This is a genomic window from Pseudonocardia sp. (assembly GCF_050250275.1).
Classification (GTDB): domain Bacteria; phylum Actinomycetota; class Actinomycetes; order Mycobacteriales; family Pseudonocardiaceae; genus Pseudonocardia.
In genome coordinates this window covers 1-51,098 of sequence record NZ_JBFWOY010000041.1, presented here as the reverse complement: position 1 = coordinate 51,098, position 51,098 = coordinate 1, and the positions used below count along the sequence as shown (strand labels likewise).

Sequence of the window (51,098 nt, the reverse complement as noted above, 5' to 3'; positions counted from 1 at the left end):
GCCAAGGTCTGTGCCGCGGCGTTCGAACGTGGTCTGCTGATGGAGACCTCCGGCCCGAACAGCGAGGTCATGAAGGTGCTCCCGCCGCTGACCGTCAGCGACGCCGAGCTCGACGAGGGACTCGCGATCATCGCCGAGTCCGTCCGCACCGTGGTGAAGGGGGCCTGACCATGATCGTCCGGACGCTGGATGAGATCACCGACACCGAGCGCGACGTCAAGACGCCCAACTGGCGCAGCAAACGCATCGTCCTCGCCGACGACGGCGTCGGCTTCTCGGTTCACGAGACCGTGCTCGACGCGGGGTCGATCAACGACTTCTGGTACGCCAACCACATCGAGGCCGTGTTCATCACCGCCGGTGAGGGCGAGCTCTACGACAAGGACAACGACACCACCCACCAGCTCGGGCCGGGCTCGATCTACGTGCTCGACGGCAACGAGCGACACCAACTCCGACCCCGCACCGAGATGCGGACGGTCTGTGTGTTCAACCCGCCGGTCACGGGGCGCGAGGTGCACGACGAGAACGGCGTGTACCCGCTGATCACGATCACCCCCGGCGAGAAGGCCGGTACCGGGAAGGCGAAAGTGGAGGAGGCGAGCTGAATGACCGCTGTTGTCGGCGGTGATCGACGGATCGGCGACCGGTACCCCACGCGGATCGCGACGACCGCGTCGCTGATCGAGCGCGAGGAGCCGGCCGTCCGGGGCGGCCCCGAAGATGGCATGTTCGGGGTCCAGGAGCTGGAGGCGCACGAACGCGACGGGTTCGTGCAGGTCCCGCAGCTCCTGACGCCGGCCGAGGTCGCCGGGTACGCCGCCGAGCTGGACCGGCTGGCGACGGACCCGGACGTCCGCCGCGACGAGCGTTGTGTCGTGGAGAAGACGTCGAACGAGGTGCGCTCGATCTTCGAGGTGCACCGCATCAGCGACGCGATCGCGCGGTTGGTCGCCGACGAACGCGTCGCCGGCCGCGCCCGCCAGATCCTGGGCTCGGAGGTCTACGTCCACCAGAGCCGGATCAACTACAAGCCGGGTTTCGGTGGTGGCGGCTTCTACTGGCACTCCGACTTCGAGACCTGGCACGCCGAGGACGGCATGCCCGTCCCGCGGGCGGTCAGCTGCTCGATCTCGCTCACGGAGAACTTCCCGTACAACGGCTGCCTCATGATCATGCCGGGGTCGCACCGGACGTTCGTGTCCTGCGTCGGCGAGACCCCGGCCGACCACTACCGGGAGTCGCTGAAGGAGCAGGAGATCGGCACGCCGGACCCGGACAGCCTGACGGTGCTGGCCGACCGGCACGGCATCGCCATGCTCACCGGTTCCGCCGGGTCGGCGACGTTCTTCGACTCGAACTGCATGCACGGGTCGTCGGACAACATCTCGCCCTACCCGCGCTCGAACATCTTCGTGGTGTTCAACAGCGTCGAGAACGAGTGCGTCGAGCCGTTCTCGGCACCCGGGCGCCGGCCGGAGTTCATTGGCGCCCGCGACTTCACGCCCGTGCCGCACTGACGGACGTCGCGTCCCGCCGCCGGCCCCGCCCCGCTCCGGGTGGGGCCGGTCCCGTCTCTCAGACCCGGCGGCCCAGCCTGTCGTCCAACGGGACGACCGGTGCGAGCTCGGGCCGCTTCGGCAGGTAGCCGTCGCCGATCGCGATGCCCCGCAGGCGCTTGCGGACGTAGGGCATCACGTGGTCGCGGACCCACACCAGGTCCGACCGCTGACGCGAACCCCACCCGGGCGTCTCCGCCGCGGGCCACGGGGTGCGCCAGTCGGCCGGGACCGGCTCGCCCAGTGCCTCCAGCACTCGCAGCGCCACCCGCTCGTGCGCCTCCGGGGTCAGGTGCAGCCGGTCCTGGCTCCACGCGCGGGGATCGGCCAGCACGTCCATGCCCCACAGGTCGACGACCCGGCAGCCGTGCCGCTCGGCGCTGGCGCGCATGAGCTCGTTGTAGCAGGCGACGCGCCCCCGCAGCCTGCGCATCAGCAGGTGCATCCGCCGCAGGTCGAACCCCGTGAAGATCAGCACTTCGGCGCCGGTGGCCACCAGCCGGGCCAGCGCCGCGTCGAAACGCGCGGCGAGGTCGTCGGTGTCGCAGCGGAAGCCGATGATGTCGTTGCCGCCCGCGCAGAACGTGACGAGATCCGGCCGCATGCGCTCGGCGACCGGGATCTGCTCGGCGACGACCTGGTCGAGCATCTTGCCGCGGACCGCGAGGTTGGCGTACGTGAACTCGGGACGCCCAGCCGCGAGCCGCTCGGCGGTGCGGTCGGCCCACCCACGGGGCGAGCCGTCGTCCCAGAGGTCGTCCAGACCCTCCGTGAAGCTGTCGCCGATGGCGACGAAGGTGTTCCTCGCGCGCATGATGCCGTCCCCTCGATCCACTTCGGCACCACCCCGGACGCGTTCACCGGCACGTCACCCCACCGTCGGGTGGTGCTTGCGTCCAGGATCACCCAGGTTCGGTCCGGCGCGCCAGGGGGTGAACCGATCGCCGCAATAGGGCACCCTTACCTATGTGACCGTTCCCCCTCGGCCCGCCGAGCCGACCCTGCGCGAGATCCTGGGCGGGCGACGCGGCGCCCTCGACGCCACGATCCCCGTCGCCGCCTTCGTCGTGGCCTGGCTCGTCGCCGACCGCACCGCAGGCAGCGCCGCCGTCTCCTGGGGCGGAGGTGCCGCCGTCGTCGCCGCGATCCTGGTGGCGGGCTTCAGGATGGCGCGCGGGGGCAGGCCCCGATCGGTCCTGCTCGGCCTCATCCCGGTCGCCGTCGCCGTCGTGGTGGCCGTCGCGACCGGCCGGGCCGTCGACTTCTTCCTGGTCCAGATCGCGAGCAACGCCGGCAGCGCGCTCGCGTTCGCGGTGTCGATCGTCATCCGCCGGCCCCTGCTCGGGCTCGTCGTCGGGCTCGTCCTCGGGCAGGGGATGCGCTGGCGCCGTGACCCGGACCTGTTGCGCGCGTACTGCCGCGCCAGCTGGGTGTGGGTCGGCCAGTACCTCGTGCGGCTGGCCGTCTTTCTCCCGCTCTTCGCCGCCGGGCAGGTCGTCGCCCTCGGCATCGCCCGCATCGCGCTCACGTGGCCGCTCGTCGGGGCCTGCATCGCCGTCTCCTGGGTCGTGCTGCGCCGGTCGCTGCCCGACGAGCACCCGGGCCTGCTGCATCCCGTCGTCGACGGGGTGGCGGCGGTATCTCCGGCTCGTCCGAATCGTCACGGAGAGTCGTGGCGGCGCCACCCGTCTGAGGAAGATCGGTGACGGTTCGATAACGTCTACGGCTCCCGGTCCCCACGAAGGAGAGTGAAGGCACTCACTGTCGGTGATCAACGGGCGTGTTCCGCGGCCCGCCTGCGTTGGTACCGGTGACGACGGTGAGCGCACCGAACCGACGTGATCGCGAACAGGAGCCATGCGGTACCAGCAGTCCCCACCCCCGAACCCCGCCCCTGATCGGCACCCCGCTCCCCAGCAGCGCCGACACCCCGACCCCGAGGCGAACGACCCGGTGCCCGCAGGCCCGGCGGCGACGGGCCCACCCGGGCCCGGCCGCCCCGGCGCCCCCTGGCCGCCGGCACCGGCCCCGCCCGCCGGCACTCCGGGCGTGCCGACCCCTCGCCGTCCGCCGGGCGACCTGACGCCGGGCGCATCCGGCGGGACACCCCCCGGGGGGTTCGGTGCGACGCCGCCCGGTGGTGGGACGCCGTCCGGAGGATTCGGTGGGATGCCGTCCGGAGGATTCGGTGGGACGCCCCCCGGAGGGTTCGGTGGGACGCTGCCCGGCGGGTTCGCGCCCGGAGGATCCGGCCGGCACGCGCACGGGCACCGTGCCCCCGTCGGGGTCCGGACGCCGCCGACCGGACACCCGGCCCCCGGCGTGCCGCCCAGCCCCGGCCCGACCCGTCGCGACCCCGTCCCGGCCGGCAGCAGGCCCGACGACGCGACGACCAGCACCCGGCCCGACCCGGCGCCGCAGCCGGCCGCGAAGGCCGAGTACAACCTGCCCAAGATCATCGCCAGTAGTGGGGCGGCGGCGACGACCGCCGTCGTCGGCTCCTACTTCGGCGTCGCGGGCACCGTGGCCGGTGCCGCCCTCGCCGCGATCGTGACGTCGGTCGTGACCACCACGTTCCAGCGCGGCCTCGACACCACCACGCGCACCGTCCGGTCCCGCGTCGTCCGGCTCCGCCGCGACGACACCGGAGCCGAGGTCACCGCCGTCATGCCCGCGCCGGCCGGCGGACGTGGCGGCGACGACCCCGACGCGACTCGCGCGGTCGCCGATGCCGACGGCACCATCCGGCTCGGTGACCAGGACGCCGGCGGACGTGCGTCACGGTTCACGCCGAAGCGCATCGCGGTCATGGCCGGGGTCGCGGTGGTGGCGTTCGCGATCGGTCTGTTCGTGGTCACCGGCATCGAATGGGTCAAGGGATCGCCGATCTCCGGTGGCGAGTCCGGCACGTCGGTCGGCAGGGTGCTGCAACCCGCCTCCGGCGGTTCGGGCGGGCCGACGACCGTGGCGCCCGAGGACCCCGGGTCCGGCAGCGCGGGCAACGACTCCGACCCGGACACCGCGCCGACCCGGGAACCGAGGCAGCACAACAGCCCCGGCGACGGCTCCGCGACCAGCACCACCAGCCCTCCGACGACCACCGGAGCCACCCCCACCGCCCCCCGCGGCGGAGGCGGGGGCCTGTTGCCGAACCTGAACGGGTCCGGCGCGGGAGCCGGCGACAGCGGGAGCGGCTCGGGCGGCTGACCCGGCCCGCCTGTGGCGATCGTCTCCGGCGGACGGACGCAGGGATCCGGCGCTCGTGCACCACACCTGGTGATCACCGACGGCCCAGGTTCCGCGATCGGTGACCACCCCGGCCGGTGCGGGCTGCGTGGCCGGACCGATCGGGAGATCGGCCCGGTCAGGGGCGTAGGCGGGCGGCCAGGGCGCGCGCCGCGGCCCCCGGGTCCTCGGCCTCGGTGATCACCCGGACCACGACGATCCGCCGGGCGCCGGCGTCGAGGACCTCGTCGAGCCGGTCGTGGTCGATGCCGCCGATGGCGAACCAGGGGCGGTCGGGGGCGCGGCCGGCGACGGTGCGCACCAGGTCGAGGCCGGGAGCGGGGCGGCCGGGTTTGGTCGGCGTGGGCCAGCAGGGGCCGGCGCAGAAGTAGTCGACGCCCGCTTCGGCGGCGGCGGTGGCGGTCTCGTCGGAGCTGTGGGCGGAGCGGCCGACGACGACGTCGTCGCCGACGATGCGCCGGGCCCACTCGACGGGCAGGTCGTCCTGGCCGAGGTGCAGGACGTCGGCGCCGGCGGCGAGGGCGACGTCGGCGCGGTCGTTGACGGCCAGCAGCGCGCCGTGGCGGGCGCAGGCCTCGGCCAGGGTCTCGAGGGCGGCGAGCTCGGCGCGGGCTTCGAGGGGGCCCTCGGTTCCCTTGTCGCGCAGCTGGATGATGTCGACCCCGCCGGCGAGGGCGGCGTCGGCGAACTCGGCGAGGTCGCCGCGGGCGCGGCGGGCGTCGGTGCAGAGGTACAGGCGGGCGTCGGCGAGGCGGGCGCGCCGGGAATCACCGTCGGGGATGGGCACGACGGGAAACCCTACGGCGTAGGCTGGCCGGCAGGTGACGCACGGGAGCCCGGACAGCGGGCTGAGAGGGGACGCGAGCCGTCCCGACCGTCGAACCTGATCCGGGTCATGCCGGCGCAGGGAGCGGATGGAGATGACGATCGACAGCAGCATGCGACTGGCCGTGGTGGGCGGTGGGGTCGTCGGGCTCTCGTGCGCCTGGCGCGCGGCCGCCGAGGGTGCCCGGGTCACGCTCGTCGACGCGGCACCGGGGTCGGGTGCGTCATGGGTGGCGGGCGGGATGCTCGCCCCGGTGACGGAGGCGTGGCCGGGCGAGGAGGCGCTGCTCGCGCTGGGCGTGGAGTCGGTGCGGCTGTGGCCGGGCTTCGCCGCGCGGCTCGCCGACGCGGCGGGCAGGGAGCCGGGGCTGCGGGCGGAGGGGACGGTCGTCGCCGCCACCGGCAGCGGTGACCGCGCCGAGCTGGAGACGCTCGCGACGTATCTCGACGGGCTGGGCCGCCCCGTGCAGCGCCTGTCGGGCCGGGAGCTGCGGCGGCTGGAGCCGGCGATCGGGCCGGAAGTCCGGGGCGGGCTGTCGGTGCCCGACGACCTGGCCGTCGACAACAGGATGCTGCTCGCCGCGCTGCGTGCGGCGGCGGAGAAGGCGGGCGTCGGTCTCGTCGCCCGCAACGCCGCCGCGGTGGTCGACGGCGGCACCCGGGTCACGGGTGTGACGTGCGACGACGGGACGTTCGTCGAGGCGGACGCGGTGGTGGTCGCGGCGGGGGCGTGGTCGTCGGCGTTGCACCCGGCGCTCGGCGGGATGGTGCGCCCGGTGAAGGGCGAGATCCTGCGGCTGGGCCATCGCGCGGGTGCGTTCCCGGCGCCCGCGCGGACGGTGCGCGCGCTCGTCGACGGCCGGCCGGTGTACGCGGTGCCGCGTGACGCGGGTGGGCTGGTGATCGGGGCGACGCAGGCCGACGTGGGGTTCGACCTGGAACCGACGGTAGGCGGCGTGCGGGACCTGCTGCGCGACGTGGAGCGGGTGCTGCCCGGTGTCGCGGAGTTCGCGTTGCTCGAGGTGGCGGCCGGGGTGCGGCCCGGGAGCCCGGACAACCTGCCGCTGATCGGCCCGGTCGGGCCGGCGGGTCTGCTCGTGGCGAGCGGGCACCACCGCAACGGGATCCTGCTCGCACCGGTGACCGCGGAGGCGATCGTGGGGCTGCTGGCGGACGGGGCGGCGACCGACGTGGTGCGGGTCGCCGACCCGGCCCGTCTGCTCAGGAGGGCGAACGGATGACCGTGTGGATCAACGGGTCCGAGCACGAGCTCGGCGAGGGCGCGAGCGTGCTCGACGCGCTGGACGCGATGGGCGCGCCGCGGGTGGGTGTCGCGGTTGCCGTCGACGCCGAGGTGGTGCCGAAGGCCGAGTGGGGCACGACGGCGTTGGCGGCCGGCAGCCGCGTCGAGGTCCTGACCGCGGTGCAGGGAGGGTGAGCGTGATGGGCGACGACCAGCTGGTCATCGGCGGCCGAAAGATCGGGTCGCGGCTGATCATGGGTACCGGCGGTGCCGGGAACCTGGAGATCCTGGAACGGGCGCTCGTGGCGTCGGCGACGGCGTTGACGACGGTGGCGATGCGCCGGATCGACGCCACGACCGGTACCGGGGTGCTCGACCTGCTGCGCCGCCTGGGCATCGAGGTCCTGCCCAACACGGCGGGCTGCCGCAGCGCCGCGGAGGCGGTGCTCACGGCGCGGCTGGCCCGTGAGGCGCTGGAGACGGACCTGGTGAAGCTGGAGGTTGTGGCCGACGAGCGGACGTTGCTGCCCGACCCGATCGAGCTGCTCGACGCGGCGGAGCAGCTCGTCGACGACGGGTTCACCGTGCTGCCGTACACGAACGACGACCCGGTGCTGGCGCGGCGGCTGGAGTCGGTGGGGTGCGCGGCGGTGATGCCGCTGGGCTCGCCGATCGGCACCGGGCTCGGCATCCGCAACCCGCACAACATCGCGATGATCGTCGAGCAGGCCGGGGTGCCGGTCGTGCTGGACGCGGGGATCGGCACGGCGTCGGAGGCGGCGCAGGCCATGGAGCTGGGCTGTGACGCCGTGCTGCTGGCCACGGCGGTGACCCGCGCGGGCGATCCGGAGCGGATGGCACACGCGATGCGGCTGGCCGTCGAGGCGGGTCGGGCCGCGCACGGTGCGGGCCGGATCCCGCGCCGGTACTGGGCGCAGGCGTCGTCGCCCGACGTGGACCCGTCCGCGGCCTACTAGACGGGCTCGACGCCGTCGCGGTGGCGGCGGGCCAGCAGCCGGTACGCCTCGGGGTTGGTCCGCACCCACCAGGCGGCGGAGCCGGTGAGCGGCCCCCGCGGTGAGGCGGTGACGTCGCCGAGGACGAGGGTGCCGTCGTCGACGACCTTGTTGGGGGCCACGGTGGAGCCTGCGCCGACGAGGCAGCGGGCGCCGATGCGGGCGCCGTCCTGGATGGTGGCGCCGTTGCCGATGACGGCCTCGGCGCCGATGACGCAGCCGTGCACGACGCACAGGTGGCCGATGGTGGCGCCGGGGCCGACCTCGGTGATCGGGTCGTCGCCGCCGTGCAGGACGGAGCCGTCCTGCACGTTCGCGCCCTCGCGGACGACGATCCGGCCGAAGTCGGCGCGGAGCACGGCGTTGTACCAGATCGAGGCGTGGGCCTCGACGTGCACGTCGCCGACCAGCGTCGCCGTGGGAGCGATCCAGGCGTCGGGGTGCACGGTGGGCGAGACGCCTTCGAACGAGAACAGCGGCATGGGCCGAGCTTGCCGGATCAGTCGCCGACGAACCGGATCAGGGTGCCGGCCTCGGTGAGCGCGGCGACCTCGGCCGCTGGTGCGCCGGCCTCGGTGACGACGACGTCGATCGCCGACGGCGGGCAGACCCGGGCGAGCGCCGTGCGGCCGAGCTTGGCGCCCTCGGTGACGACGACGACCCGGCGGGCCGAGGCGATCGCAGCCTTCTTGACGGCGGCTTCGTCGAGGTCGTAGGCGGTGAGGCCGTCGGCGGCGGTGAGGCCGCAGCAGCCGAGCACGGCGGTGTCGACGCGCAGCCGGTCGATGCCGTCGCAGGCCATCGGGCCGATGAACGTGAGCTCGCCGGCGCGGACGGCGCCGCCGGGGGAGAGGACGGTGAGCGACGGCGTGGGGACCAGTGAGGCGAGCGCGTGGACCGAGAGGGCGAGGACGGTGAGCCGGCGGCCGTTGAGGGCCCGGGCGACCTCGAGGCAGGTCGTGCCGCCGTCGACCAGCACGGACTCGCCGTCGGCGACGAGCGCGGCGACCTCCCCGGCGAGGCGGCGCTTGACGTCGAGCCGGTCGGCGGAGCGGGCGCCGTAGGGAAGTTCGGTGCCGCGCAGCAGGCTGCGGGCGCCGCCGCGGTAGCGCTCGACGACGCCGCGGTCGGCGAGGACGTCGAGGTCGCGGCGGATGGTCATCTCGGAGGCGCCGGTGGCCTCGGCGAGCTCGGCGATGCCGACCTCACCGGCCGCCGAGACCAGCTCGACGATGTGACGCTGCCGCTCCGCACTTGCCATACGACAGATTGAACAGCAATCTTGTTCGAAACACCATTCTTCTCACACGAGGTCTCGATGAGCGTCGCACCGACAGAGCTGCGAAGGGCACGCATCGCCACCTTCGCCCTGTTCGCGACGAACGGACTCGTCATGGGCGCGTGGGTCGTCCAGATCCCGGCGATCGAACGCCAGACCGGCGTCGGGCACGCGCTGCTCGGGCTGCTGCTGCTCGTCCTCGGTGGGGGCGCGTTCGTCGGCATGCAGGTGTGCGGGCCGCTGTCGGACCGGGTCGGCGCCCGGCTGGTCGCCCCGATCGCCGCCGCGCTCTGCGCGCTCGCGCTGATCGGACCCGCCCTCGTGGGCGACGCCATCGGCCTCGCGGTCGCGCTGCTGCTGCTCGGGCTCGGCAACGGAGCCCTCGACGTCGCGATGAACGCCCACGCCGTGCAGGTCGAACGGCACGCCGGCCGGCCGATCATGTCGGCATTCCACGCGACGTACTCGCTCGGCGCGGGCGCCGCGGCGCTGCTCGGCGGGCTCCTGCAGGCCCTCGCGGCCGGGCCGCTGGTCCCCGCACTGGTCGTCGCCGGGACAGGTGTCGCCGTGGCGGCCTCGACACGACCGTTCCTGCTGCCGCGCGACCAGGTCCCCGACGCCACGACGGCCGACCCGCACGCGGGCGGGCGGGTCCGCACACCCGGCCGAATCTGGGGTCTCGCCCTGCTCGGGCTGTGCTTCTTCCTCGCCGAGGGCGTCGCCAACGACTGGAGCACCCTCGACCTGACGTCCGTGCACGGCGCGACGCCCGCCCTCGCCGCCGCGGCCTACATCGGGTTCTCGGTGGCGATGACGGCCGGGCGGCTCGTCGCGGACCGGGTCACGGCCCGCGTCGGACCGGTCGCGGTCGTCCGCTGGGGCGGGCTGACCGGGGCGCTGGGACTGACGGTCGTGGTCGTGGCGCCGTCGGTACCGCTCGCCGTCGTCGGCTGGACGGTGTTCGGGCTCGGCGTCTCCGGCTGCGTCCCGCAGCTGTTCAGCGCGGCCGGCGCCGGCGACCCGCGGACGTCCGGGACGTTCGTCGCCCGGGTCGCGGGACTCGGCTACCTGGGCATGCTCGCCGGACCGGCGGTCATCGGCCCGCTGACGGCGCTGATGCCGCTCAACGTGGCGTTCCTGCTCCCGGCCGTGCTGTGCGCCGCCGCGGCCGCGGGTGCGCGGCGGGTCCGCCCGCTGCCCCGCCACGATGCGGTCATGTCGAGGGGGACCGCGAGGTCGTGAGTGGTGTATGGTCGCCATCGCGACCATTCACCACTGACGGGGGGTGTGTCGTGTTCCTCGGTCGGCACCCGATCCGAGACCCTGGGCCGGTGCGCCCTCCTCGTGTCCGACGGCTCGTCGTCGCCGCCCTCGTCGTCCTGCTCGCCGGCGGTGCCGCCGCCTGCACCGGGAGCGGCAACGCCGACGACCGCCGGATCCCGGCCAACCCGGGCGCCCCGACGGGCGCCCCGACGAGCGCCCCGCCCGCGACCCGGGCGGTGCCCGTCTACTACGCCGCCGACACCCCGGCCGGGACCCGGCTCTTCCGTGAGTTCCACGCCGTGGCCCCCGGCGACCCCGCCACCACCGCCGTCCGCGAGCTGCTCGGCACCCCGGCGATCGACCCCGACTACCGCACCCTCTGGCCGACCGGCGTCACCCCGCGCGGACCGGTGACCCACGGCGGCGGCGAGATCGTCGTCGACCTCACCGGGATCGGCCGCGCGCCCGCGTCGAAGGCCGTCGCACGCCTTGCGCTGCAACAGCTCGTCTACACCGTGCAAGGGGCGCTGCAGTCGACCGACCCGGTCCGGGTCCTCGTCGACGGGCAACGCGCCGACCAGCTGTGGGAGCTCGCCGACATCAGCGTGCCCGTCGTCCGCGCCGAGCAGACGTCCGTGCGTTCGCTCGTGCAGATCGACGCGCCCGCCGACGGCGCCACCGTCGGCCGCGAGGTCGTCGTCACCGGCGAGGCGGCGGTGTTCGAGGCGACGCTGCCGTGGGAGGTCCGACAGGACGGGCGCGTCGTCACCTCCGGCGTCGCGACGACCGCCGAGGGACAGCGGTTCAGCCCTTACCGGTTCACCGTCACCCTCGAACCGGGCGACTACGAGCTCGTCGTGACGGAGGACGACCCCTCGGGCGGCGCCGGACGCGCGCCGCTGACCGACACGAAGCGGATCAGCGTGCGCTAGCCAGCCGCCCCGCGGACGACCCCACCTCCCGGTCAGGAACGCCCCCTCCGAAAGGAGGGGGCGCCCGATCAGGAGCCCGTGGCCAGGTGGATGGGACCCTCGCGGTCGGCCAGCCGGACACCGTCGCCACCCCAGTGCAGGGCGATCATCTCGGCGGCGATCGACACGGCCGTCTCCTCCGGGGTGCGGGCTCCCAGGTCGAGCCCGATGGGGCTCGACATCCGGGCCAGCTCCGCCTCGGTCAACCCGATCTCGCGCAGCCGCTCCAGCCGGTCCTCGTGGGTGCGCCGCGACCCCATCGCGCCGATGTAGCCGACCTCGGGCAGCCGCAGCGCGACCTCCAGGACGGGCACGTCGAACTTCGGGTCGTGGGTGAGCACCGTGATGACGGTCCGCGAGTCGACGCGGCCGGCCTTGGCCTCGGCCTCCAGGTACCGGTGCGGCCACTCGACGACGACCTCGTTGGCCCCCGGGAACCGGCTCGCCGTGGCGAACACCGGGCGGGCGTCGCACACCGTCACGCGGTAGCCGAGAAAGTTGCCCATCTTGGCGACGGCCGCCGCGAAGTCGATGGCGCCGAACACGATCATGCGCGGCGGCGGCGCGAACGACTCCACGAACACGTCGAGCCCCTCGCCCCGGCGCTGCCCGTCGACGCCGTAGTGCAGCGTCGCGTTGCGGCCCGCGGCCAGCAGACCGCGCACGTCGTCACGGACGGCCTCGTCGAGCCGCTCCGAGCCTGTGGAGCCGTCGACCGACTCCGGCCACACGATGAGGCGCTTGCCGAGCCGCTGCTCCGGGCCGGCGACGACCGTGGCCACCGCCACGGGCGACTCGTCGCGGATAGCGTCGGCGACCGTCCCCAGCTGCGCGTACGTCTCCGGCGACACCTTCTCGACGTAGATGTCGAGGATCCCGCCGCACGTCAGACCCACGGAGAACGCGTCGTCGTCGGACACGCCGTAGCGCTGCAGCCGCGGCCGCCCGTCGGCCAGCACCTCGCCGCCGAGCTCGTAGACCGCGCCCTCGACGCAGCCGCCCGACACGCTCCCCACCGCCTCGCCGGCCGGTCCGACCAGCATCGACGCTCCGGGCTGGCGCGGAGCCGACCGGAACGTCCCGACAACCGTCGCGAGCGCCGCCTCCTGCCCGTTCTTCCACCAGCCCTCGAGCTGATCGATCACATCACGCATGCTGCACCACCCTGAGCAGTCGTTCGAGCGTGTCCAGGCTGTGGCCCGCCAACAACTCGTCCAAGTACGGGAGAGCGGCCACTATTCCCCCCTGTACCGGCGCGTACCCGTCCTTGCCCGCGTGCGGGTTGACCCAGACCAGCCGGTGCGCGAGCCGTCCCAGCCGCGCCATCTGCTCGCCCAGCATGGCGGTGTCGCCCCGCTCCCAGCCGTCGGAGAACACGACGACGACCGCACGTCGCGCCGCCCCGCGCTGGCCCCAGCGATCGACGAACGCGCGCAGTACCTCGCCCAGGCGCGTCCCACCCGACCAGTCGGGGATCGCCTTGCCCGCCGCGTGCAACGCGTGCTCCGGGTCGCGCATCCGCAGCTCGCGGGTGACCCGAGTCAGCCGGGTGCCGAGCGTGAACACCTCCACCGAGGCCGGCGAGCGCCGCACCACGACGTGGGCGAACCGCAGCAACGAGTCGGCGTAGGGCTCCATCGACCCCGAGACGTCGATGAGCAGCACCACCTTGCGCGGACGCCGCGACCGCGACCGGCGTCGCAGCTCCCGCAGCTCACCCTGGTTGCGCAGCGCCGCCCGCAGCGTCCGGCCGGGGTCGGGCTCGCCGTGGCGGGCGGGCCGCAGCCGCCGCGACGCGCGCGTCGGCGGCTCCGGACGCAACATCGCCAGCAGCATCCGCAGGTGCTCGCGCTCGACCGGGGACATGTCGCCGAGGTCCCGGTGGCGCAGCACCTCGTTCCCGCTGGCAGTCGCCTTGATCTGCTCGCCGTCGTCGTCCTCGGCGTCGCCGCCCTCCTCCGGGTTCACCGTCAGCGACGCGAGCTTCGGCGGGGGCGGGGGCCGCTCGTCGACGATCCGCGTCGTCCCCCCGCGCGGCGGGGAGAACCAGGCGTCGAAGGCCATGTCGAAGCGCGGCAGGTCGTCCGGGTCCGAGCACAGCGTGAGCCGCCCCGCCCAGTACGTCTGCAGCCTGCTGGTGACGTCGAGCTCGTCGAGCGCGCTGAGAAACGCCGCGACGCGGTCGGTGGTGATCGGCAGACCGGCACCGCGCAGCACAGCGGTGAAGCCGACCAGCCCCGCGATCGGGTCGGCGTCGTCGTCGGTGTCGCTGAGGGCCGGGGCTCCGGGCATCATCGGCGCGCTCCGCCCCGGCTCAGGATGCGAGCAGGGCGTCGAGCTGGTCGCGCACCCGGTCGGCGTCCTCGCGGTACTTGAGCACGGCACCCAGCGTCGCGGCAGCGCTGTCGACATCGAGCGTCGTCGCACCGACCAGCTGCAGGGCCTGTGCCCAGTCGATCGACTCGGCGACCCCGGGCGGCTTGAGCAGCTCGGCCCGGCGCAGCTTCGCGACGGTCGTCGCCACCTGGGTGGCCAGCCGCTCCGGCACCCCGGGCAGCCTGCTGCGCAGGATGTCGATCTCGCGACGCACGTCGGGGTGGTCGAGCCAGAGGTAGAGGCAGCGCCGCTTGAGGGCGTCGTGGACCTCGCGCGTGCGGTTGGACGTCAGGACGACCAGCGGCGGCGTCGTCGCCCGGATCTCCCCGAGCTCGGGGATCGTCACCGCGTGCTCGGTGAGCACCTCCAGGAGGAAGGCCTCGAACTCGTCGTCGGCACGGTCGACCTCGTCGATGAGCAGCACGCTCGGCGTCGTCGTCAGGGCGCGCAGGATCGGCCGCGACAGCAGGAAGCGCCGGTCGTACAACGAGGCCTCGACGGCATCGGCGTCGAGCGTGGCCCCTTCGGCGCCCGCGGTCGCCTCGAGGGCGCGCAGGTGCAGCAGCTGGCGCGGGAAGTCCCAGTCGTAGAGGGCCTGGGAGGCGTCGATGCCGTCGTGGCACTGCAGCCGGATCAGCTCGGCGCCGGTCACCTGGGCGAGCGCCTGGGCCAGCGCGGTCTTGCCGGTGCCCGGCTCCCCCTCGCAGAACAGCGGCCGCCCCATTCGCATCGCGAGGAAGGCGGCGGTGGCGAGGCCGTCGTCGGGCAGATAGCCGGTGGCCCGGAGGGCATCGGCGAGCTCGGTGGGGGACGCGGGCGCCGCGGGGGCGGTCACGACCGTGCCCCCGCGTCGGGCCCGGTGCGGGAAGAACGTCGGTTCACCTCACCAGCATGGCGGACGGGGCGGCCCCGGGCCAGGTGTGACGGGGGTCGCCATCGCACGGAGGGTGATCGACAGGTCACCGATTGTCGACGTATTCGATGTGACCCGGTCGACAACATTTCCGATTTGGTTCTAATGTTTCGGGCGTGATCGTTTCGTGATTCAGCGAGTCTGACCTGGGGATCTCGACCCGTCGGCAAGTATTTCCCGGACGTTACAGTGACGATGGTCACTCAGGATCGATTTGACCGAACGGCCCTCCGAAAACGTAGCGTTCCCGCTCGGTCGCTCCGTCATGGGGTGGCCGAATACATCCGGAACCGCCGCTCCCGGCTCCCTGTCCCGCGGTTTCCGGTCCGTCGAGTGGAAAAGACGGGGCAGGGCGAGGAAGCAATTTCCGGAATGCAAGCAATTGTGTTCCGAGGCACGGACGGTCCCGACCGTCCACGGGCACCCCCCCCGCCCGGCCTCCTGGAATTCCTCGGGCGAGCGGTAGGAGAGCAACGACATGACGCTCGTCTCCAAGCGGAGCATCGCGCGCCTGCTGGTCGCCGGCGCGGTCGTCGTCGGCGCCCCGGTCGCCGTCGCCGGCACGGCCAACGCCGCCGGCGCCGACGCGTGGGACCGCCTTGCCCAGTGCGAGAGCGGCGGCAACTGGGCCATCAACACCGGCAACGGTTTCTACGGTGGCCTGCAGTTCACCCTGAGCACCTGGAAGGCCTTCGGCGGCACCGGAATGCCGCAGAACGCCTCCCGCGCGCAGCAGATCGCTGTCGCGGAGCGGGTGCTCGCCGGGCAGGGCTGGGGCGCATGGCCCGCCTGCTCGCGCAAGCTCGGCCTCTCCGGCACCCCGCCGAAGATCGGCACCGTGACCACCCCGCAGCGCGCCTCGGCGCCGGTCGTGCCCAAGGCGCCCGTCGCGCCGAAGGCCCCGGTCGCCCCTGCCGCCCCGGGCGCCACCTACACCGTCGTCGCGGGCGACACCCTGTCGAAGATCGCGGTTGCCCACGGCACCACGTGGCAGGCGCTGTTCGACAAGAACCGCAACGTGCTCAACGACCCGAACCTCATCGGCGTGGGCCAGGTCCTGGCCGTCGGCTGACGACGTCCTCCGGGCCGTCGCACCTGGTTCGCCCTGCACCGCAGGGTGTGCCGGGGGCGGCGGCCCGAGGTCGTCCCGGGGCCGGGTCTCAGGTCGAGTTGACCCACTCGTCGGTGCCGTCGGTGAAGACCTGGTGCTTCCACACCGGCAGCAGCCGCTTCACCTCGTCCACCAGCTCCGCGCAGACCGCGAACGCGTCCTGACGGTGGTCCGCGGCAACGGCGCAGGCCAGCGCCACGTCACCGATCTCCAGCAGCCCGACGCGATGGCTCACCGCGATCGCCCGGACGCCCGCGGCCCGGCCCGCCACCTCGGCGGCCACCTCGGCCACGACCCGCCCGGCCGTCGGGTGCGCGCTGTACTCCAGCCCCCGCACCGACCGGCCGCCGTCGTGGTCGCGCACGACCCCCGCGAACGTCACCACCGCTCCCGCCTGGGCACGGTCGACGAGCCGGGCGTGCTCGTCGACGTCCAGCGGCTCCTCTCCGACCATGGCGCGCAACACGTCCGCCATCAGTGATCGCCTCCTCGCAGCTGGTCGACGGCATGGTCGAGGACGTCGTCGAGGACCGCCAGGCCGTCGCGGACCCCGCCGGTCGACCCGGGCAGATTGACGACGAGCGTCCGGCCCACCACGCCCGCGAGCCCGCGCGACAGGATCGCCGCCGGGACCTTCGGGGCGCCCGCCGCGCGGATCGCGTCGGCCAGGCCCGGGACCTCGTAGTCGAGCAGCGCGCGGGTGACCTCGGGCGTCGCGTCGGTGGGGGAGATGCCCGTCCCGCCGGTGGTGACGACCACGTCGACACCCGTGGCCACCGCTCCCCGCAGCGCCTCCCCGACCGGCTCGCCGTCGGCCGCGACAGTGGCGTCGGGACACTCATATCCCTTGGCGCGCAACCACTCCACGATGATCGGGCCGCCGCGGTCGGGATAGACCCCGGCGGCGGCACGGTTGGACGCGGTGACGACGTGCGCCCGCCGCGGGGTGCTCACGACCGCTCCTCGGGACGGACCCAGCTGCCCGTCTTGCCACCGTCCTTGCGCTCGACGCGGACGGCGTCGAGCACTGCCGCGGGGTCGACCGCCTTGACCATGTCGTGCAGGGCGAGCCCGGCGACGGCGACGGCCGTCAGCGCCTCCATCTCGACGCCCGTGCGGTCGGTCGTGCGTACGGTGGCCCGGATGCGGACCCGGTCGTCGTCGGGCTCGAGATCGACGACGACGCCGCTCAGCGCGATCGGATGGCACAACGGAACGAGATCCGGGGTGCGCTTGGCGCCCATGATCCCCGCGATGCGGGCCGTCGCCAGCGCGTCGCCCTTCGGGAGGCCGTCACGGCGCAGCAGCTCGACCACCTCGCGGGTGGTGTGCAGCACGCCGGTGGCCACCGCGGTGCGCGCGGTCGGCTCCTTGCCGGTGACGTCGACCATGCGGGCGGCACCGGCGCTGTCGATGTGGGTGAACTCCACGACCGCGACCCTACGGTGTCGACCGGGGCCGGGTCGGCCGCGGCTCCCCCGGCGCCCCCCGGAACTAGGAATGTGACATGTATCACATTCACGCAACCTGTCGTATCGAAATCCAGCTGTTGTCGTTCCGTGATACACGCCCGGTCACCTGCGGAAACACAAGAATGTCATGAGGCTGGGGCAGGAACCCCTTGACATTCCTTTCACTCGATCGAGTTTGCGATCCGCGAGAGGGCACGTAGCGTCGCCGACGGCCCGCTCCGAACTCCCCTGACGGTCGGGTCTCGGAACCGTTGCGCGAGTCCTGTCCGACGGTCCCGATTCCCCGACAGCATCCGCTGGGCAGGACGGAGAACGCGGTTCCCCGAGAACCGCGCCGCCGGAACCCCCCCCGGCCGGAATCCGCACGCGCGGCGACGGAGAAATGCCATGGCCCGCTACCGCGGTCAGCACCGGAAACCCACCAGCACCGCCCGCACGCTCGGCCGCGCAGCCCTCGCCGGCGTCGTCGTCGGCAGCCCGCTCGTCGCTCTCGCGCCCGCCGCCAACGCGGCGACCGACGCCACCTGGGACCGCGTCGCGGCCTGCGAGAGCGGCGGCAACTGGAGCATCAACACCGGAAACGGCTACTACGGCGGCCTGCAGTTCAGCGCGTCGACCTGGAAGGCCTTCGGCGGCACCGCCTACGCCGCGACCGCGAACCAGGCCACCAAGGCCGAACAGATCGCCGTCGCCGAGAAGGTCCTCGCCGGCCAGGGCTGGGGCGCCTGGCCCGTCTGCTCCAAGAAGGCCGGCGCCAGCGGCGGCTCCACCCCGCGCGAGGTCCCCGCGGGCGGCAGCGCCGCCACCACCGCGCCCAAGGCCCCGAAGAAGACCACGACGCAGGCGCCGCCGAAGACCCAGGCCGCCAAGCCCGCCGAGGAGAAGATCCGCGCCTCCCAGCCCGCCGACGCCGCCACCGGCACCTACACCGTCGTCGCAGGCGACACGCTCAGCGAGATCGCGACCGCACACAAGGTCGCCGGCGGCTGGAAGGCGCTCGTCGCGAAGAACCCGCAGTGCGCCGACAACCCGAACCTGATCCACCCGGGCGACAAGATCGCCGTCTGACCGGACTTCTGCGGCGCGACACCCCGACCGGTGCCACGGTCCGGTGTCGCATCCCGACGGCCGTCGCGGCCCTCCCCGCGGCGGCCGTCGGCCCGTTCCGGGGCGTCGCCCGTGGGCCGGCGGTTCACCGCCCCGCCGGCGCCCCGAGCTCCCGGGACCCTGGTCCCCCGACTCTGCGTGCCGTTCCCCGGGCTCCACGTGTTCCCGGTGCCGCGCCGTGTCCGCGGGGTCTGTGCGCCGGGTCCCGGGCCGGCCTGCCGGGTTCGCGGACGCGTGTGCCGGGGTTGCGGGCCCCGCGTGTCGATTCCCGGAACCTCGTGGCGTCCGGGCGACGGGCAGATGCGCGGAGCCGTCCCCGGCGTGTGGTGAGCGTCGGCGGCTCGTCCTGGTGACCCGCTCGGCTCGCGGCGCGGGGACGAACGTGTCGTCAGGGCTGTCGGGCCGCCCTCACGACACGCTCGCCGGCGGCCGCGGGCGGCGGGCGGCGGGCGGCGGCCGCGGGCGAGCGGCGCGGGTCAGCTGCCGGATTCCAGCGCGGAGCCTCGACGAGCCAACTGCTCAGGGGTGTCGACGTCGTCGGGCTCCGCGACGTCGCCGCACTCCACCAGGACGACGTCGGGATTCCCCGCGAGATAGCCACGGGCCCCCGCATCGCCCGTCGCGGCCCCGGCGACGGCCGCCCAGTGGTCGCGGCCCAGCAGGACGGGGTGGCCCGCACGGCCGTCGTAGGCCGCACGGGCGAGCGCGGCGGGGGTGTCCCCGGAGGCCGCCAAGCGGGCCACCGCCGCCGCCGTGACGCCGGGCAGGTCGACCAGGTGCACGATCGCGGCCGTGACACCCGGCAAGGGCTCCAGGGCCGCCAGGCCGGCACGCAGCGAGGCGCCCATGCCGTCGGCCCACCCCGGGGCCTCCACCGCGGTCACATCGGCAGGGAGCAGGGCCCGCACCTCGGCGGCCGCGGCACCCACCACGACGACGAGCGGGGCGCACCCCGCGGCGCGCAACACGTCGACGGCCCGCAGGACGAGCGGGCGGCCGTCGAGCCGCACGAGTGCCTTCGGCCCGCCCATCCGGCGGCCGGCCCCGGCCGCCAGCAACAGGCCCGCAGGCACGCTATCGGTTGATCTCGGTCACGGGGTGCACGTAGGGCACCTCGGCGAGCGGGAACTCGATCTCACCGAACGGCGACAACGAACCCTGCACGTCGCCCAGGAGCTCGGAGACGGGGTGCTCACCGTCGGGCAGCTGCGGCCAGTTCGGGTCGATACGGGCCGGGCGGGTCGGCTGCGACACGGAATCCTCCTCGCGGGTACGGCCCGGGCGAACCGGACCGGTATCGGCGCCGATTATCACCCATCGCCGCCACGGGCCCGCCCGGCCGGGCCAAGTACCGTGGAGGGGATGCCCACCTCGCTGGTCGACCGCCTGCGCGCCGAGGACGACGACTTCCTCGTCGCCCTGCTGCGCCTGCGCCCCGACCTGGCGGTTCCCGCGCCCGCCGACCTCACCGTGCTCGCCACCCGGGCCGGCATCCGCGCATCCGTGCACCGGGCCTGTGACGATCTCGACACCCTCGTCCTCGCCGTCCTCGAAGCGCTCGTCGTCGTCGGCGCCGACAGCGAGGCCGCCGAACGGCCCGAACTCGTCCGGCTGCTCGGCCCCGACGTCCCCGACGCCGCCCTCGACCGCGCCCTCGACGAGCTCCGCGCCCGCGCGATCGTCTGGGCCTCCGACGACGGCTGGGCCCTCGTCCCCGCCGCCCGCGAGGTCGTCTCCCGCTACCCCGGCGGCCTCGGCCGCCCCGCCGCCGGCCCCGCGGGCTCCATCGAGCTGCCCCGGCTCCTCGCCGACATCACCCCCGAGGAACGGCGCGTCCTCGACGCCCTCGCCGCCGGCCCGCCCATCGGCCGCAGCCGCGCCGGCGCCGACCCCGACAGCCCCGTCGGCCGGCTCCTCGCCCGCGGCCTCCTCATCCGCGTCGACCCCGAGACCGTCGAACTGCCGCGCCAGGTCGGCCTCGCCCTGCGCGGTGACCGACCCCTCGGCGGCGTCGCCGTCACACCACCCGTGCCCGACACCGTCGACCGCGGCGCCGACACCGTCGACGCCACCGCGGGCGGCGCCGCCCTCGAACTGCTGCGCCGGGTCGAGACCCTCCTCGCGCTCTGGAGCGACACCCCACCCCCGACGCTGCGGGCCGGCGGCCTCGGCGTGCGCGACCTCCGGCGCGCCGCCAAGGAGATGGAGCTCGACGAACCCACCGCCGCCCTCGTCATCGAGATCCTGGTGGCGGCCGACCTCGTCGCCGTCGGCGACGGGTTCCCCGCGGAGTTCGTGCCGACGACCGCATCCGACATCTGGGCCGCCGGTGGCCCCGAACAGCGCTGGTCCCAGCTCGCCCAGGCCTGGCTCGAACTGCCCCGGCTACCCGGGCTCACCGGCACCCGCGACGAGTCCGGGAAACCCCTCCCCGCCCTCGGGGAGGCCCTGCGCCGCCCCCTCGCCGTCCGCGACCGCCGCCGCGTCCTCGACGCCCTCGGCGAGCTCCCGCCCGGACAGGCCGTCCGTGCCCCCGGCGACCTCGCCGGCCTGCTCGCCTGGCGCGCCCCCCGCCGCGGCGGGCGGCTGCGCGACGACATGGTCACCTGGACCCTCACCGAGGCCACCGTCCTCGGCGTCGTCGCCCTCGACGCCCTCTCCGGCCCCGGCCGCGTCCTGCTCACCGACCCCGGCAAAGCCGCCGCCGCGCTGCGCGACGCGCTCCCCGAACCCGTCGACCACGTCCTGCTCCAGGCCGACCTCACCGCCGTCGCCCCCGGCCGCCTCCAGCCCGAGCTCGCCGCGGAGATCGCCCTCGTCGCCGACGTCGAGTCCGCGGGCGGGGCCACCGTCTTCCGGTTCACCGAGGCCAGCATCCGGCGCGCCCTCGACGCAGGCCGCACCGCCGACGACGTGCGCCAGCTCCTCACCGCCCGCTCCGCAACCCCTGTGCCACAAGCACTCGGCTACCTCGTCGACGACGTCGCCCGCCGCCACGGCAGGCTCCGCGGCGGCGCCGCCGCGTCCTTCCTGCGCAGCGACGACGAGACCCTGCTCTCCGAGGTCATGGCCCATCCCCAGACCGGCCTGCTCGAACTGCGCCGGCTCGCGCCCACGATCGCCATCAGCCCGCTGCCGCTGGTCGAAGTCCTCGACGGCCTGCGCGCCGCCGGGTTCAGCCCCGCCGCCGAGGACGCCGCCGGCGGCGTCCTCGACCTCGCCGGCCGCGGCCGCCGCGTCGAGTCCCGGGGCAGGCCCGCGCGCACCCCCTCCGGCCCCGCCGCACCCGACGACAACCGCCTCGCCGCCGTCGTCTCCACGATGCGGGCGGGCGACGCCCTCAGCGGCGTCCGGCGCTCCCGGACCTCGGCCCGGGTCGCCGGCGGCAGCACCCTCGCCGAGCTGCAGCGCGCCGTCACCGCCCGCCGGCCCGTGTGGATCGGGTTCGTCGACAGCCACGGAGTCGCCGGGGAACGGGTCCTCGTCCCCACCTCGGCCGGCGGCGGCATCGTCGAGGGCCGCGACACCGTCGACGGGGAGATCCGCCGGATCCCGTTGCACCGCATCACCTCCATCGCCCTCGTGGACCCGGTCGCCGACGCGTGACCGCCGACGTGTGGGTCGTCGCCGGGGCGCCGGGAGCGGGCAAGACGACCGTGGCCGACCTGCTGCTCACCCGCCTCGACCCCACCCCCGCCCTGCTCGACAAGGACACCCTCTACGGCCCCTTCGTCGCCGCCACCCTCGCCGCCGCCGGGCGGCCGCCGGGGGAGCGGGAGGGCGACTGGTACGACGCACACATCAAGACCCACGAGTACGCAGGGCTCACCGCCACGGCCCGCGAGATCCGCTCCCACGGCTGCCCCGTCCTGCTGTCCGGGCCCTTCACCGGCCAGATCCGCGACCCGCGACGATGGGCGGAATGGGTCCACGCCCTCGGTGGGCCGCACGTGCGGCTGGTCTGGGTCCGCTCCGACGCCCCGACCCTGAGACACCGCCTCGTCCACCGCGGCTCCCCGCGCGACACCGCAAAGCTCGAGGCCTTCGACGCCTTCGTCGCCCGCATGCGCCCCGACGACCCACCCCCGGTGCCGCACCTGGAGATCGACAACCGGCTGACCGCCCCCGGCACTCTGGCCACCCGTCTCGACGCCCTCCTCCGCACCTCGCAGCGGTGAGGGTGCCCCGGGGGTGGGGGCCGGGCCCGGGCCGGCGGGCCGGGCCCGTTGAAGCGGCGGCAGCCGGTCGATCGTGCGCAACCTGGCTGCGTGCCGGGGACGTTTCGCAGCGGTGGGGTTGCGGGCGGTTGGTCGTGCGCAGCCTGGCTGCTGTGCGGGGAGGTTTCGCAGCGGTGAGGTTGCGGGCGGTTGGTCGTGCGCAACCTGACTGCTCTCCCGGGGCGGATCCGCAGCAGTGGGGTTGCGGGCGGTTGGTCGTGCGCAACCTGGCTGCTGTGCCGGGGCGGATCCGCAGCAGTGTGGTTGCGGGCGGGGGTCGGCGGGTACGTGGCGGCGAGGTCGCCCGACATCCCGGGCGCTACCGACGAGGAGGACACGATGAGCCGCCACGCCGACCGCGACGGGTCCCCGAAGCGGATCGCCGACACCGGGGCCGACCTGCCCGGCGTCCTCAAGCTCGCCTACAAGCCGGTGGGCGTCGTGTCCGGCATCGTCGGCGGCCTCGTGGCCGGACAGGTGTTCGCGCTGGTGTGGAAAGCCGTCTCCCGGGAGTCCGAGACCCCCGAGCCGCTCTCCACCGACTACAGCACCCGCGAGGTCCTGCTCGCCGCCACCCTGCAGGGGGCCGTCTTCGGGCTCGTCAAGACCGCCGTCGATCGCTACGGCATGAAGGCCTACCGCAAGGCCGTCACCACGCCGCTGCCGCCGTCGAAGCCCTGACCAGGGGCGACGACAGCGGCAGTGAGCGGCGGATCAGCGCGACGCCATCCGCTGCGTCATCGCGTGCTCGACCAGCGAGATCAACGTCTGCTTCGTCGAGTCCCGGTTGCGCGCGTCGCACGTGACGATCGGGACGTCGGGGCTGATGGCCATCGCCTCGCGCACATCGTCGATGCGGTGCTGCAGCATCCCGTCGAAGGCGTTGAGGCCCACCACGTACGGCAGCCCGCGATCCTCGAAGAAGTCGATCGCGCCGAAGCAGTCCGCGAGCCGGCGGGTGTCGACCAGGACGACCGCACCGATCGCGCCCCGCACCAGGTCGTCCCACATGAACCAGAACCGGTGCTGCCCGGGCGTCCCGAACAGGTAGAGGATCAGGTCCGAGTCCAGCGAGACGCGCCCGAAGTCCATGGCGACGGTCGTGGTCGTCTTGTTGGGCGTCGCGGACAGATCGTCGTGACCCGCGCTCGCCTCGGTCATGACGGCCTCGGTCGTGAGCGGCACGATCTCGGAGACCGACCCGACGAAGGTCGTCTTGCCCACACCGAACCCACCGGCGACGACGATCTTGGCCGAGATCGTCGCCGTCGTCGCGACGGCCTGTGGCCTAGAGCCGACGGAGTCCACTCAACACCCTTTCCATCAGAGCGAGGTCCGGCGACGAGCCGGTACTGCTCGCGGTCTGGTGCACCGTGACGACGCCCAGTCCTGCCATGTCACCGAGCAGCACGCGCGCCACCCCCAGCGGGAGCGACATCAGCGCCGCCACCTCGGCGACCGAGCGGGGCTCCTCGCACAGTTCGGCGATCGCCCGATGTTCCATCTGCAGCAGCTCCAGCTGGCTGCGGCCCTGCCGGCTCGTCGAGACCAGGGCTTCGATCGCGAGGTCGAGACCCGACCGGGTCCGGCCCCGCGTCCACGCGTACGGGCGGACGAACGACGCACCCGACGACACGTCCTCCAGGTCGCCGAACTCGCCGACACCCCGGATGTCGATGGGGGCCGTCGATGCCGGGTCGGGCCCGGCCCGGCCCACCGGGGCCGCGTCGGCGGAGGGCCGCGGGCCCGCCGGCTGGAACGTCTGCACGTGCGGCTGCTCGGGCTCGTCCGACGCGTCCACCTGCGGGTTGCCCGAGTAGTGCCGCAGCACCTCCGACACCTGGCGCGGCGCCCGCAGGGGGCGGTGCCGTGGGGCGTCGATACTCGGCATCCCGGCCAGGAACTCGGTCTGTGGGCTGTCGCCCTCCGGGCGTTGCACCGTGCCGCCCGTGGGGGCGTGCCCGGTCAACCAGTCCGTCTCGTGGAACTGGGTCGCGCTGCCGGCATCCCATGTCGGCCCGGCCTCCGCGTGCGGGGGGTACGGGGACGGCGGACGCGGACCGGAGCGCTGCCTGGTCCGGAAGCGCCGCTCGGGCGCCTCGTAGTCGGGGTACTGCTCGTCGTAGCCGTCGTGTTCCTGACGGCTGTCGAACGAGAACCCGTTCATGACGTCGGCAAAGGTTGGCTCGTCGGACTGCCGACGTTCGTCGTCGGGACCGATGCTCATCGCGTATCACCTACCTCTGCTTCTCGACGTCGGACAGGGTTCGGGCCGCTGCTGCGGCCGTGCCGTGTGGTGCGTGCGGTCAGGGCCCGAAGGAGCCCTGCAGCTCGGCCCGCAGCTCCGGGGTGAGCAGCTGGCCGACACGGTCGACCAGCAGCGTCATCTCGTAGCCGATGAGGCCGATGTCGCACGTCGGCGAGGCGAGGACCGACAGGCAGGAACCGTCACTGATCGACATCAGCAGGACGATGCCCCGGTCCATCTCGACGACGGTCTGCACGACCCCGCCCGCGTCGAAGCAACGGGCGGCCCCCTGGGTCAGGCTGATCAACCCCGACGACACGGCCGCCAGCTGGTCGGCACGGTCGCGCGGAAGGCGGTCCGACGACGTCAGGAGCAGACCGTCGGCGGACACGACGATCGCGTGTGCCACCCCCGGCACGCGCTCCGCGAAGTTCGTGACCAGCCATCCGAACCGGCTCGGCTGTGTCTGTGGTGCGGTCACCTGGTCTCCTCGTCCTGTGCGCCCGCCCCCGCGGGCCGCGCATCGGTACTGTTCGCCATCCTGCCTTCGGCGAGTTCACGTTCCCTGCGGAGCCGGTTCTCCCGACCCTGCCGGATCCCTCTCTGGTAGCTGGCGAGCCGTCCGCGGACCGCCTCCGCCGTCCGTCCTCCGGCGTCGGTGGCGGTCGCCGATGCCGTCGTCGAGGTCGACGACGCAAGTACCGCGGATCCTCCCGCGCTGCCCGGAACCAGTCGAGCCCGGGGTCGCCGCTTGGGCAGCCCGGCCGACGTGTACTCGCCCGCCGATGTCTCCGCATTGCGCTCGGCGGCTTCCCAGCCGACGTCGGCGGTGCTGGAGAAGTCGTCGTCACCCTGGGCCTGGTCGCCCGGCCCTGTCGCGGCGGGCGCCACACGCAGCGGCGCGGCCGCGACCGGCTGAACCGGCGCGGGCGCCGGCGGGCGGGCTACCGGGGACGGCCTGACCTGCAACGGGTCGGAACCAGGCCGACGCGATCTCGGCGAAGATCGGCGTGGAGAAGCCGTCGTCCTCGGACGTGGCCTCCTCGGCGGGCGGACCCTGCTGCGGGTAGGCCGGGCCCGGCTGCGGCTGCGGCTGCGGCGGGGTGGGGCGGCCGTACGACTGGGCACCGGGGGTGCGGACCGGAAGGCCGCCGGTGTGCGACGGGCCCGCCGAGGGCACGGGCGGTGCCAGCGGCTGGGGCGCCTGGGGCTGGGGCGCCTGGGGCTGGGGTGCCTGTCCGACCGGCGCCGGGGGCTGGGTGACCGGGGGCTGGGCGACCGGGGGCTGGGCGACCGGCGCCTGCGGCGTCGGGGGGTGGACGGTGGGCCGGCCCGCGGGCTGCGGCGGACCGAGCCGCTGGGGCAGCGACGGAGCGACGCGCTGCTCGCCCGCCGGGGTCTCTGCGGCCCGCTGCTCGCCGACCGGCGGGATGGCGGGCTGCTCGCCGACGGGGACACGACCCGCCGTGTCGCCGCCGCCCTGGGGCGGCACGGGCCCTGCGGGGCCTCGCAAGGGCGACACACCGGGCGCGCTCTGCTGCGGGGGCGTCTGTCCTGCCGGGGCGTGCTGCGCAGGCGTCTGCGCGGCCGGGCTCTGCGCGGCCGGGCTCTGTGCTGCGGGCTGGACGGGCGCGTCGTCCGGACCGGCCTTGGTCAGGTCGGCCGGGCCGCCCTGTGCGACCGGCGCGGACGGCCGGGCGTCGGGCGTCTGCGCGGCGGGGCGGGCGTCGGGAGCCGGCGTGCCCGGCGTCGGCGGGGGAACGGGCGTCTGCCCACCCAGGGCACGGTTGATCCCGGCACCCGGGACGCGTCGCGGGAGCAGACCGGAGCGGCCGGGTCCGTCGACGGCCGGCCGCGACGGCGGCGGCAGGGCCGACGGCGGCTGCCGGTCGGCCGGACCACTGGGCGACGGCGTGGTGCCGGGCCGCGGGACCGGCCGTATCATGTTCGGCCGAGGGGCTGCCGACTCGGGCGTGGTCGCCGCGTCGTCCCGGGAACCCTCGCTGCCGGGAACCCCGGTGACCTCGCCGTCGCCGGGTGCGGCGTCGGTGGCCGCCGCGACGATCTCGTCGGCCGGACGGTCGGTCGAGGCCCGCGGGCCCGACACGAGTGGGCGGGCGGGCGGGGTGTCGTCGCTGCGTTCCGCAGGCCGGGCGGCGGCGTCGTCGGAGCCTCGTACGGTCCCTGCGAGACCCGCGGCGAGAGCCGCGCCGATGTCGCGCGGCTGCGGCAGCGCCGGGGCGGGCCGGTCGTCGGCTGCCGGCGTCGCGGCCGCGGCGCGGTCCTCCGTGGAGCCGGCGGTCGCGGCGCGGTCGGTCGCCTCGCCGGATGCGCTGTCGTCGGGGGCGGCCTCGGTGGTCGCGGCCTCGTCGGCGCTGTCCTCTTCGACGAGTTCGTCGTCGGGGGCGACCACGTCACCGGAGGCGGTGAACGTGTCGGCCGCAGTGGCCTCGACGGTCCCGGAGCCGGTCCCCGGGTCGGTGTCGGCTGCCTCCCCTGCCTGAGTGTCGGCTGCCTCGTTGTCGGCTGCCTCGTTGTCGGCTGCCGCGGTGTCGGCTGCCGCGGTGTCGGCTGTCTCGACGTCGGCCGGCTCGACGTCGGTGGTCCCGTCGGCTGCGGTGGAGCCGGTCGCCGCGGCGCTCGACCCTGCCTCGGTCACCGGCTCGTCGGCCGCGGCCTCGTCGCGGCGGGCCTCGTCGACCGGGACCTCCCCGGCCGAGGCCTCGGGGACGGGCAGCGCAGGGACGGGCAGGTCGGGGACGGGCAGGTCGGGGACGGGCAGGTCGGGGATGTGGCCCTCGGTGGCGACCGGGCCGATGGGGCGCGGCGTGCGGCGGGGCAGGGGCGCCGAGCCGGGGTTGGTGGCGATGCGGATCTCGCCGGTCCCGGTGTCGTCGTGGTGCGGCGACGGTGTCGGCTCCTTGGGGCGGCCCAGCAGAGCGCGGGCGCTGTCGGGACGCGACCCGGTGACGCGGGCGTCGTCGGCCCCGTCGGTACCGGTGAAGAAGTCGTTCGGGCCGTCGGGCGTGATGTCCTCGCGCGGCTGGCGACGGGCCCGTCGCCGGGCCGCGGCGAGCGCCGCGGCGGCCGCGGCGGCTCCACCGATGCGGGTGGGCGGCGTCGCGCCCCGGTCGGGCTCGGTGGTGTCGGGGCGCGGGGCGGTGAGGCCGTGCGCTGCGCGCAGCTCCTCCTCGGGCACGACCGGTCCGGCGAGTGCCCACCCGGTGGCGGGGTCGGCGGAGGTGGCCGGGGCGGCGGTGTCGGGGACCACCGGGGCGCCGGGGGCCGGTCCGGACAGGGCCCAGCCGGTCTCGTCGGACTCGGGGTCGTCTGCCTCGCTCGGCGTGAACATCTCGCCGGGGGTGCGGCCGTTGCCGGAGGTGCCGGACAGCAGGTTGGCGCCGGGACGACGGGCCGGGAGCGGGGAGGAACCGTTGGAGTGGTGGCCGGCTCCGGAGCCGTTGGCGGACCCGTCGACCGTCTGCAGCGGCGGGAACGTCGTCCCGTCGTCGCCGACGACGAGGCCGGCCAGCGAGCCGGCGGGTACGGCGTGCCCGTTGGGGATGATCTGCTGCGGCAGGACCGGCAGCGCGGGACCGGCGGTGCCGTCCTGCATCGACGGCATCTGCGGGGCCCCGGCCGGCCCGGTGGCGTCGCCGGGGGCGCCGGGGATCAGGTAGCCGGGGACGGTCACCGACGCGGTGAGGCCGCCGGATCCGGTGCTGCCGAGCCGGACGCCGATGCCGTGGCGGGCGGCCAGGCGACCGACCACGAACAGACCCATGCGCCGCGACGCGGAGACGTCGACCTGCGCGGGGCCGCCGAGGCGTTCGTTGGCGTCGATGAGCTCGTGTTCGGCCATGCCGACGCCGCGGTCGGCGATCTCGACGAGAATCGAGCCGTCGGGTGTGCGGGTACTGCTCAGCACGACCTGGGAGTCGGGCGGGGAGAAGTTCGTCGCGTTGTCGAGCAGCTCGGCGAGCAGGTGGACGAGGTCGTTCGCGGCGCGGCCGACGACGTTGGCCGTGGGCGGCGACTGCACGACGATCCGTTGGTACTGCTCGACCTCGGACACGGCGGCGCGCAGGACGTCGACGACCGGGATCGGTGCGATGTTGCGCTTGCTCAGCTCGGTGCCGGCGAGGACCAGCAGGTTCTCGCTGTTGCGGCGCATACGGGTCGCGAGGTGGTCGAGCTGGAACAGGTTGGACAGCTGGTCGGGGTCCTGCTCGTTGCTCTCCAGCTGCTCGATCAGCTGCAGCTGCCGTTCGACCAGTGCCTGGCTGCGGCGGGAGAGGTTGACGAACATGCTGTTGACGTTGGCCTGCAGCGCTGCCTGGTCGGCGGCGAGGCGGACGGCCTGGCCGTGGACGGCGTCGAAGGCGCGGGCCACCTGGCCGACCTCGTCGCGGGTGTCGATCGGGACGGGTTCGACGTGGGCGTTGGGCGACTCACCGGTTCGCAGGCTCTCGACGGCCTCGGGGAGCTGGCGTTCGGCGACGTCGAGCGCGCTGGTGCGCAGCAGCCGCAGCGACTTGAGCAGCGACCGGGCGAGCAGCACGATGATCGCGATGCCCAGCAGCAGGCCGAGCATCAGGATGACGGAGTTGACGCCGGCCTGGTTGCTGGCCGCCTCCTGGGCGGCGGTGGTGTCCTGCTTGAGCTGGGACGCGACGGCGTCGGCCGACTTCTGCACCACGTCGTTCGACGAGGTGTAGGCGGCGTCCCAGGCGGCGGGGTCGATGGTCAGCGCGCGGCCCGGCGTGGTCTGCAGGATGGTGGCGCCGAGCTGGACCCGGGGGCCGTTGGCGGGGTCGGTGCCGAAGAGCCCGAACCGCTGCTGCTGCTCGGGGGTGAGCGACAGGCGGTAGGTGTTGAACGCCGCGTTGTAGGCGTTCTCGGTGGCGCCGACCAGGGTGAGGTCGGTGTCGGAGACCCGGCCGGCGGCGACCGCGGCCGCGACGACGGTGTGCTGGACGGCGAGCTGCTCGGCCGCCGCGTCGGTGGCGGCGAGCGCGTCGGTGAGGCCGGCGACCTCGGGGTTGGCGACCTGGCGCAGCAGCGTGCGGGACACGACGTCGGTCTGCGAGACGACGTCGCCGTAGCGGTTGAGGATGCCGTCCGCAGGCAGGGCGGACGACGTCGTGTCGCGGCGTAGGTCCTGCATGGACAGCGTGACCTCGCGCAGGGGCTGCGCGCCGGTGCCCGGGGCGTCGGGGGACTCCGTGCTGGCCAGGGCCTGCACGGCCTTGTCGAGCTGGGCGTCGGTGGTCTGGGCGGCGGCGTCGACCGGAGCGCGGTCGCCCGTGCGGTTGGCGGCGACGAAGCGGACGGCGGCGTCGCGCTCGGCGCGCAGCGCGCCGGCGGCGGCCTCGACCTGGTCGCGGACGGCGAGGAGCTCGTTGCTGCGGCCGAGGTTCGCGGCGACGTCGGCCTGGTCGGAGATGCGCAGTGCACCGAGGCCGAGGGCCAGCAGGGTGGGCACCAGACCGACGATCAGGAGCTTGATCGACAGGCTCCAGTTGCGTGGGTTCAACCGTTCGGACCGCGATGGGCCACGCTCGGTGGTGGTCACGTCGAGAACTCCCTGCTGCCGGTCTGCGTCGAGCCGTTCGGGTTCGAGCCGTCCGAGCCTGACACGGACCCCCGACAGAGGTTGCGCCGCCGACGGGATGCAGAGCCGAGTTGCCCGTCCGCCGCGGTGGATGGACAGCGCGTACCGGAACGGGAACGGGGAGCAACTACGGGGAGCATCGTGGGGAGCCGTCGAACCTTCTGTGGTGGGTCATCCGGACGGGTGAAACCGACTGGACCACGTGACCTGCGCGACTGCGACACGCGGGCGTCGGGGAACGACCGCGGCGGCGCCGAGTAGGTACGATCGCGTCGGCTTACGTCTGCTCTTTCGGAGCCAGCGGAGTATATCGCGAGGTCGGCGCCCGCTTTCCCCGTCCGCCGCTCGACCGACACCTGTCACGTGGAGTGACCAGTTGTCGCCGCTCGTCGACGTCGTGGGCCCGCCCGGCTCAAGTTGTGCGTGCGAAAGGACTCTCGGTGCCCGACGGCCCACTCATCGTCCAATCCGACAAGACCCTCCTGCTGGAGGTCGACCACCCGGCAGCGGGAGAGGCCCGTGCGGCGATCGCCCCGTTCGCCGAGCTGGAGCGCGCGCCCGAGCACGTGCACACCTACCGGGTTACCCCGTTGGCGTTGTGGAACGCCCGTGCCGCGGGGCACGACGCGGAGCAGGTCGTCGACGCCCTCGTCCGGTTCTCCCGGTACGCCGTGCCGCAGCCACTGCTGGTCGACGTCGTCGACACGATGGGGCGGTACGGGCGGCTGCAGCTGTCGCAGTCGCCGGTCCACGGCCTGGTCATGACGGCCTTCGACCGCGCGGTCCTGGAGGAGGTCCTCCGGCAGAAGAAGATCGCCCCGATGCTCGGCGCCCGCATCGACGACGACACCGTCGTCGTGCACCCCTCGGAGCGCGGCCCGCTCAAGCAGGCACTGCTCAAGATCGGCTGGCCTGCGGAGGACCTCGCGGGGTACGTCGACGGCGAGGCGCACGAGATCGAGCTGGCGCAGGACGGCTGGCACCTGCGGTCGTACCAGCAGGAAGCGGTCGACGGGTTCTGGCAGGGCGGCTCCGGCGTCGTCGTGCTGCCGTGCGGTGCGGGCAAGACGCTGGTGGGTGCGGCCGCGATGGCGCAGGCCAAGGCGACAACGCTGATCCTGGTCACCAACACCGTCTCCGGGCGGCAGTGGAAGCGCGAGCTGATCGCGCGCACCAGCCTCACCGAGGACGAGATCGGCGAGTACTCCGGCGAGCGCAAGGAGATCCGCCCGGTCACGATCGCGACCTACCAGGTCATCACGCGCCGGGTGAAGGGCGAGTACCGCCACCTCGAACTGTTCGACTCCCGCGACTGGGGCCTGGTCATCTACGACGAGGTGCACCTGCTGCCCGCGCCCGTCTTCCGGATGACGGCCGACCTGCAGTCGCGCCGCCGCCTCGGCCTGACGGCCACGCTCGTCCGCGAGGACGGCCGGGAGGGCGACGTCTTCTCCCTGATCGGCCCCAAGCGCTACGACGCACCGTGGCGCGACATCGAGGCCCAGGGCTGGATCGCGCCGGCCGAGTGCATCGAGGTCCGGGTGACGCTGACCGACGCGGAGCGCCTCGGCTACGCCACCGCCGACGCCGAGGAGCGCTACAAGCTGGCGTCGACGGCGCGGACGAAGCTGCCCGTCGTCAAGGCGATCCTGGACCGTCATCCCGACGAGCCCACGCTCGTCATCGGGGCCTACCTCGACCAGCTCGACGACCTCGGTGAGGCGCTCGACAGCCCGGTCATCCAGGGGTCGACCAAGAACAAGGAGCGCGAGGCCCTGTTCGACGCGTTCCGCAGGGGCGAGATCAAGCGGCTCGTCGTCAGCAAGGTCGCGAACTTCTCGATCGACCTGCCGGAGGCGACCGTCGCGATCCAGGTGTCGGGGACGTTCGGGTCGCGGCAGGAGGAGGCGCAGCGGTTGGGGCGGCTGCTGCGGCCGAAGGGCGACGGCCGGCAGGCGCATTTCTACTCCGTGGTCTCGCGCGACACCCTCGACACGGAGTACGCCGCTCACCGTCAGCGCTTCCTCGCCGAGCAGGGTTACGCCTACCGGATCGTCGACGCCGACGATCTGCTGGGTCCCGCCATCCCCGAGGTCGACTGAGGGTCGCCGGATTCGCCCGATCGGGCGCCTGCACTGAGCTGATCGGCTCGTCAACTCGTCGGGGGGGCGGTCGGCGGGCACACTCGAACCCCTGACGGCACGACTGCGCGGGGGAGGTGAGGGCTGTTCCGGTCATCGGCTGGATCCTGGTCGGCGTCGCGGCGTGGATCGTGGTGGCGGTGATCGTCGTGATCCTCCTCGGCCGGATGATCCGTGCGCGCGACGCCCAGGTCCCGCGCAGTCCGGCCGAGCCGGTGACACCGCAGCCCCCGGCCGTGGTCGACGGGCCTTCCGGCGATCCACCGGTCGGCCGGTCGTCCCGTGGGCACCGGCTGCGCGGCCGCTGACTCTCCGTGGTGCCTGATCGCATGGCGTCACACAGCTGACGAGACGACCGCGGTCGAGGGTCACCCGACAGCATCACGAGCAGGCGCGAAACGCTCACAGCCGGTATATCGTCGTCCTCGGGCAGGTGATGACGATCTCGGTGCTGGCGTGGGTTCTCGTGGGCGTCGCGGGATGGCTCGTGGCGGCAGTGGTCGTCGCGCTACTCGTCGGCCGGCTGTTCCACCTGCGCGAGGAGGCCATCGGCCGGGACCGTCCGCCGATGCCCGTGCGGCGCGCCCGTCCCGTCGGACCGCCGGTCGCCGACAGGACACCTCCGCCCGCCGACGGCTCCGCGCAGGCCGAGCCCGGCCGGGACCTCCCCGGACGGCAGGTGCCCCGGATCCCGCAGCAGCGCCGACCGGTCCCACGCGCCCGCCGCCCCCGCATCGGACCCGCGACGCGCCGCGGCTGACAGCCCGGCCGGCCCTGCCTGGCCGAGGGGGACCACCGATCCGGGTCAGGGGCCGGATCCGGGTCCGGGTCGGGGGCGTCCCCGAGGATCCTGGTCGCCCGCGGCGGCAGTCTCGTGTCATGGACACCGACACCACCTCGACCGGCACCTCGATCCCGACGACGGACATCCCCGGGGACGTCCCGGCGGACCCGACCGCCGACGTGCAGGGCGCGCCGAAGAAGCCCTTCCGCCTGGTCCGCAGCCGCTCCGACCGGATGCTCGGCGGCGTGTGCGGCGGCCTCGCGGCCCAGCTCGACATCGACGTGTCACTGCTGCGCCTCGGCCTCGTCGCCCTGACGATCCTCGGTGCGGGCGCCGGTGCGGTGCTCTACGTCGCCGCCTGGGTGCTGGCGCCCGAGGTCGACTGACGCCTGCGCGGACGGCCGGGCACGCCTGTCGCGGCCGGTCCGGGCGCGGTGCGCCGCTCGGCCGCCACCGGCACCCGGCCGACGAGCGCGCCGGCCCGGAGTTGCGCCTGTGCAGAGGAACGGCACGTTGTCGAATCCCGGATGTCCGGTTCGTCGGCATCATGAGGAATCCCTACAGCCGAGGAGCCGACGTGCCCAACTACATGCTGCTGCTCTACTCGACGACCACCGACTGGGAGGTCGGCGACGACTCCTGGGACGACGGGATGGCCGAGCACGAGGCGTTCGTCGAGGCCGTCGCGGAGGCCGGCGCCGAGATCGTGAGCGCCGCCGCCCTGGCTCCGCCGCAGACGGCCCGGACCGTTCGCGGTGCGGACCGGGTCGTCAGCGACGGGCCGTACGCCGAGGTGCGTGAGGTGCTCGGCGGCTACTACATGATCTCCGCTCCCGACCTCGACACGGCGCTGCGGCTTGCCCGCCGGTGTCCGGAAGAGATCGTCGAGGTGCGGGAAGAGGTCGGCTGAGGCCGGCTCAGCGGCGGCGACCCGCCCAGTTGGCGAGCCGCTCGGTGGGCCCCGCGCCGGCGGCCGGTTCGACGACCGGTCCGAACGGCACGATGCCGCCGCGCGGCTCGGCCGGCAGGAAGCGCACGACCGCGGCGAGGGTCGCCGTCGCCAGTGCGGGGTCTGCCTCCGCGTCCTGGCCGGTCGCGACGGCGAGGTCCCAGCCGTGGACGAGCGCCTCGTGGAGGTAGCCCCACACGGCGCCGCGGCCGGGGACCTCGCCCCACGGGACCTGCGCGGGCGCGTCGAGCATCGCGTCGTTGCTCCACAGGGGGGCGAGGTCGTCGACCGCGCGGGCGAACGTGGCGGCGAGGTCGGTGTCGGGGATGCCCTCGATCAGCGACGGCCGCGAGACCGCGGGCGCACCGAGCGCGACGGCCTGTGCCCGGCCGACCGTCGCGGTCACGTGTGCGACCAGCGTGCGGACGTCGAACCCGGGGCACGGTGTCGGGTCGCCGTAGCGCGCGGTGGGCACCGCGTCGACCAGGCCGCGGACCCATCCGAGGGCGTCGCGGTAGAGGGGGCGGGGGTCGATCTGCTGTGCCGTGGAAGTGGTCATGGGGACACTGTGGCCGCCAATCACGACACCTTGTGTCATGTATTCGTGGCAGTCTCTCCGACGTGCGCGCCGACCGGTTGCTCTCGCTCGTCCTGCTGCTGCGCCACCGCGGCCGGATGACGGCGTCCGCGCTGGCCGCGGAGCTCGAGGTGTCGACGCGCACCGTCCTGCGCGACGTCGACGCGCTGTCCACCGCCGGTGTCCCCGTCTACTCCGAGCGCGGCCGCGACGGCGGCTTCGCCCTGCTCCCGGGCTTCACCACCGACCTGACCGGCCTCACCCACGACGAGGCCGTCGCCCTGCTGACGTCCCGCTCCCGCGTCACGTCGGAGGCGCTGGGGATGGCGCCGGCGTTCTCCTCGGCGATGGCCAAGCTCGTCGCCGCGATGCCCGACGACGCCCGCACCCGGGCCACCGACGCCGCCGACCGGGTCCTCGTCCGCCGCGGCGGGCTGATCGGCGAACCGGAACCCGACCGCCATCCCGAGGCCGTGCAGCGTGCCGTCCTCGCCGGGCACCGGCTGCGGATTCGCTACCCGAGCCGCGGCGCGCCGCCGAGCTGGCGGACCGTCGACCCGCTGGGCCTGGTCAGCGCCGCCGGCCGCTGGTACCTGCTGGCGCTGCACGACGGCGCCGACCGCACCTACCGCGTCTCCCGGATCACCGAGGCCGAGGTGCTCGCCGAACCGGCGGCCCGGCCCGCCGGCGTCGACCTCGAGGCGCTCTGGCAGCGCCGCCGCACCGAGTTCCTGTCCGCGCACACCGGGTTCCGGGCTCGGCTGCGCATCCGGCCGTCGCGGCGTGCGGAGGTCGTCCGCATCTCGGCGGGTGTCACCGACGTCGAGGACGCGCGGGAGTGGCTCGTCGTCGACGTGGTGTTCGGCGACCTGCAGCACGCGGAGCGGGTCATGTGGTCGCTGGCCGTCGATGCCGAGGCGCTGGACCCGCCCGAGCTGCGGGAGGCGATCCGGACCCGCGCCCAGCGGTTCGCCGACGCCCACGCGAGACCGTGAGGGGGAAAGCCGCAGGGGCGGCATCCTCCGAGGATGCCGCCCCTGACAGGACGTGCTGTGGTGCTGTGGGCCGGACTCAGAAGTCCATGCCGCCCATGCCGCCCATGCCACCGGTCGGGTCGCCGGCCGGGCCGGCGTTCTTCTCCGGCTTGTCGGCGATGACGGCCTCGGTGGTGAGGAACAGCGCCGCGATCGACGCGGCGTTCTGCAGCGCCGAGCGGGTGACCTTGGCCGGGTCGATGATGCCGGCCTTGACCAGGTCCTTGTACTCGCCGGTCGCGGCGTCGAGGCCCTCACCCGCGGGGAGCGAGCGCACCTTCTCCGCGACGACGCCACCCTCGAGGCCGGCGTTGATGGCGATCTGCTTGAGCGGAGCCTCCAGCGCGACCTTGACGATGTTCGCGCCGGTGGCCTCGTCACCGTCGAGACCGAGACCCTCGAACAGGCCGGCACCGGCCTGGATCAGCGCAACGCCACCACCGGCGACGATGCCCTCCTCGACGGCCGCCTTCGCGTTGCGAACGGCGTCCTCGATGCGGTGCTTGCGCTCCTTGAGCTCGACCTCGGTCGCGGCACCGGCCTTGATGACCGCAACACCGCCGGCCAGCTTGGCCAGGCGCTCCTGCAGCTTCTCGCGGTCGTAGTCCGAGTCCGTGCGGTCGATCTCGGAACGGATCTGGTTGACGCGACCGGCGATCTGGTCGGCGTCGCCCGAGCCGTCGACGATGGTGGTCTCGTCCTTGGTGACGACGACCTTGCGGGCGGAGCCCAGCAGCGACAGGTCGGCGTTCTCCAGCTTGAGGCCGACCTTCTCCGAGATGACCTCGCCACCGGTGAGGATGGCCATGTCGGTCAGCATCGCCTCGCGGCGGTCACCGAAGCCCGGGGCCTTGACGGCGACGGACTTGAAGGTGCCGCGGATCTTGTTGACGACGAGCGTGGCCAGGGCCTCGCCCTCGACGTCCTCGGCGATGATCGCGAGCGGCTTGCCCGACTGCATGACCTTCTCCAGCAGCGGGAGCAGGTCCTTGACGGTCGAGATCTTGGACGAGACGAGGAGGATGTACGGGTCCTCGAGCTCGGCCTCCATCCGCTCCGCGTCGGTCACGAAGTAGGGCGAGATGTAGCCCTTGTCGAAGCGCATGCCCTCGGTGAGCTCGAGCTCGAGCCCGAAGGTCTGCGACTCCTCGACGGTGATGACGCCTTCCTTGCCGACCTTGTCCATCGCCTCGGCGATGAGATCGCCGATCGAGGTGTCGGCGGCGGAGATCGAGGCGGTGGCGGCGATCTGGTCCTTGGTCTCGACCTCCTTGGCGGCCTTCAGCAGCGCCTGGGAGACGGCCTCGACGGCCTTCTCGATGCCGCGCTTGAGCGCCATCGGGTTCGCGCCGGCGGCGACGTTGCGCAGGCCCTCGCGGACCAGCGCCTGCGCCAGCACGGTGGCGGTGGTGGTGCCGTCACCCGCGATGTCGTCGGTCTTCTTCGCAACTTCCTTGACGAGCTCGGCCCCGATCTTCTCCCACGGGTCCTCGAGCTCGATCTCCTTGGCGATCGACACACCATCGTTGGTGATGGTGGGCGCGCCCCACTTCTTCTCCAGAACGACGTTGCGGCCACGCGGGCCGAGCGTCACCTTGACGGCGTCGGCGAGGGTGTTCATGCCGCGCTCGAGCCCGCGGCGCGCCTCCTCGTCGAAAGCGATGATCTTCGCCATGGGGGTTGTTGCCCTCCGATTGGGATGACTCGTGTCGGGCGGTGCCCGCGACGGACGACCGGCAACCCTGCGCCGGTCTCACCGACCCGACTGGCACTCGGCATGCCGGAGTGCCAATGCCGTTTTTAGCACTCGGCACAGGGGAGTGCAACAAAGGCCCGTCCGTCCGGGCGCGCCCCGGGGGGCTGGGCGCCGGGACCGGGCGAGCGCGTGCGGCGACGCCCGGGCGGGGCGTGCGCGACGTCGTGACGGGCGGCCCTCCGCGGGCCCGCCGGCCGGGCTCAGATGCGGCGGACCGCCTCGGCCTGGCTGCGGCCGTCACGGCCTGCCGTCGTCTCGAACTCCACCCGGTCACCCTCGTCGAGCGTGCGGAACCCGTCCGCCTGGATCGCCGAGTAGTGGACGAAGACGTCCGGCCCGTCGTCGGTGGCGATGAAGCCGTAGCCCTTTTCCGAGTTGAACCATTTGACCGTGCCCTGCGCCACGGCACCTCCTGTTGTTGCGTGCGAACGATTTCGACGCTACCCCCGACGGGGGGCCGTTGCGGACCCGTCGGGGCGCGACGATCCGCAGGTCGCGGCGGAACGGGACGGATCGGGCAGGCGACGGCTGCGCAGCCGCATCGGGCAGGATGCGGGAGGTGACGACCTCCGAGAAAGCGTCTGTCCCGCGCCGTCCGCGCACCGTCGACGAGCACCGGGCGTTCGTGGCGTCGCTGCTGGCGCCCATGCCGGCCGTGGAGGTGCCGATCTCCCGGGCGCTGGGCCGGGTGCTGGCCGCCGACGTCGTCTCCGCCGTCGCCCTGCCGCCCTTCGACAACTCCGCGATGGACGGCTACGCGGTCGTCGCGGCCGACGTCGCCGGTGCCTCGACCGACTCGCCGGTGACGCTCCCGGTTCCCGAGGACATCCCCGCGGGCCGCACCGACGTGCCGACGCTGCAGCGGGGCACCGCCCACCGGATCATGACGGGCGCACCGATGCCCGCCGGTGCCGACGCGGTGGTCCAGGTCGAGCTGACCGACGGCGGCGTCGAGACCGTCGTCGTCCACGGCAGCCCGGCCGCGGGCCAGCACGTGCGGCGTGCCGGTGAGGACGTCATGCCCGGCACCACGATCCTGGAGGCCGGCGCGGTCCTGGGGGCGCCGCAGATCGGGCTGCTCGCCGCCGTGGGGCTGCCGGTGGTGGCGGTCCGCCGACCCCCGCGCGTGCTGGTGCTGTCCACCGGATCGGAGCTCGTCGAGCCCGGGTCGGAGCTGGCGCCCGGCCAGATCTTCGAGTCCAACGGGCCGATGCTCGCCGCCGCCGTGGCCGACGCGGGCGGTGAGCCGGAGCTGCTGCGGTTCGTCCCCGACGACGTCGAGGTCTTCGCGTCGCTGCTCGCGGAGAAGGCGGGGGACGTCGATCTCGTCCTCACCTCCGGCGGGGTGAGCGCGGGGGCCTACGAGGTGGTCAAGGACGCGCTGCGGGACCGGGGCGTCGAGTTCGTGCGGGTCGCGATGCAGCCCGGCGGGCCGCAGGGGGCGGGTCGGCTCGACGGCGACGGGCCCGCCGTCGTGACGCTGCCGGGTAACCCGGTGAGCTCGCTGGTGTCGTTCGAGGTGTTCGTGCGGCCGGCGTTGCGGGCTGCGATGGGGCATCCGCATCCGATGCGGCCGGTCGTCTCGGCGGCGCTGGGCGAGGCGGTGGTGTCGCCTGCGGAGAAGCGGCAGTTCCGCCGTGGCGTGCTCGACGCCGCCGACGGGACCGTCCGCGAGGTGGGGGCCCCGGCCTCCCATCTGCTCGCGTCGCTGGCGCTGGCCGACTGCCTGATCGTCGTCCCCGAGGGGGTCTCGGCCGTCGACAAGGGTGTGGGTGTGGAGGTCTGGCTCCTCGAGGCCTGACCCTCGCGGGGCCGTTCGGGCGGGCGCCTCCGGCGCGCTCTGCGTCCCCCGGCGATCGGCTCCGCACGGTCGGCGGAAGAAATGTGAGCTACATCACACGCTTGAAGTGCAACAACCAGGCACCTGAGAGCGTCTTAACTGGTGAGCGTTCGGCCGATCGGTGCACTTCGCAGGGTTATGGACCTGCTGATCTGGACGGTGAGGCGATTGCTCTGGATACTTTCGGTAGAAGGCGGGTAACCGCCTTTCAACGCAACGGACCTACCGCCCGTCGCTGGGGAGCGGACGAGCGGTTCCACGGCCGGGGTCGTCGTCTCGGGGGATGACGGCCCCGGCCCTTTGCCGTCCCCCTCCTGCGCGGTGCGCACCCTCTGCGGTGACCGACCCTCCCTGCACTACCGTGGCGACTCGTCGTCGCGGCCTGCCTGGCTGCGCCACGGTTGCCACTCAGGAGCCGACCCGTCCATGTCCGCGTCCACGTCCGCACAGTCGTCCGCAGAACCCGCGCCCTCGACGTCCGGAACCTCGATCGGGCACGTCGCCGAACTGGTCCGCGCCGCCGTCCCGCCCATGCACCCCGGAGGCCGGCCCCTCGTCGCGGGCGTCGCGGCCGGTGCCGCGCTCCTGCGCCTGCTCACCGGCCGCGGCACCGTCGCGGGCGTCGCCGCCACCGCCGCCGTCGCCGCCTTCTTCCGCGAGCCCCGGCGCGTCCCGCCCACCCGCTCCGGCGTCGTCGTCGCGGCCGCCGACGGCACCGTCGCCACCGTGTCCGCGGTGGAGCCCGCCCCCGAGCTGGGCCTGCCCGCCGGGCCCGTCCCGCGCGTCAGCGTGTTCCTCTCCGTCCTCGACGTCCACGTCCAGCGCGTCCCCGTCGAGGGCCGCGTCGCCGCGGTCGAGTACCGGCCCGGGGTCTTCCTCTCCGCCGACCTCGACAAGGCCAGCGAGGACAACGAACGCAACGCCGTCCTGTTCGCCACCGCCGACGGCCACCAGGTCGGCGTCCTGCAGATCGCCGGGCTCCTCGCCCGCCGCATCGTCTGCCAGGTCGAGGTCGGCGACGAGGTCGCCGCCGGCGAGACGTTCGGCCTCATCCGGTTCGGCTCCCGCGTCGACACCTTCCTGCCCGCGGGGTCACGGGTGCTCGTCGCGCCGGGGCAGCGCACGATCGGGGGCGAGACGGTGCTCGCCGAACTGCCGGACGTCCGATGAGATCGGTCCCCGGCTACACCGCCGGGATCCGGCTGCTCCCCAACGCGGTCACGATCCTCGCGCTGTGCGCCGGGCTCTCCGGCGTGCAGTTCGCGCTGATCGGCCGCTTCGAGCTGTGTGTCGCGGCCGTCGGCGCCGCGGCCCTCTGCGACGCGCTCGACGGCGGCCTCGCCCGCCTCCTCGACGCCAGCTCCAAGATCGGCGCCGAGCTCGACTCGCTGTCCGACCTGGTCTCCTTCGGCGTCGCCCCCGCCCTCGTCATCTACATCTGGGGGCTCGAGGGCAACCGCTTCGGCTGGATCGTCGCCCTCGTCTTCGCCGTCTGCATGGCCCTGCGGCTCGCCCGCTTCAACACCCTGCTCGACGACGAGGACCAGCCCCCGTACGCCAAGGAGTTCTTCGTCGGCGTCCCCGCGCCGGCCGCGGCGCTCGTCGCGGGCATCCCGCTGTACCTGTGGCTGCACTTCGGCGACGGCTGGTGGTCCTCGCAGCTCACCGTCGCCCTCTGGGCGCTCGTCGCCGCCGCGCTCATGGTCAGCCGGATCCCGACGCTGTCGCTCAAGACCGTCCGGGTCCCCCCGCGGCTGATCGCCCCGCTGCTCGTCCTCGTCGGGCTCGCCGCGGCCGTCCTGCTCACCGCGCCGTTCCTCGGGCTCGCCGTCGTGGCCCTGGGCTACCTCCTGCTGCTGCCGTACACGATGTACCGGCACCGCTGGCTGGCCCGGCACCCCGAGGCCTGGAACGTGCCCGTGCGGCAGCGTCGGGCCGTCGCACGGGCCGCCCGCTCCGCCCGCCGGCTCGGCCTGCGCCCGCCGCTGCGCCGCCGCGTCGCCGGCGGTGCCTCCGCCGTCGCCCGCCGGGTCCGGTCGCTCGGCACCGACGACGGCCCGGTCGCCGGGAACGGCCGCCCCGGCGCCGAATCCCCCCGCCCCGCCCCGCTGCCGAGCGGCAGTCGCCGCCGCCTGGGCCTCCGCCGCCGCTGACCCCACGCCCCGGGGTGTGCGGTGCCGGGACACGGGACCTGCGCGTCACCGGTGGTGGTCGTGCCCCGCGCACGGCGATCACCGTGGGTCCCGCCGCGTTCGCGGGGCGGCGCCCGCGGGCACGGGTCAGCTCGGCGGACGGCGGTGCGGGCCAACCGATAGCGTGCGGGGGTGCCCGCGGAGATCACGCTCGTCGCCCGGCTCGCCACGTCCGCCGTCGACTCCCGTCGTGGGGTCGTGCGGCTGCACCCGGAGGTGCTCGACGCGCTCGACCTGCGTCCCTGGCATGCGGTCACGCTGACCGGCTCCCGGGTCACGACGGCCCTGGCCGCCGCGGCCGACCCGGCGACGCCGCACGGCCAGGTCACGGTGGACGACGTCACGCTGTCGAACTGCGGCCTCACCGACGGGGCGAGCGTCGTGGTCGCCCCGGCGGTCGCGGCGGCGGCCCGGCGGGTGGTGCTGAGCGGCTCGCGGATCGCGCGGACGGCGACCCCGGAGACGATCCGGCTGGCGTTGCTGGGCAAGGTCGTGGTGCGGGGCGACGCGGTGTCGTTGCTGCCGCAGGACCTGGCGCCGCCGCCCGGCTCGGACGTGCCGGCGGCGCGCCGGAGGTTGGCGAACACCGTCGGCGGGGGATGGACGTCGGAGCTGCTGGTCGTCGCGGAGACCGAGCCGGCTGGTGTCGTGGCGGTCCAGCCGTCGACGGTCGTGGGATGGCTCGACGGCCCGACGACGGGCGCGCCGTCGACGCCGGCCGCCCCGGTGGCGCGGACGGCGGCGGCGGCGGCCCCCGCGGCGCCCCCGGCCGAGCACGCCGTCGGGATCGACGAGCTCGTCGGCAACGTGGACCCGGCGAAGCGGCTGGTCGAGTGGCTGGAGCTGACGTTCCGCCGGCCCGAGCTGCTGGCGAAGCTGGGTGGGTCGGCGCAGCTGGGGGCGCTGGTCGTCGGCCCGGAGGGCGTCGGGAAGGCGACGTTGGCACGCAGTGCCGCGGCCGCGGTCGAGGCGGGCTGTGTCGAGCTGGACGCACCGTCGGCGGCGGCGCTGGAGCCGGGGGCGGCGTCGCAGCGGGTGCACGACGCGGTGGCGTCGGCGGTGGGCGCGGCCCGGGCGGGCAGCCCGACGGTCCTGCTGGTCACCGACGTGCACGCCCTGCTCCCGGCGGCGGAGCCGCCGCCGCTGGCGACGCTGGTGCTCGACGTGCTGCGCAACGCGTTGGCGACGCCGGGGGTGGCGCTGGTGGCGACGACGTCGGCACCGGAGGGCGTCGATCCGCGGCTGCGCGCGCCGGACCTGGTGGACCGGGAGCTGAGCCTGGCGCTGCCCGACGCCCGTACGCGCACGGATCTGCTGCGCCGGCTGCTGGCGGCGGTCCCGATGGCCGAGGGTGTCGACCTGGCGGCGGTGGCGGAGCGGGCGCCGGGGTTCGTGGTGGCCGACCTGCTGGCGGTGCGTCGTGAGGCGGCGATCCGCGCGGCGCTGCGCACGGGGGCCGACGCCGACGACGAGCCGCGGATCCGGCAGGAGGACCTGCTCGACGCGGTGTCGTCGGTGCGGCCGGTGTCGATGTCGTCGTCGGACACGTTGCAGACGGGCGGCATCGGGCTCGACGACGTGGGCGACATGACCGAGGTCAAGCAGGCGCTGACCGAAGCGGTGCTGTGGCCGCTGCAGTACCCGGACTCCTTCGCGCGCCTGGGCGTCGCGGCACCGCGCGGGGTGCTGCTCTACGGCCCGCCCGGGTGCGGCAAGACGTTCCTGCTGCGAGCGCTGGCGGGCACGGGCCGGTTGAACGTGCTGTCGGTCAAGGGCGCGGAGCTGTTGGACAAGTACGTCGGCGAGTCGGAGCGCGCGGTGCGGGAGCTGTTCCGCAAGGCCTCCGACGCGGCGCCGGCGCTGATCTTCCTCGACGAGGTCGATGCGCTGGCGCCCCGGCGCGGCGGGTCGACCGACTCCGGGGTGGCCGACCGGGTGGTCGCGGCGCTGCTCACGGAGCTCGACGGCGCGCAGCCGCTGCGGGAGGTGATCGTCGTCGGCGCCACGAACCGGCCCGAGCTGATCGACCCTGCGCTGCTGCGCCCCGGCCGCCTGGAACGCCTGGTGTACGTGCCGCCGCCGGACGCCGAGGCGCGCGCCGACATCCTGCGCGCGGCGGGGAGGAACACCCCGCTGGCCGACGACGTCGACCTCGACGCACTCGGCGCGGAACTGGAGGGCTACTCGGCCGCCGACTGCGCCGCGGTGCTGCGGGAGGCCGCGCTGACCGCGATGCGGGAGTCGTTGGAGGCCACGCAGGTCACCGCCGCGCACATCGACGCGGCGCGCAAGGCGGTCCCGGCCTCGCTCGACCCGGTACAGCTGGCCCAGCTGGAGGCCTACGCCTCACGCCGCCCGTAGGAGGCGATGCGCTCGTGGCGGTCGGCGTTGACCGCCACGAGCGCAGACGACCGGGGAGCGGACGTCATCGTTGCTGGTAGTCCTTGGTGACGATCACGATGATGCCGGGCGTGGCGTCCTCGATCCCGGAGAACCGGGGCTCGGAGCGCATGCCGAACTGGCGGGCCAGCGCATCGGCGGCGCCCTGCTCGGCGGTGCCGGGCCGGTAGTACACCGTGCTCGTCGGGATGATGCCGTCGGAGTAGTTGCGGGCCTCGGTGACGTTCCAGCCCGCCGACTCGAAGTCGGTCCTGGCGCGCTCGGCGAGGCCGCCGATGGTGCTGTTGTTGTAGACGCGGACGGGCGCCTTCAGGGTGTCGGGGCTGACGACGCCGCCCCCGGCGGCCGCGCCGGAGCCGGTGCCACCGGTCCCGCCCGCGCCGCCGGCCGCACCCGCGCCCCCGGCGCCGGGCTCGGTGGTGGGCGGGGCGCCGATGTTGCCGGTCGGTCCGAAGGAGGGAAGGGGCACGGAGCCGTCCGTGGGGGTGGCGCCGGGGCCGGGCTCCGCGGGGGCCGTGGCCGAGGTCGGTGCCGCGGCGTTGGTGCCGCCGTCGGCGCCGTTCCCGTTGCCGAGCGCGGTCGTCGCCAGACCGATCACGCCGGCGACGATGCCGACGCCGATCAGCGCGAAGCCGCCGATCCGCAGCGGCGAGCCACCGGGCGATCCTGGTGTGGTCACGACAACCTCCGGGTCAGCGGGTACCGGTCGGCGACCGGTTGCGTGATCACAATGGCGTCACCAGGGCTCGATTCCCAGCCGACGCGCCGCACGGGTGCGCTGTCGGCTGGTACGGAGCCTCCGGAGCCGCTTGACGAGCAGGGGGTCGGCGGCGAGCGCCTCGGGCTTGTCGATCAGCGCGTTGAGCACCTGGTAGTAGCGGGTCGCCGACATGTCGAACAGCTCGCGGATGGCCTGTTCCTTGGCACCGGCGTACTTCCACCACTGGCCTTCGAAGGCGAGGATCTCGCGCTCCCGGCGGTCGAGCTCGTCGGCCGGGCCGGCTGCGGGGTCTGCGACCCCGTGTTCCGTGGCGGACTCCATCACGCTCCTCGGGCGTCACAGCACACGAATGCACTGGCGGGGTTGAGCTGTGAATGACACACGTGTCATTCACCGGGGTGATTCAACCATGCGAGCCCGACACGAACCGGGCAGGGACGCGCCACACCGAGGCATGAATCGCACATCAGCCGACCGGGGGGACGGGCCTCCCGGGGCCGTCCCTCACAGGGCGCGACACTAGTCTCCAGGTGTGACAGTCCGCCCCATCCGCATCATCGGCGACCCGGTGCTTCACACCCCCACGGCCCCGGTCGTGGAGTTCGACGATGCGCTGCGTGAGCTCGTCGACGACATGTTCGAGACGATGGCAGCCGCGCACGGCGTCGGGCTGGCCGCCAACCAGGTCGGCGTCGGCCTGCGGGTGTTCGTCTACGACTGCCCCGACGAGCTGACGAGGTCGATGGCGCGCGGCGTCGTCGTCAACCCGGCCATCGAGACCTCGGAGCTGCCCGAGTCGATGCCCGACCCGGAGGACGACGAGGAGGGCTGCCTCTCCGTCCCCGGCGAGCAGTTCCCGACCGGCCGGGCCGACTGGGCCAAGGTCACGGGCGTCGACGCCGACGGGCAGCCGGTGCAGGTCGAGGGCCGCGGCTTCCTGGCGCGCTGCTTCCAGCACGAGGTCGACCACCTCGACGGGCACCTCTACGTCGAGCGCCTGATGGGGCGCAACCTGAAGGCGTCGAAGAAGATGCTCAAGGCCAACGGCTGGGGCGTGCCCGGCCTGTCGTGGGACCCGTCGACCCAGACGGCCGAAGAGGTCTGAGACCCGCTCACCGGATCACGACAAAAGACCGTTCTCCCACGCCCACGCGGCGACCTCGACGCGGTTGCGGGCCCCCAGCTTCGCGTGGACGTTCGTCAGGTGCGTCTTGACCGTCGACAGCGAGACGAACAGGTCGGCGGCGATCTCGTTGTTGGTGCGGCCGCGCGCCACCGCCCTCACCACGTCGAGCTCCCTGGGGGACAACGGGTCCGGCAGCCGCGGAGCCCGCGCCGCGGGGGCGGTCAGGTGCTCCAGGAGCCGGACCGTGACCGAGGGGGAGACGAGCGCGTCGCCGGCCGCAGCGGCCCGCACGGCCTCCACGAGCAGCCGCGGACCGGCGTCCTTGAGCAGGAACCCGCACGCCCCGGCCCGCAGCGCGCCGTAGACGTACTCGTCGAGGTCGAAGGTCGTGACCACGACGATCCGCGGCGGCACCGGGTCCGCGGTCAGGGCCCGGGTCGCCTCCAGGCCGTCGAGCTCGGGCATCCGGATGTCCATCAGGACGACGTCGGGACGCAGCCGACGCGCCAGCTCCACCGCCTCGACGCCCGACCCCGCCTCGCCGACGACCTCCACACCCGGCTCGGCCGACAGGATCAGCCGGAACCCGGTGCGCACCATCTCCTGGTCGTCGGCCACCAGCACACTGATCGTCATCGTCCCCCCACCGGCAGCCGCGCCGTCACCGTCCACACACCGTTGCCCGCGGGCCCGGCGTGCAAGGTGCCGTCGAGCGCGCCGACCCGCTCGGCCATGCCCGCCAGCCCGAACCCGGCGGGATGGCCCGCGCCGGCGCCCGCGCCGTCGTTGCGCACCCCGACGACGAGCTCGTCGGACCGCAGCCTGACCTCCACCTCGACCCGCGTCGCGCCCGGTGCGTGCCGGCGCACGTTGGTCAACGCCTCCTGGACGACGCGGTAACCGGTCGCCGCGACACCGGCCGGCAGCACGGCATGCTCGAAGCCGGCATCGGCGATCAGGCGCGCCCGGGTGCCGTCGGGATCGAAGCGCGCCACCATCTCCGGGATGGCGCCGAGCTCGGCCCCGGGCGCGCGGCCCGCCTCCCCGCCGCGCAACACACCGACCATCGCGCGCATCGCGGCGAGGGCGTCGGCGCCCGCGGTCTCGATGGCCGCCAACGCCTTCGCGACGTCCGGGTCCGCGGGGGCGACGACCCGCGCCGCCTGCGCCGCCACCACGATGCCGGTGACCTGGTGGGCGACGACGTCGTGCAGCTCGCGGGCCAGCTCCAGGCGCTCGTCGGCGCGGGCGCGCTCGAGCAGCGACGCCCGCCGTGACCCGGCCTCACGCAGCAGCAGCCCGATCGCGACCGTGCCGCCCCAGCCCAGCGCCGACAGGATCGTGAACGCCGTCGTCGTCGAGCCGATCTCGACGCGCAGGTACGGCGACGCCGCGATCACGACGCCGGCGCCCGCGCACAGCAGCAACGTCGTGCGGTCATCGGCGTGGCGCAGCGCCGCGACCGTCACGACGGCCAGTGCCAGCTGCTCCCCGAACGACATCGCCGGCTGCCCGAGCACCAGCCCCGTCAACGTCGCCGCCGCCGACGCCGCATACGCGACGGCCGCGACGTGCCGGGCGTCGACACCGGGCCGCCTGCGCCACAACACGATCACCGCGATGCACACGCCGCAGAAGGCCGTCGCCGCGCCCCACGGCAGCGAACGGCCCGCCGCCACGAAAAGGATGTCGACGCCGATCCACACCAGGTAGCCGACGATCTCGACGGCGAGCCCGGCCCAGCGCAGCGCGCGAAGCCGCTCCGCCCCACCCGTCCCGCCGATCACGCCGATCAGCCTAGGTCCGTCCGGCCGACAGCCGCCCTCGGCCGAAAGTACGAGGCGCCCGCCCCCGGATCGGTCCCCTGGCCGAGGCGCGTGCCACCCCGCCCCGGACATCGTCGTGGCATGACGTTCTTGGAGACGGCCGCGTGGGCTCTCGGGCTGGTGGTCATCGTCGTGATGGCCGCGCTCCCGCTGTTGGAGACGCTCGGGGGCGGGCAGCGATGACCGTGCCCGTCTGTGCGGCGACCGTGGACCTGGTGAAGGTGCACGGTCGCGGGGGCTCCGCCGTGCGCGCCCTCGACACCGTGTCGCTGCGCATCCCCGCGGGGCGGTTCACCGCGGTGATGGGGCCGTCGGGGTCGGGCAAGTCGACGCTGCTGCACTGCCTCGCCGGGCTCGACACCGCCACCTCGGGGCGGGTGCTGCTGGGCGACACCGACCTCGCCACGCTGTCCGACGCGCAGCTCACCGCCGTGCGCCGCGACCGGCTCGGGTTCGTGTTCCAGTCGTTCAACCTGCTGCCGCAGCTCACCGCCGCGCAGAACATCGACCTGCCCGCGCGGATCGCCGGCCGCAGGCCCGACCCGATGTGGCGGGCCGCCCTGATCGCCCTCCTCGGCATCGGGGACCGGCTCGGCCACCGGCCCTCCGAGCTCTCGGGCGGGCAGCAGCAGCGCGTCGCCGTCGCGCGGGCGCTGCTCGGGCGGCCCGAGATCGTGTTCGCCGACGAGCCGACCGGCAACCTCGACACCGCGTCCGGCCACGAGCTGCTCGACCTGCTCCGGACCTCGGTCCGCGAGCTGGGTCGCTCCGTCGTCATGGTCACGCACGACCCCGTCGCGGCGTCCTTCGCCGACGGGGTGCTGCTGCTGCGCGACGGCCGGGTCGCCGGGTCGCTGCCCGACCCCCGCCCGGAGACGGTGCTGGCCGCGCTGTCGTCGCTGTCGGGGGCGGCGGCGTGAGCGGGCCGGGGGGCGCGCCGATTCCGCAGGAACGGCACTTTCCCGCAACCGGACGGCGGGAAAGTGCCGTTCCTGCAGGCGGGAACCAGCCGGGCGGCGGGCGTGGGGGGAGGCGGGCGGCCGCGGGGGCGCTGCTCGCCGACGCCCGCCGCCATCCGGGCCGGGTCGTCCTCACCGGGCTCGCGGTCCTGGTCGCGACGTTCTTCGCCGCCGGCACGCTGCTGCTCGGCGGCACCCTGTCGACGACCCTGGAGGCGCAGTCGGTGGTGACGCCGGCGGCGGCGTCCGTGGTCGTGCGGGGAGACGTCGACGCCGCCACGGTCGCGCGGGTCGCGGCCACGCCGGGGGTCACCGACACCGTCGGTGTGTGGAGCGGGACGGTACCTGTCGGTGGGGCCGCGGGGGCGGGCTCGTGGCTGCTGACGTCGGACCCGATGACCGGGCCGCTGACGCGCCTCACCGCCCCGCCGACCGCGGGCCGGCTCCCGGCGGCCGACGACGAGGCCCTGGTCTCCGCGGCCACCGCGGCCCGGGCGAACGTGCATCCGGGATCGGTGCTGACCGTCGGCGAGACCCGCCTGACGGTCACCGGCATCGTGGACCTGCCGGGCGTCGGTACCAACACCATCGTCACCACGCCGGGAACCGTTGCGGCCCTTGGGGGTTCGCTCGACCAGATCGACGTGGTGGGGGCATTCACCGACGCGGGGCTCCCGCCCGGCGTCACCGTCCGCTCCGGCGAGGAGCAGCGTGCCGCCGAACGGGAGCGCGGTTCGGCGACGGCGACGGCCGTCGTCACCGGGGTGTCGGTGTTCACCGGGCTGGCGCTGATCGCGGCGGTGGTCGTCGTGGGGTCGACGTTCCGCATCCTGCTGACCCAGCGCCGCACCCAGCTGGCGTTGCTGCGGTGCGTGGGGGCGCGCAGCGGCGACCTCGTGCGGGCGGTGCTCGCCGAGGCGGCAGTGTCGGGGCTGGTCGCGGGCCTGCTCGGGGCGGGCGCCGCGGTCGGGGTGGGGGAGATCGTCGTCGCGGCGGTGGGTGGTGGGCCGCTCGTGGTGTCCTGGGGAGGACTCGCGGGCTGTGTGCTGCTCGCCGTCGTGGCGACGGTCGTCGCCGCCGTCGGGCCGGCGGTCGCGGCGGGCCGGACCCCGCCGGTCGCGGCGCTCGGGGAGGCGGCGACGAGTGAGGCGGGCACGTCGCGGCGGGGCCGTCGGGCCGTGGTGGCGGCGGGCGCGGCGGTGGTCGCGGTGTTGCTGGCGCTGGTGGGGACCGGCGTCGGCGATGCGGCCGGGCTGATCGCCGCCGCCGCGTCGGGGCTGGCGACGTTCGCCGCGCTCGTGGCGCTGGGGCCGTTGCTGATGAGCGGTCTGGCGGCGACGGTCGGGCGGGTCGTCGCGGCGGTCGGGCGTGCGCCGGGGCGGATGGCCGTGGCCAACGCCGGTCAGGTGCCGCGCCGCACCGCCGCGACGGTCACGGTCCTGACCCTCGGCGTGGGTCTGACGTCGGCGCTGCTGGTGGGGGTGTCGAGCGTCGACGCGTCGGCGCAGCAGTCGATCACCGAGCGGCTGCCCAGCGCGGTGCAGGTGAGTGCCGCGGACCCGCCTGCGACGCTCGCGCAGCTGGCCGCCGACCCGGCGCTGCGGGTGCAGGAGAGGGGGGAGCGGGTGCTCGTCGACCCCGCCCCGGGTGTCGACGACGCCGCCCTGCGCGCCGCCGTCGACCGTGCGCTGGGCCCGGGGTCGACCGCGGTCGTCGTCTACACGGCCGACGTGCGCGCCGACCTGGCGGGGGAGCTCGCGGTGCTGCGCGGCGTCGGGCTGGGCCTGGTGGGGATGACGGTGCTGGTGGCGATCGTCGGGGTGGGGGTGACGCTGACGTTGTCGGTCACCGAGCGGACCCGGGAGACGGGGCTGCTGCGCGCGGTGGGGCTGACCCGCGGGGGTGTGCGCGCGATGGTGGCGTGGGAGGCGGCGTGCAGCGCGCTGGCCGCCGCGGTGCTGGGGGTGGGCCTCGGCTCGCTGTACGGGTTCCTCGCGCTCCGGTCCCTGGGGCTGGACGCGGGCGCCGGGTCGCTGCCGGGGGTGGAGCTGACGGTGCTGGCCGTGGGTGTCGTGCTCGTCGCGGTGCTGGCGGCGCTCGCTCCGGCGGTCCGCGCCGGCCGGGTCCCGCCGATCCGGGCGCTGGCCGGCTGAGACAGGGGTCGTGAGTGGCAACGGTCGCGGGAGCGACCGTTGCCACTCACGGGGGTCACGCCGGGTCGAGCACGAAGACGGGGATCCGGCGGGCGGTCTTCGTCTGGTACTCGGCGTAGTTCGGGAACGCCGCAACAGAGCGCTCCCACCACTGGGCGCGCTCGGGGCCGTCGACCTCGC

The 51,098-nt window shown here is 74.4% G+C and carries 49 protein-coding genes, 2 pseudogenes and 1 riboswitch; of the genes and pseudogenes, 28 read left to right on the top strand and 23 right to left on the bottom strand.

Annotated elements, in window-relative coordinates:
- The 3 genes and pseudogenes from AB7F12_RS28175 to thpD form a co-directional block, all read left to right on the top strand.
- A pseudogene (locus AB7F12_RS28175) lies at positions 1 to 168 on the top strand (diaminobutyrate--2-oxoglutarate transaminase); the annotation flags it as partial.
- A gap of 2 nt (positions 169 to 170) precedes the next feature.
- Positions 171 to 608: an ectoine synthase gene (locus AB7F12_RS28170; RefSeq protein WP_428498766.1), complete on the top strand. Its 438-nt coding sequence runs from the start codon at positions 171 to 173 to the stop codon at positions 606 to 608.
- Positions 609 to 1,520 (top strand): ectoine hydroxylase, encoded by a 912-nt coding sequence (gene thpD, locus AB7F12_RS28165; RefSeq protein WP_428498765.1) that lies wholly within the window; start codon positions 609 to 611, stop codon positions 1,518 to 1,520. It abuts the gene before it with no gap.
- 58 nt (positions 1,521 to 1,578) lie between these two features.
- Here the strand turns inward: thpD and AB7F12_RS28160 are convergent, their stop codons facing one another.
- Complete coding sequence (locus AB7F12_RS28160) at positions 1,579 to 2,373, bottom strand: SGNH/GDSL hydrolase family protein (RefSeq protein ID WP_428498764.1); 795 nt, start codon at positions 2,371 to 2,373, stop codon at positions 1,579 to 1,581.
- Between the two features lie 154 nt (positions 2,374 to 2,527).
- Between AB7F12_RS28160 and AB7F12_RS28155 the strand changes: the two genes are divergently transcribed.
- Complete coding sequence (locus AB7F12_RS28155; protein ID WP_428498763.1) at positions 2,528 to 3,265, top strand: DUF3159 domain-containing protein; 738 nt, start codon at positions 2,528 to 2,530, stop codon at positions 3,263 to 3,265.
- A gap of 463 nt (positions 3,266 to 3,728) precedes the next feature.
- On the top strand, positions 3,729 to 4,766 hold the full coding sequence (locus AB7F12_RS28150; RefSeq protein ID WP_428498762.1) for a hypothetical protein: 1,038 nt from the start codon (positions 3,729 to 3,731) through the stop codon (positions 4,764 to 4,766).
- 157 nt (positions 4,767 to 4,923) lie between these two features.
- On the opposite strand, the gene thiE is transcribed toward AB7F12_RS28150, so the two are convergent.
- Positions 4,924 to 5,592 (bottom strand): thiamine phosphate synthase, encoded by a 669-nt coding sequence (gene thiE, locus AB7F12_RS28145; RefSeq protein WP_428498761.1) that lies wholly within the window; start codon positions 5,590 to 5,592, stop codon positions 4,924 to 4,926.
- A gap of 31 nt (positions 5,593 to 5,623) precedes the next feature.
- Positions 5,624 to 5,732, top strand: a riboswitch (TPP riboswitch).
- Here thiE and thiO point away from each other — a divergent pair.
- From thiO to AB7F12_RS28130, 3 genes are all read left to right on the top strand, one after another.
- Positions 5,726 to 6,871: a glycine oxidase ThiO gene (gene thiO, locus AB7F12_RS28140; RefSeq protein ID WP_428498760.1), complete on the top strand. Its 1,146-nt coding sequence runs from the start codon at positions 5,726 to 5,728 to the stop codon at positions 6,869 to 6,871. Its footprint overlaps the riboswitch before it by 7 nt.
- Entirely contained in the window at positions 6,868 to 7,068 is a 201-nt protein-coding gene (gene thiS / locus AB7F12_RS28135; protein ID WP_428498759.1) for a sulfur carrier protein ThiS, read from the top strand. Before thiO ends, thiS begins: the two co-directional genes overlap by 4 nt.
- 5 nt (positions 7,069 to 7,073) lie before the next feature.
- Entirely contained in the window at positions 7,074 to 7,850 is a 777-nt protein-coding gene (locus AB7F12_RS28130) for a thiazole synthase (RefSeq protein ID WP_428498758.1), read from the top strand.
- Here AB7F12_RS28130 and AB7F12_RS28125 read toward each other — a convergent pair.
- The gene (locus AB7F12_RS28125) at positions 7,847 to 8,371 is read right to left on the bottom strand and encodes a gamma carbonic anhydrase family protein (RefSeq protein ID WP_428498757.1); all 525 of its coding nucleotides are present in this window, start codon (positions 8,369 to 8,371) and stop codon (positions 7,847 to 7,849) included. The two genes, AB7F12_RS28130 and AB7F12_RS28125, sit on opposite strands and share 4 nt — an antisense overlap.
- Before the next feature lie 17 nt (positions 8,372 to 8,388).
- Entirely contained in the window at positions 8,389 to 9,150 is a 762-nt protein-coding gene (locus AB7F12_RS28120) for a DeoR/GlpR family DNA-binding transcription regulator (RefSeq protein ID WP_428498756.1), read from the bottom strand.
- A 57-nt stretch (positions 9,151 to 9,207) separates the two neighbouring features.
- Between AB7F12_RS28120 and AB7F12_RS28115 the strand changes: the two genes are divergently transcribed.
- Both AB7F12_RS28115 and AB7F12_RS28110 read left to right on the top strand, forming a co-directional pair.
- Positions 9,208 to 10,410 carry an MFS transporter gene (locus AB7F12_RS28115; protein ID WP_428518033.1) on the top strand — a complete coding sequence of 401 codons (1,203 nt, stop codon included), beginning with the start codon at positions 9,208 to 9,210 and terminating at the stop codon, positions 10,408 to 10,410.
- Positions 10,411 to 10,499: 89 nt separating this feature from the next.
- Positions 10,500 to 11,363, top strand: coding sequence for a Gmad2 immunoglobulin-like domain-containing protein (locus AB7F12_RS28110; protein WP_428498754.1), 864 nt, complete (start codon positions 10,500 to 10,502; stop codon positions 11,361 to 11,363).
- Between the two features lie 68 nt (positions 11,364 to 11,431).
- Here the strand turns inward: AB7F12_RS28110 and AB7F12_RS28105 are convergent, their stop codons facing one another.
- From AB7F12_RS28105 to AB7F12_RS28095, 3 genes are read right to left on the bottom strand one after another with little or no spacing between them, the layout of a single operon-like run.
- Positions 11,432 to 12,556 (bottom strand): XdhC family protein, encoded by a 1,125-nt coding sequence (locus AB7F12_RS28105; protein WP_428498753.1) that lies wholly within the window; start codon positions 12,554 to 12,556, stop codon positions 11,432 to 11,434.
- Complete coding sequence (locus tag AB7F12_RS28100; RefSeq protein WP_428498752.1) at positions 12,549 to 13,697, bottom strand: vWA domain-containing protein; 1,149 nt, start codon at positions 13,695 to 13,697, stop codon at positions 12,549 to 12,551. Before AB7F12_RS28100 ends, AB7F12_RS28105 begins: the two co-directional genes overlap by 8 nt.
- A gap of 19 nt (positions 13,698 to 13,716) precedes the next feature.
- On the bottom strand, positions 13,717 to 14,613 hold the full coding sequence (locus tag AB7F12_RS28095) for an AAA family ATPase (RefSeq protein ID WP_428498751.1): 897 nt from the start codon (positions 14,611 to 14,613) through the stop codon (positions 13,717 to 13,719).
- A 556-nt stretch (positions 14,614 to 15,169) separates the two neighbouring features.
- Here AB7F12_RS28095 and AB7F12_RS28090 point away from each other — a divergent pair.
- Positions 15,170 to 15,763, top strand: a complete 594-nt coding sequence (locus tag AB7F12_RS28090; protein ID WP_428498750.1) for a transglycosylase family protein — start codon at positions 15,170 to 15,172, stop codon at positions 15,761 to 15,763.
- Between the two features lie 88 nt (positions 15,764 to 15,851).
- Here AB7F12_RS28090 and AB7F12_RS28085 read toward each other — a convergent pair.
- Positions 15,852 to 16,756: pseudogene (locus AB7F12_RS28085) on the bottom strand (molybdenum cofactor biosynthesis protein MoaE).
- Positions 16,753 to 17,232 carry a cyclic pyranopterin monophosphate synthase MoaC gene (gene moaC / locus AB7F12_RS28080; RefSeq protein ID WP_428498749.1) on the bottom strand — a complete coding sequence of 160 codons (480 nt, stop codon included), beginning with the start codon at positions 17,230 to 17,232 and terminating at the stop codon, positions 16,753 to 16,755. Before moaC ends, AB7F12_RS28085 begins: the two are co-directional and overlap by 4 nt.
- A gap of 429 nt (positions 17,233 to 17,661) precedes the next feature.
- Here moaC and AB7F12_RS28075 point away from each other — a divergent pair, with 429 nt between their 5' ends.
- Positions 17,662 to 18,342 (top strand): transglycosylase family protein, encoded by a 681-nt coding sequence (locus AB7F12_RS28075; RefSeq protein WP_428498748.1) that lies wholly within the window; start codon positions 17,662 to 17,664, stop codon positions 18,340 to 18,342.
- Positions 18,343 to 18,857: 515 nt separating this feature from the next.
- On the opposite strand, the gene AB7F12_RS28070 is transcribed toward AB7F12_RS28075, so the two are convergent.
- Together AB7F12_RS28070 and AB7F12_RS28065 are read right to left on the bottom strand one after the other, a co-directional pair.
- Complete coding sequence (locus tag AB7F12_RS28070; protein ID WP_428498747.1) at positions 18,858 to 19,454, bottom strand: nucleotidyltransferase family protein; 597 nt, start codon at positions 19,452 to 19,454, stop codon at positions 18,858 to 18,860.
- Position 19,455: 1 nt separating this feature from the next.
- Complete coding sequence (locus AB7F12_RS28065; protein WP_428498746.1) at positions 19,456 to 19,635, bottom strand: hypothetical protein; 180 nt, start codon at positions 19,633 to 19,635, stop codon at positions 19,456 to 19,458.
- 108 nt (positions 19,636 to 19,743) lie between these two features.
- Between AB7F12_RS28065 and AB7F12_RS28060 the strand changes: the two genes are divergently transcribed.
- The 3 genes from AB7F12_RS28060 to AB7F12_RS28050 all read left to right on the top strand — a co-directional run bounded on the left by AB7F12_RS28060 (position 19,744) and on the right by AB7F12_RS28050 (position 23,279).
- On the top strand, positions 19,744 to 21,987 hold the full coding sequence (locus tag AB7F12_RS28060) for a helicase-associated domain-containing protein (RefSeq protein ID WP_428498745.1): 2,244 nt from the start codon (positions 19,744 to 19,746) through the stop codon (positions 21,985 to 21,987).
- A complete protein-coding gene (locus AB7F12_RS28055; protein ID WP_428498744.1) occupies positions 21,984 to 22,559 on the top strand; it encodes an AAA family ATPase in 576 nt (191 codons plus the stop codon). The genes AB7F12_RS28060 and AB7F12_RS28055 overlap by 4 nt, the downstream gene beginning before the upstream one ends.
- 378 nt (positions 22,560 to 22,937) lie before the next feature.
- A complete protein-coding gene (locus tag AB7F12_RS28050; RefSeq protein WP_428498743.1) occupies positions 22,938 to 23,279 on the top strand; it encodes a DUF4235 domain-containing protein in 342 nt (113 codons plus the stop codon).
- A 33-nt stretch (positions 23,280 to 23,312) separates the two neighbouring features.
- Here AB7F12_RS28050 and AB7F12_RS28045 read toward each other — a convergent pair whose 3' ends face one another.
- From AB7F12_RS28045 to AB7F12_RS28030, 4 genes are all read right to left on the bottom strand, one after another.
- Positions 23,313 to 23,906, bottom strand: a complete 594-nt coding sequence (locus tag AB7F12_RS28045; RefSeq protein WP_428498742.1) for a GTP-binding protein — start codon at positions 23,904 to 23,906, stop codon at positions 23,313 to 23,315.
- The gene (locus AB7F12_RS28040; RefSeq protein ID WP_428498741.1) at positions 23,887 to 24,825 is read right to left on the bottom strand and encodes a DUF742 domain-containing protein; all 939 of its coding nucleotides are present in this window, start codon (positions 24,823 to 24,825) and stop codon (positions 23,887 to 23,889) included. The genes AB7F12_RS28045 and AB7F12_RS28040 overlap by 20 nt, the downstream gene beginning before the upstream one ends.
- 79 nt (positions 24,826 to 24,904) lie before the next feature.
- Positions 24,905 to 25,327 carry a roadblock/LC7 domain-containing protein gene (locus tag AB7F12_RS28035; RefSeq protein WP_098957503.1) on the bottom strand — a complete coding sequence of 141 codons (423 nt, stop codon included), beginning with the start codon at positions 25,325 to 25,327 and terminating at the stop codon, positions 24,905 to 24,907.
- Between the two features lie 366 nt (positions 25,328 to 25,693).
- On the bottom strand, positions 25,694 to 30,421 hold the full coding sequence (locus AB7F12_RS28030) for a nitrate- and nitrite sensing domain-containing protein (RefSeq protein ID WP_428498740.1): 4,728 nt from the start codon (positions 30,419 to 30,421) through the stop codon (positions 25,694 to 25,696).
- Positions 30,422 to 30,900: 479 nt separating this feature from the next.
- Here AB7F12_RS28030 and AB7F12_RS28025 point away from each other — a divergent pair, with 479 nt between their 5' ends.
- The 5 genes from AB7F12_RS28025 to AB7F12_RS28005 all read left to right on the top strand — a co-directional run bounded on the left by AB7F12_RS28025 (position 30,901) and on the right by AB7F12_RS28005 (position 34,295).
- Positions 30,901 to 32,562, top strand: coding sequence for a DNA repair helicase XPB (locus tag AB7F12_RS28025; RefSeq protein WP_428498739.1), 1,662 nt, complete (start codon positions 30,901 to 30,903; stop codon positions 32,560 to 32,562).
- A gap of 116 nt (positions 32,563 to 32,678) precedes the next feature.
- Positions 32,679 to 32,909 carry a hypothetical protein gene (locus AB7F12_RS28020; protein ID WP_428498738.1) on the top strand — a complete coding sequence of 77 codons (231 nt, stop codon included), beginning with the start codon at positions 32,679 to 32,681 and terminating at the stop codon, positions 32,907 to 32,909.
- A 128-nt stretch (positions 32,910 to 33,037) separates the two neighbouring features.
- Positions 33,038 to 33,361, top strand: coding sequence for a hypothetical protein (locus tag AB7F12_RS28015; RefSeq protein ID WP_428498737.1), 324 nt, complete (start codon positions 33,038 to 33,040; stop codon positions 33,359 to 33,361).
- 119 nt (positions 33,362 to 33,480) lie between these two features.
- A complete protein-coding gene (locus AB7F12_RS28010; protein WP_428498736.1) occupies positions 33,481 to 33,771 on the top strand; it encodes a PspC domain-containing protein in 291 nt (96 codons plus the stop codon).
- Positions 33,772 to 33,962: 191 nt separating this feature from the next.
- Positions 33,963 to 34,295: a YciI family protein gene (locus tag AB7F12_RS28005; protein ID WP_428498735.1), complete on the top strand. Its 333-nt coding sequence runs from the start codon at positions 33,963 to 33,965 to the stop codon at positions 34,293 to 34,295.
- A 7-nt stretch (positions 34,296 to 34,302) separates the two neighbouring features.
- On the opposite strand, the gene AB7F12_RS28000 is transcribed toward AB7F12_RS28005, so the two are convergent.
- Entirely contained in the window at positions 34,303 to 34,893 is a 591-nt protein-coding gene (locus AB7F12_RS28000) for a TIGR03086 family metal-binding protein (protein ID WP_428498734.1), read from the bottom strand.
- A gap of 62 nt (positions 34,894 to 34,955) precedes the next feature.
- Here AB7F12_RS28000 and AB7F12_RS27995 point away from each other — a divergent pair, with 62 nt between their 5' ends.
- The gene (locus tag AB7F12_RS27995) at positions 34,956 to 35,906 is read left to right on the top strand and encodes a helix-turn-helix transcriptional regulator (protein ID WP_428498733.1); all 951 of its coding nucleotides are present in this window, start codon (positions 34,956 to 34,958) and stop codon (positions 35,904 to 35,906) included.
- Positions 35,907 to 35,982: 76 nt separating this feature from the next.
- Here the strand turns inward: AB7F12_RS27995 and groL are convergent, their stop codons facing one another.
- Positions 35,983 to 37,620, bottom strand: coding sequence for a chaperonin GroEL (gene groL, locus AB7F12_RS27990; RefSeq protein ID WP_428498732.1), 1,638 nt, complete (start codon positions 37,618 to 37,620; stop codon positions 35,983 to 35,985).
- Between the two features lie 281 nt (positions 37,621 to 37,901).
- Positions 37,902 to 38,105, bottom strand: coding sequence for a cold-shock protein (locus tag AB7F12_RS27985; protein WP_428498731.1), 204 nt, complete (start codon positions 38,103 to 38,105; stop codon positions 37,902 to 37,904).
- 155 nt (positions 38,106 to 38,260) lie between these two features.
- Between AB7F12_RS27985 and moeA the strand changes: the two genes are divergently transcribed.
- From moeA to AB7F12_RS27965, 4 genes are all read left to right on the top strand, one after another.
- Complete coding sequence (moeA, locus tag AB7F12_RS27980) at positions 38,261 to 39,502, top strand: molybdopterin molybdotransferase MoeA (protein ID WP_428498730.1); 1,242 nt, start codon at positions 38,261 to 38,263, stop codon at positions 39,500 to 39,502.
- A gap of 465 nt (positions 39,503 to 39,967) precedes the next feature.
- Positions 39,968 to 40,711 (top strand): phosphatidylserine decarboxylase, encoded by a 744-nt coding sequence (locus AB7F12_RS27975; RefSeq protein ID WP_428498729.1) that lies wholly within the window; start codon positions 39,968 to 39,970, stop codon positions 40,709 to 40,711.
- On the top strand, positions 40,708 to 41,694 hold the full coding sequence (locus AB7F12_RS27970; RefSeq protein WP_428498728.1) for a CDP-alcohol phosphatidyltransferase family protein: 987 nt from the start codon (positions 40,708 to 40,710) through the stop codon (positions 41,692 to 41,694). Before AB7F12_RS27975 ends, AB7F12_RS27970 begins: the two co-directional genes overlap by 4 nt.
- Before the next feature lie 171 nt (positions 41,695 to 41,865).
- On the top strand, positions 41,866 to 44,094 hold the full coding sequence (locus AB7F12_RS27965; RefSeq protein WP_428498727.1) for an AAA family ATPase: 2,229 nt from the start codon (positions 41,866 to 41,868) through the stop codon (positions 44,092 to 44,094).
- A gap of 64 nt (positions 44,095 to 44,158) precedes the next feature.
- Here AB7F12_RS27965 and AB7F12_RS27960 read toward each other — a convergent pair whose 3' ends face one another.
- Positions 44,159 to 44,812, bottom strand: coding sequence for a LytR C-terminal domain-containing protein (locus tag AB7F12_RS27960; protein ID WP_428498726.1), 654 nt, complete (start codon positions 44,810 to 44,812; stop codon positions 44,159 to 44,161).
- Between the two features lie 57 nt (positions 44,813 to 44,869).
- A complete protein-coding gene (locus AB7F12_RS27955; RefSeq protein WP_147104081.1) occupies positions 44,870 to 45,175 on the bottom strand; it encodes a DUF3263 domain-containing protein in 306 nt (101 codons plus the stop codon).
- Positions 45,176 to 45,386: 211 nt separating this feature from the next.
- Between AB7F12_RS27955 and AB7F12_RS27950 the strand changes: the two genes are divergently transcribed.
- Positions 45,387 to 45,959: a peptide deformylase gene (locus AB7F12_RS27950; protein ID WP_428498725.1), complete on the top strand. Its 573-nt coding sequence runs from the start codon at positions 45,387 to 45,389 to the stop codon at positions 45,957 to 45,959.
- Between the two features lie 15 nt (positions 45,960 to 45,974).
- On the opposite strand, the gene AB7F12_RS27945 is transcribed toward AB7F12_RS27950, so the two are convergent.
- Positions 45,975 to 46,616 (bottom strand): response regulator, encoded by a 642-nt coding sequence (locus tag AB7F12_RS27945; RefSeq protein ID WP_428498724.1) that lies wholly within the window; start codon positions 46,614 to 46,616, stop codon positions 45,975 to 45,977.
- Positions 46,613 to 47,767, bottom strand: coding sequence for a sensor histidine kinase (locus AB7F12_RS27940; protein ID WP_428498723.1), 1,155 nt, complete (start codon positions 47,765 to 47,767; stop codon positions 46,613 to 46,615). Before AB7F12_RS27940 ends, AB7F12_RS27945 begins: the two co-directional genes overlap by 4 nt.
- A gap of 218 nt (positions 47,768 to 47,985) precedes the next feature.
- Here AB7F12_RS27940 and AB7F12_RS27935 point away from each other — a divergent pair, with 218 nt between their 5' ends.
- A complete protein-coding gene (locus tag AB7F12_RS27935) occupies positions 47,986 to 48,726 on the top strand; it encodes an ABC transporter ATP-binding protein (RefSeq protein ID WP_428498722.1) in 741 nt (246 codons plus the stop codon).
- Complete coding sequence (locus AB7F12_RS27930; RefSeq protein WP_428516886.1) at positions 48,723 to 50,918, top strand: FtsX-like permease family protein; 2,196 nt, start codon at positions 48,723 to 48,725, stop codon at positions 50,916 to 50,918. Before AB7F12_RS27935 ends, AB7F12_RS27930 begins: the two co-directional genes overlap by 4 nt.
- Before the next feature lie 55 nt (positions 50,919 to 50,973).
- Here the strand turns inward: AB7F12_RS27930 and AB7F12_RS27925 are convergent.
- A partial coding sequence (locus AB7F12_RS27925) for a nitroreductase/quinone reductase family protein (protein WP_428518035.1) occupies positions 50,974 to 51,098 on the bottom strand: 125 nt, incomplete at its 5' end.

What these genes read in the sequence shown, in the direction of transcription:
- AB7F12_RS28170 (WP_428498766.1), top strand. Translation starts at nt 171, where the DNA reads ATGATCGTCCGGACGCTGGATGAGATCACCGACACCGAGCGCGACGTC.
- thpD (WP_428498765.1), top strand. Translation starts at nt 609, where the DNA reads ATGACCGCTGTTGTCGGCGGTGATCGACGGATCGGCGACCGGTACCCC.
- AB7F12_RS28160 (WP_428498764.1), bottom strand. Translation starts at nt 2,373, where the DNA reads ATGCGCGCGAGGAACACCTTCGTCGCCATCGGCGACAGCTTCACGGAG.
- AB7F12_RS28150 (WP_428498762.1), top strand. Translation starts at nt 3,729, where the DNA reads ATGCCGTCCGGAGGATTCGGTGGGACGCCCCCCGGAGGGTTCGGTGGG.
- thiO (WP_428498760.1), top strand. Translation starts at nt 5,726, where the DNA reads ATGACGATCGACAGCAGCATGCGACTGGCCGTGGTGGGCGGTGGGGTC.
- thiS (WP_428498759.1), top strand. Translation starts at nt 6,868, where the DNA reads ATGACCGTGTGGATCAACGGGTCCGAGCACGAGCTCGGCGAGGGCGCG.
- AB7F12_RS28130 (WP_428498758.1), top strand. Translation starts at nt 7,074, where the DNA reads ATGGGCGACGACCAGCTGGTCATCGGCGGCCGAAAGATCGGGTCGCGG.
- AB7F12_RS28125 (WP_428498757.1), bottom strand. Translation starts at nt 8,371, where the DNA reads ATGCCGCTGTTCTCGTTCGAAGGCGTCTCGCCCACCGTGCACCCCGAC.
- AB7F12_RS28120 (WP_428498756.1), bottom strand. Translation starts at nt 9,150, where the DNA reads ATGGCAAGTGCGGAGCGGCAGCGTCACATCGTCGAGCTGGTCTCGGCG.
- AB7F12_RS28115 (WP_428518033.1), top strand. Translation starts at nt 9,208, where the DNA reads ATGAGCGTCGCACCGACAGAGCTGCGAAGGGCACGCATCGCCACCTTC.
- AB7F12_RS28105 (WP_428498753.1), bottom strand. Translation starts at nt 12,556, where the DNA reads ATGCGTGATGTGATCGATCAGCTCGAGGGCTGGTGGAAGAACGGGCAG.
- AB7F12_RS28100 (WP_428498752.1), bottom strand. Translation starts at nt 13,697, where the DNA reads ATGATGCCCGGAGCCCCGGCCCTCAGCGACACCGACGACGACGCCGAC.
- AB7F12_RS28090 (WP_428498750.1), top strand. Translation starts at nt 15,170, where the DNA reads ATGACGCTCGTCTCCAAGCGGAGCATCGCGCGCCTGCTGGTCGCCGGC.
- AB7F12_RS28075 (WP_428498748.1), top strand. Translation starts at nt 17,662, where the DNA reads ATGGCCCGCTACCGCGGTCAGCACCGGAAACCCACCAGCACCGCCCGC.
- AB7F12_RS28060 (WP_428498745.1), top strand. Translation starts at nt 19,744, where the DNA reads ATGCCCACCTCGCTGGTCGACCGCCTGCGCGCCGAGGACGACGACTTC.
- AB7F12_RS28050 (WP_428498743.1), top strand. Translation starts at nt 22,938, where the DNA reads ATGAGCCGCCACGCCGACCGCGACGGGTCCCCGAAGCGGATCGCCGAC.
- AB7F12_RS28040 (WP_428498741.1), bottom strand. Translation starts at nt 24,825, where the DNA reads ATGAGCATCGGTCCCGACGACGAACGTCGGCAGTCCGACGAGCCAACC.
- AB7F12_RS28015 (WP_428498737.1), top strand. Translation starts at nt 33,038, where the DNA reads ATGACGATCTCGGTGCTGGCGTGGGTTCTCGTGGGCGTCGCGGGATGG.
- AB7F12_RS28010 (WP_428498736.1), top strand. Translation starts at nt 33,481, where the DNA reads ATGGACACCGACACCACCTCGACCGGCACCTCGATCCCGACGACGGAC.
- AB7F12_RS28000 (WP_428498734.1), bottom strand. Translation starts at nt 34,893, where the DNA reads ATGACCACTTCCACGGCACAGCAGATCGACCCCCGCCCCCTCTACCGC.
- groL (WP_428498732.1), bottom strand. Translation starts at nt 37,620, where the DNA reads ATGGCGAAGATCATCGCTTTCGACGAGGAGGCGCGCCGCGGGCTCGAG.
- AB7F12_RS27975 (WP_428498729.1), top strand. Translation starts at nt 39,968, where the DNA reads ATGTCCGCGTCCACGTCCGCACAGTCGTCCGCAGAACCCGCGCCCTCG.
- AB7F12_RS27970 (WP_428498728.1), top strand. Translation starts at nt 40,708, where the DNA reads ATGAGATCGGTCCCCGGCTACACCGCCGGGATCCGGCTGCTCCCCAAC.
- AB7F12_RS27955 (WP_147104081.1), bottom strand. Translation starts at nt 45,175, where the DNA reads ATGGAGTCCGCCACGGAACACGGGGTCGCAGACCCCGCAGCCGGCCCG.
- AB7F12_RS27945 (WP_428498724.1), bottom strand. Translation starts at nt 46,616, where the DNA reads ATGACGATCAGTGTGCTGGTGGCCGACGACCAGGAGATGGTGCGCACC.
- AB7F12_RS27935 (WP_428498722.1), top strand. Translation starts at nt 47,986, where the DNA reads ATGACCGTGCCCGTCTGTGCGGCGACCGTGGACCTGGTGAAGGTGCAC.